Below are 56,991 nucleotides of genomic sequence, written 5' to 3'. Positions count from 1 at the left end.
CCAGGATCACGTCACCGGGCGCGGTGATCGCCTGCGCCATGTTGGCGAAACCTTCCTTCGAGCCCAACGTGGCGACCACCTGGGTATCGGGGTTCACCTTCACGCCGAAGCGGCGCTCGTAATAGGCGGCCTGTGCGCGGCGCAGGCCGGGAATGCCCTTGGAGGCGGAATAGCGGTCGGTGCGGGGCTTGCCGATGGTATCCTTCAGCTTCTCGACCACATGGGCGGGAGCGTCGAGGTCCGGATTGCCCATGCCGAGATCCACGATGTCGGCGCCGGCGTTGCGGGCGGCAGCCTTCACACGGTTGACCTGCTCGAACACATAGGGCGGCAGCCGGCGGATACGGTGGAAATCGGTCATCGGTCTCAAGCTCCAAGCCGGCCGTTTTCCTCTCAACGGCGCGACACAACGGGCGTTTCTATCATTTTCACCACGCCCATCCCAGGAGGCATGACAAGCGATGGTGGCGCAAGCGTGGTGAATCAATCGGTAACGGAGTTCTTGGCGGCCCCCTTTTATGCAGCTGTCACTGGCCGGTGTTCAGGTCACCGCCCTGATTGATCTGCTGCTCCATCTGGTCGGCATGGTTGCGGGCCATGCCCTCCAGGCTCGACTGCGTCTTCGCCTGGGCGGCGGGATCCATCACCGGCCGGGTGCCGATCTGCGCCGGAGCGCCGAAGCTGGGATAGGCGAGCTTCTGGTCGGGCACGTTGGTCTTGGGCAAGCTGGGGGCGGCGCAGCCGGCAAGGCCGAGACCGAGGCCGAGACAAAGCGCCGCGCCAGCGAGCGGGCGCGCGCGGGCGGGAGATTTCAGCGGAAGGGCGAGGTGGCGCGTCATGTCCCTGTTTCCCGAACTGTCATCGACTCCGCGCTAGGCTCTCGCTCGAACCGGGCGTCGCGTCTATGATGCCCTCACCTATGAACGCACGCACCCGCGGGGACAAGCGGTGAGTAACCGAAACACCGACCGTTCCACCAGCCAGCGGCGCACCGCCGCGCGCTCCACCGCCACCGACGAAACCTCGACGGAAACCGCCGCTCCCTCTTCCTCGAAGACCGCCGCCCCGAAGAAGCCGGGCAAAGTGCCGGCCGGCGCGGCGGCAGGCGCGAGCCAGCCGGCGGCCACCGATGCGACGACGCAGCGCGCCCCGAAGGCGGCCGGGCCGGCCACTGGCCCGGCATCGGCCAAGCGGGTATCCGCCAAGACCGCGCAGGCGCCGTCGAAGGCCGGTAGCGGCGCGACTCCTGCCAAGGCGCAGGCGGCCAGGCGCGGGGGCGCGACAGCCGGCAAAGTCGACACGACGCCCGCGCCCAAGGTTTCGCCCGCCAAAGGGACCGCGGCCAAGTCGGCGGCGCCGAAGGCCGCGCCGCCCGCGGCTGTGACAGCTAAGAGCGTGACGTCGAAGAACGCGACGTCCAGGAGCGCGACGCTCAAGCCCGCGGCGACCAAGGACGCGGCGACCAAGGCGGGGGGCGCGGAACCTGCGCCCTCCCGCACCGCGACCCGCAAGCCGTTGGCCGAGGCGGCGGCGCCGGTCGTCCCCGCTCCCCTTCCCCGTCCGCGCCGGGTGTCGCAGACGCGTTCGGCCGCCAGCCATGCGCGGAGCGTCCGCCGGCCCGAGCCCGAGATCGCCGCCGGCCTCACCGTGAATGTCGCCGTGCCGCCGCAGCCGGCTCCGGCTTCCGCCCCCACCCCGGCTCCCCGCACGGCGGAGCGCCCCAACCCGCCCGCGCCGGGCCCGGTCGACTTCGAAACCTTTGCCGGCAATCTTGCCCGCCTCGTCGAGGAGGGCGGCAAGGCGATGGCCGCCTATCTGCGCCCGCGCGAGGAAGGCCGGGTGAAGGACGACATCGCCGAAGAGGTCGCCGACGTCATGAAGACGCTCGGCCACGTGGCCGAATATTGGCTGACCGATCCCCAGCGCACCGTCGACGTGCAGTCGCGGCTGATCGGCGGCTACCTCTCGCTGTGGTCCTCGACGCTCAAGCGGCTGGCCGGCGAAGAGGTCGCCCCCATCGCCCAGCCGCCGGCACGCGACGGGCGCTTCGTCGATCCGGAATGGACGACCAATCCCTTCTTCGACGCGCTGAAGCAGACCTATCTGCTCACCGCCAACTGGGCGGAGAAGCTGGTCGAGGATGCCGAGATCGACAAGCACACCAAGCACAAGGCCGAGTTCTACGTGCGGCAGATCGCCAGCGCGGTGTCGCCGTCGAACTTCGTCTTCACCAATCCCGAGCTGCTGCGCGCCACCCTCGCCTCCAACGGCGAGAACCTGGTACGCGGCATGAAGATGCTGGCCGAGGACATCGAGGCCGGCGACGGCGAACTGAAGATCCGCCAGACCGACAACTCGAAGTTCAAGGTCGGCGTCAACCTCGCCGTCACCCCCGGCAAGGTGATCTTCCAGAACGAGCTGATGCAGCTCATACAGTACAGCCCCGCCACCGAGACCGTGCTGAAGGTGCCGGTGGTGATCGTGCCGCCCTGGATCAACAAGTTCTACGTACTCGACCTCAACCCGGAAAAATCCTTCGTCCGCTGGGCGGTGGCCCAGGGCCTGACGGTGTTCATCATCTCCTGGGTCAACCCCTCCCCGGCCCTCGCCGACAAGGGTTTCGAGGACTACATGCACGACGGCGTGCTCACGGCGATCGAGGTCGCCCGTCGCGCCGCCGATGCCGAGCAGGTGCACGCGGTGGGCTATTGCGTCGGCGGCACCATGCTCGCCATGACGCTGGCCTGGCTCGCCGCCGCCGGCAAGGAGGCCGGGATCCGCTCGGCGACCTACCTGACCACCCAGGTCGACTTCACCCATGCCGGCGACCTGAAGGTGTTCATCGACGAGGAGCAGGTGGCGGTGCTGGAGCGGCGCATGCTCGAATCCGGCATCATGGACGGCCGTGTGATGGCCAACGCCTTCAACATGCTGCGCGCCAACGACCTGATCTGGCCCTATGTGGTGAACAACTACCTGAAGGGGCAGGCGCCCTTCCCCTTCGACATCCTCTACTGGAACGCGGATTCGACGCGGCTGCCGCGCGCCAACCATTCGTTCTACCTGCGCAACTGCTACCTCGACAACAAATTCGCCACCGGCCATCTGACGCTGGACGGCCACAGGCTCGATCTCGGTCGGGTGGCGATCCCGACCTACAGCCTGGCAACGCGCGAGGATCACATCGCCCCGGCGGTGTCGGTGTTCAACGGGCTCCAGCTGTTCGGCGCGCCGACGCGGTTCGTGCTCGCCGGTTCCGGCCACATTGCCGGGGTGATCAACCCGCCGGCGCGGGCCAAGTACCAGTACTGGACCGGCGACGCGCCGGCCGGCAGCCTGGAGGCATGGATCGCCGCCGCCGAGATGCATCCGGGTTCCTGGTGGCCGGACTGGCTGGCCTGGCTGGAGGCGCAGGACGCCCAGCGGGTGCCGGCGCGCGAGCCGGGCGGCGGCGTGTTCGCGCCCATCGAGGACGCGCCGGGCAGCTATGTGAAGGTGAAGGCGTGACATCGGCCGTCCTGGCCGGCGGCCTCGGCCTTTTCGCGACTCTGGTGGCCGCCTTCGCGCCGGCCCCGGCTAACGCCGCGAGCTTCGACTGCGGCAAGGCGCAGACACCGGACGAGCGCGCCGTCTGCGCCGACCCCGCTTTGTCGGCCCTCGACAGCGAGATGGGCGCGCTGTGGTTCAGCTATAGTCGCTTCCAGCTGATGATGGGCGCCAATGGCGCGCGGCGCGACGAGGCGCGCGCCTTCCTGGCGTCGCGGGCGGCATGCGGCGCCGAGGTGGGCTGCCTCGCCCCGCTCTACCGCCAGCGCAACGCGGCGCTGAAGCAGCAGATCGCCGCCGCCATCACCAATGTCACCCGTCAGGCGGATGCCGGTCCCGCTCCCGCCGCGCCGGCACCGCAGCCGGTGATGGACGAGGTCGCCGGCCTCTTCGCGCAGTGTCGGGCGGCGGGCGGCGAGCTGAAGAGCAATGCCTGGCCGGAGATGATGAGCACCGATCTCGACCATGACGGCCGGCCCGACTATCTGCTCAACGCACAGAACCTGCGCTGCGACGGCGCCGCTACCGCCTATTGCGCCAATGACGGCTGCGACATCTCCGTCAGCCTGTCGAGTGCCGGCTACGCGCCGTTGAAGCTGCGCGGCAGCCGGCCCACGCTGGTGCAGGGCACCGATCGCACGACGCTCGACATCTGGGTCGACCGCAGCCAGTGCAAGGATGCCGCGCCCGGCGCCGCCTGCTGGGGCAGTTGGCGGTGGGACGGCGCGGCGCTCACGCCCCGCTACGCCGCCCGCCCGGCGCCCTGAGCGGCGCAATCAGGCAAGAAAATCGACCTTGCCGCTTGAAAGGTCGTAGACACCGCCGACCACGCGCAGATTCTTCGAGGCGATCGCCGCCGCCACGATCTCGCTGGCGGCGGCGATGTGGTCGCTCACCTCCCCGACATTGGCGCGCACGACATCCACCAGCTCCGTATGCCCCTCGCGGCGCGCCCGCAGCACGGCCGGCACGATAGGCTGCACCATGTCGCCGATGAAGCCCGGGAAGCGCGTGCCGGCGGCAACCATGTCGACCGCCGCCTCCACCGCGCCGCACTGGCTGTGCCCCATCACCACAACCAGCGGCGCGCCAAGCACCGCTACCGCATATTCGATGGAGCCGATGGCGGTGGCATCGGCCGTGTTGCCGGCGACGCGGATGATGAACAATTCGCCGAGGCCGGTCGTGAAGACATGCTCCGGTGGGGTGCGCGAATCCGAGCAGCCGAGCACCACGGCGAAGGGTGCTTGGCCGGCGCTGAGCGTGCTGATCGGCACCGGTCCGCCGGCCGGGGTGCAGGCGCCGCCGGCGACGAAGGCGGCGTTGCCGGCCTTCAGCCTGGCAAGCGCCTCGTCGGCGGACAGGCTGGTCTTGGCAATGGGAGCGGCCGCCCGGGCCGGGGACGGTCGGAGCCCCGTCGCCGCGACGCAGCCGCAGGCCAGCGTTCCGAACAGGTTACGGCGAGACACGACAGACGACAGGGTCATGACGGGCTCCATGGGCTCAAAGCCGCCCATGGAGCACACCATTATACCGAAATAGCAATCGGTAATATTCCGATCCCCGTACCTCTTTCAGGGCTCAGGGGAACAGCGCCAGTTGCTCCAGGCCCAGCGTCTCGGGGAAGCCGAGCACCAGGTTCATGTTCTGCACCGCCTGCCCCGACGCGCCCTTGACGAGATTGTCGGTGGTGGAGATCAGGATCACCCGGCCGGGCTGGCGGTCGGCCACCACGCCCAGGACGATCATGTTCGACCCCTTGACGAAACGCGTCTGCGGCACCTGGCCGAGCGGCAACACATGCACGAAGGGCTCGGACTTGTAGAAATCCGCCAGCACCCGATGCACGTCCGCCGCGCCGACGCCGGCCCCGGTCCGGGCATAGATGGTCGCGTAGATGCCGCGGCTCATCGGGATGAGATGCGGGGTGAAGCTCGGCACGATCGAGCGGCCGGCGGCCTTGGAATATTCCTGGTCGAGCTCGGCCATGTGCCGGTGATGACCGACGCCATAGGCGTGCATGCCATCGGTCACCTCGGTGAAGAGCAGCGATTCCTTGGCCGCGCGGCCGGCGCCGGTGACGCCGCTCTTGGCATCGACGACGAGGCCTTCCGGCTCGATGGCCCCGGCCTCGATCAGCGGCACCACCGGCAGGATGGCGGTGGTGGTGTAGCAGCCGGGATTGGCAACGAGCCGCGCCTTGCGGATATCGTCGCGATAGAGCTCGACGAGGCCGTACACCGCCTCCTGCTGCAGCTCCAGCGCCTGATGCGCGTGGCCATACCACTGCTCATAGGCGCCGGGATCGCGTAGGCGGAAATCCGCCGACAGGTCGACCATCTTGATGTGCGGCGCGGCTTCGAACACCCGCTTGATCACCTGCTGCGTGGTGCCGTGCGGCAGGGCGCAGAAGGCGAGATCGACGCTCGACCACGCCACCTCGTCGATGGTGACCAGCTTGGGCAGCGCGAGCTTGCCGAATTGCGGAAAGACGTCGGCCATGGACTGGCCGGCCTTGCGGTCGGCCGTGAGGGCGACGATCTCGACGCGCGGATGGCGGGCCAGCAATCGCACGAGTTCCGAGCCGGTATAGCCCGAGGCCCCGAGGATGGCGATCCGCGCCTTCGTCTCCGTCATCGTCCGTCTCCCTGAAGAGGGTGCAAGCCCGGCCATTCGCCGGAGCGAGCGCGTGTACACCCGTTGCGCGACGGACGGAAGACGTCCACCCCCCCGCGCCGCCGCGGCAGCCGCCCGCTTTGCGCAGGGCTGCCCCGCGTCGATCGGCGGGAACGAATGTGGCCCTCGGAGTATTGCCGTCCCGCCGCCCAGACCGGGCTTCGAGGAATCACATCATGATGCATCCCCTCGCCTTCTTTTCGCTTGGCATGAACATGGCCCGCCTCGGCCTCGACGCGCAGGTGGTCATTGCCGAGCGGGTGAACCGGCTGGCGCGCGGCGACCTCGCCGCCGGCGTCGAGGCGACGCGCATGGTGACCGAGAAGGCGCTGGCGATGGCCGAGGTCAACGCCCGGCTCGCCAAGGCGGCGGCGGCCGGCACGCTGGACAAGGTGGGCCCGGACATCGTGAAGTTTTACGGCCGCAAGGTGCGCGCCAATCGGCGGCGGCTCGGCAAATAAGCCACGCCGCGCGCGTTTTCGTTCATGGAATGTTCACGGCTGTGACTCACACTGGCATAATGTGGTGTAATGGGATGATCCACAGATGCCCGCCAGCGAAAGTCCTGCCCGCCCCATGCCGGAACCCGAGAAGAGCCTGTTCGACGCCGTGCCCGAGACGCCGCGCCCCGCCGCCGCCAAGCCGCCGCGCGCGCCCGCTCAGCCGACAGGCGCCGAGAGCGCCTACACGGCCGCCCATATCGAGGTGCTGGAAGGTCTTGAGCCGGTGCGTCGCCGGCCCGGCATGTATATTGGCGGCACCGACGAGAAGGCGCTGCACCATCTCTTCGCCGAGGTGATCGACAATTCGATGGACGAGGCGGTGGCCGGCCACGCCAGTTTCATCGATGTCGAGCTCACCGCCGACGGCTTCCTGACCGTCACCGACAATGGCCGCGGCATCCCGATCGAGAACCACCCGAAATTCCCCGGCAAGTCGGCGCTGGAGGTGATTCTCACCACGCTGCATGCCGGCGGCAAGTTCGACAGCAAGGTCTACGAGACCTCCGGCGGCCTGCACGGCGTCGGCGTCTCCGTCGTCAACGCGCTCTCCGACGTTCTGGAGATCGAGGTGGCGCGCGGGCAGACGCTCTACCGGCAGACCTATTCGCGCGGCCTGCCGCAGGGCCCGCTGACCGAGGTCGGCCGGGTACTGAACCGGCGGGGCACCAAGGTGCGCTTCCACCCCGACCCGATGATCTTCGGCGCCGAGGCGCGCTTCAAGCCGGCGCGCGTGTTCAAGATGGCGCGCTCCAAGGCCTATCTGTTCGGCGGGGTGGAGATCCGCTGGAGGTGCGACGCCGCCCTGGTTGCCGGCACCGAGGTGCCGCCGGAGGCGGTGTTCCGTTTCCCCGGCGGCCTCAAGGACTATCTCGCCGCCGACATCGCCGGGCACACGCTGGTGCATCCGGAGATCTTCTCCGGCAAGACCTCCAAGCCCGGCGGCCACGGCTCGGCGGAATGGGCGGTCGCCTGGCTCGCCGATGCCGACGGCGCGGTCTCCTCCTATTGCAACACCATCCCCACCGCCGAGGGCGGTACGCACGAGGCCGGCTTCCGCGCCGCCCTGCTGCGCGGGCTGCGCGACCATGCCGAACGCACCGGCAACGCCAAGCGGGCGAGCGCCATCACCTCCGACGACATCATGGCCGGCTGCTCCGCCATGCTTTCGGTGTTCGTGCGCGAGCCGGAATTCCAGGGCCAGACCAAGGAGAAGCTCGCCACCGCCGAAGCGGCGCGCATCGTCGAGCAGGCGATTCGCGACCCGTTCGATCACTGGCTGGGCGGCAACCCGGTACAGGCCAGCCGGCTGCTCGACTGGGTGATCGAGCGCGCCGAAGAACGGCTGCGCCGGCGGCAGGAGAAGGAAGTCTCGCGCAAGAGCGCCGTGCGCAAGCTGCGCCTTCCCGGCAAGCTCGCCGACTGCTCCAACAATTCGGCGGCGGGCTCCGAACTCTTCATCGTCGAGGGCGATTCGGCCGGCGGCTCGGCCAAGCAGGCGCGCGAGCGCCAGACCCAGGCCGTGCTGCCGCTCCGCGGCAAGATCTTGAACGTTGCCAGCGCCGGGCGCGACAAGCTCGCGCAGAACCAGCAGCTCGCCGACCTGATCCAGGCGCTGGGCTGCGGCACCGGCACGCAGTATCGCGAGGAAGACCTGCGCTATGAGCGCGTGGTCATCATGACCGATGCCGATGTCGATGGCGCACACATCGCCTCGCTATTGGTCACCTTCTTCTTCCGGCAGATGCCGAAGATGATCGAGAACGGCCATCTCTTCCTCGCCGTGCCGCCGCTGTACCGCATCACCCAGGGCGCCAAGACGCTCTATGCCCGGGACGAGGCGCATCGCGACGAACTGCTGAAGAAGGAGTTCTCCGGCCGCGGCAAGGTGGAGATCGGCCGCTTCAAGGGCCTCGGCGAGATGATGCCGGCGCAGCTCAAGGAGACCACCATGAGCCCGCGGACGCGCACGCTGCTGCGCGTCACCGTCGCCGATGCCGAGCGCGTCGAAACCGCCGATGCCATCGAACGGCTGATGGGCAACAAGCCGGAAAGCCGCTTCGCCTTCATCTCCGAGCGCGCCGCCTTCGCCAGCGAGGAACTGCTCGATATCTGAGGCCTTTCCTCGAAGCCGGCGACTGGCGGCGTTGCAGCGCCTGCGGCGGCCATGGACCTCTCAAGGGAGCCGCGCGGCATGGCCCGTTTCAACCACAAGCATGTGCTCATCACCGGCGGCACCAGCGGCATGGGCCTTGCCGGCGCCCGAAGGATCGCCGCCGAAGGCGGCGCGGTGGCGGTGACCGGGCTCGATGCCGGTCGCCTCGCGGCGGCGCGGGATATTCTGCCCGCCGACACGCTCGTGCTCTCCAACGATGCCGCCGATCCTGCCGCGGCCCTGTCGCTCACGGCGGCGCTGCACCAATGGGCACTGCTCGACGGGGTTTGGCTCAATGCCGGCTATGCCGCCATCGGCCCGCTGGAGCAGGTCGATGCGGGTGCCTTCGACGCGATGATGGCCGCCAATGTGCGCGGCCCGATGTTGCAGCTGGCCGCGCTCTCGCCGCTGCTGGCGCCCGGCGCCTCGGTGGTCGTCACCTCGTCGAGCTCGACCTATGAAGGCGCGGCGATGACCGGCCTCTATGCCGCCACCAAGGGGGCGGTGGTCGCCATGGCGCGCAGCTGGGCGACGGCGTTCGCCCCGCGCGGCATCAGGGTAAATGTGCTGGTGCCGGGCCCGATCGACACCAATTTCCGCCATTTCCTGCCCGAGGAGGCCCGCCGCAGCTTCGAGGGCTTCGTGGTGAGCCAGGTACCGCTCGGCCGCGCCGGCACGGCCGACGAAGCCGCCGCCGTGGCGCTGTTCCTGCTCTCGGACGACGCTTCCTACGTCACCGGCAGCCAGTATGCGGTCGATGGCGGGCTCGTGATGCTTTGAAACGGCGCTAGCGCCGCTCGAAGGCGATCCGCGCGGCAAGGCCGAGGAAGATCATGCCGGTGGCGCGCTGGAACCAGCGGGCGAAGCCGGCGCGGCCCGCCAGCCAGCGCCCGACGGCGCCGGCGAAGCCGCCGACCAACCCGTTCACGATCATGCCGCCAATGTTCAGGATGGCGCCGAGCAGCAGGAACTGCGCGAAGGCCGATCCGCGCGCCGGATCGACGAATTGCGGCAGGAACGCCAGCACGAAGACGACGATCTTGGGATTGGCGAGATTCACCAGCACCGCCTGCCGGAACGCCGCCCCCGCGCTGCCGTGCCGCGCCGCCTCGCCGCCGGTGAGCGGCCCCGCCGCGGTGAAGGCCTTGAAGGCCAGCCAGACGAGATAGGCGACGCCGGCCCAGCGCAGCGCCTCGAAAGCGGCCGGATGTGTCGCCAGCAGCGCCGCCAGCCCCAGCCCGGCGGCGATCGTGTGAATGAACCCGCCGACAGTGATGCCGAGGCTGGCCGCCAGTCCGGCCCGCGGCCCGGATTTCATGCCCTGCCCGAGGCAGAACAGCATGTCGTTGCCCGGCGTGAGATTGAGCATGAGCGCCGCCGGCGCGAAAACCAGCAGGGTATCGAGGGGAATCAGCATGCCTGCCCTCTAATACGCTTCCGGCGCCGGATCGACGGCGACGATTTCCATGGTGCCGGCCGGCAGGGCGATCTCATCGCCGATCCACTTGCCCACCAGCGCGCGGGCCACCGGCGAAACCCAGGCGATGCGCCCCTCTTTCGGCTCGGCCTCGTCCTCGCCGACGATGCGGAAGCTGCGGCGCCGGCCGTGCTCGTCTTCCAGCGTCACCGCCATGCCGAAGGTGATCGCCTCGCCCCGCGCCGGCGGATCCACCGGCTCGGCGCTGGACCGCCGGGCGCTCCAGTAGCGCAGCTCGCGGGAGGCCCGCGCCGCGGCATCCCGCTCGGCCCCTGCTCCGGCCGCCGCGAGCGCCTCGCGGTGACGGGCGATCTCGGCCTCGATCAGGGCAAGGCCGCGCCGGGTGACAAGGTTGCGATTGGCGCTGACCGGGCGTTCCGGCAGCGCCTCGGCACCACTGTCCTCCTTGACGAAGGCTCGGCTCATGACCCCCTCCGGACGGCGTGAAACAAAGGCAGCGGCATGGCCGGAACCCGAACCACCGGCGCGTTTGTCATCGGCAATATCGGCCACCCCGCCAGCCCCGGCCGTCGACGGCGTCCGATCGCCAAGGCGGCCTATCATACAAATACGCGATCTGTCGCCCCAACCCCTTGAATATCCTGAAAAGCATTGACTTCCGGACCATTATGCCTATGTTGCGCTGCATCGTCTGACCCAATCCGACCGATGCGCTCCGCGCGATGACGATGCAGCCCGTCCCCGGTTACGGCTCGGGGGATGTCAGGGTGAGCGGTGCGCTGCCGCAGAATTGACCCTCGATGCCTTTCAACGAACTGGGCCTGAGCGACAAAGTGCTCTCGGCCGTCGCCGATACGGGTTACACGGAACCGACGCCGATCCAGGCGCAGGCGATTCCTCATGTGCTCGCCCGCCGCGATGTGCTGGGCCTCGCCCAGACCGGCACCGGCAAGACCGCTGCCTTCGTGCTGCCGATGCTGACGATGCTGGAGCAGGGCCGCGCCCGTGCCCGCATGCCGCGCACGCTGATCCTGGAGCCGACGCGCGAGCTCGCGGCGCAGGTGGAGGAGAACTTCACCCGCTACGGCAAGAACCACAAGCTGAACGTCGCGCTGCTGATCGGCGGCGTCTCCTTCGGCGACCAGGACGCCAAGCTGGTGCGCGGCGTCGATGTGCTGATCGCCACGCCCGGCCGCCTGCTCGATCATGTCGAGCGCGGGCGGCTGCTGCTCTCCGGCATCGAGATCCTCGTCATCGACGAGGCCGACCGCATGCTGGACATGGGCTTCATCCCGGACATCGAGCGCATCTGCAAGCTGGTGCCCTTCACCCGCCAGACGCTGTTCTTCTCCGCCACCATGCCGCCGGAAATCCAGCGGCTGGTCGCGCAGTTCCTCTCCAATCCGGTGCAGGTGGAAGCCTCCCGCCCCTCCTCCACCGCCTCCACCATCACCCAGCTTCTGGTGGCGAGCGGCAAGGAGGACTATGAGAAGCGCGATACGCTGCGCCGTCTCATCGACAATGCCGAAAACCTGCAGAACGGCATCATCTTCTGCAACCGCAAGAGCGAAGTCGCGGTGGTGCACAAGTCGCTGCTGCGGCATGGCTACAAGGCCGTCTGCCTGCATGGCGACATGGACCAGCGTTCGCGCATGAACGCGCTCGACCAGTTCCGCACCGGCGAGGCGACCCTGCTGGTCGCTTCCGATGTCGCCGCCCGCGGGCTCGACATTCCGGCGGTGAGCCACGTGTTCAACTTCGACACGCCGCACCACGCCGAGGACTATGTGCATCGCATCGGCCGGACCGGCCGCGCGGGCCGCACCGGGGCGGCGTTCACCCTGGTGACCCACGCCGACGCCAAGTCGCTGGCTGCCATCGAGAAGCTGATCGGCCGCCCGATCGAGTGGCAGGGCGATCCGCTCGGCGACGCCCCGCCGCGCGAAGCCCGCGGCGCCCGCCCCGCCGGCCGCGGCGAGCGGACCGAGCGCGGCGAGCGCAAGGAACGCGGCGAGCGCAGCGGTAGCGAGCGCAGCGGCGCCGGCTCCGAGCGTCGTGGCGCCCGTCCCGCCCGTCGTCGTGACGGTACGGCTCCTGCTCCGGCCGAGGTCGCGCTCGAGGAGAGCGCCGCTCCGGCGCCAATCGCCGCGCGCGCCCCGCGGCGCAAGCCGGGCGGCGATGCTCCGGCCAAGGCCCCCGTTGCCGCCCCGGCTCGCGCGCCGGTGACGCCGACGTCGGTGCGCCATGGCGAGGAACGTCGTTCCTCCTATCATGACGAACCGGCCGATACCTCGCATCTGCCAGCCTTCCTGCTGCGTCCGGTGCGCATCAAGGCCAGCTGAGCGGCTCTCATATCACTGTCAGGCGGCGGAGGCCTCCGCCGCCCTGAGCTGCCCGCGCAGGTGGCGGGTCAAGGCCGCCTTTACCGCCCCGTCATCGCCGGTATTGGTCCAGGCCGAGACGGTGATCTCCACCCGGTCGAGCAGCATCTTCGACACCGATGCCGATGGGCCGGGACTGGACAGCACCCGCGTGTCGGCCTTCAGAAAATCGACAGCCTCCGCCAGCGCCGCCTCGGCATCGGCGGCGCCCGGCAGTTCCAGCGTCACGGCGAATTGCCGCTGGCCATAGGCCGAGTTGTTGACGATGTTCGAGCCCCACACCTTGGCGTTGGGGATCAGCACCTGCACATTGGTGCCGGACGCCAGTTCGGTGGTGAACAGCGACAGGCCCTTCACCGTGCCGGCGACGCCCGCCACCTCGACGCTGTCGCCGAGCTTGAACGGGCGGAACAGCAGCAGCATCACCCCCGCCGCCAGATTGGACAGCGTACCCTGCAGGGCGAGGCCGATGGCCAGCGAGGTCGCGCCCAGCACGGCGATGATGCTGGTGGTCTGGATGCCGAAACGCTGCAGCACCGCCACCCCGACGAACACCAATACCGTGTAGCGGGCGATGCTGGCGAGGAAACCGGAGACGGTGACGTCGACCCGCCGTGTGGCGCCGAGCGCCCGCATGACCAGCCGTTCCACGAAAGTGGCCAGCCACCAGCCGACGACGATCAGGCCGATGGCATAGAGGATGTTGAGCCCGTAGAGGACGAGCAGATTGCCGAGGCTTTCGAAATTGACGCGGTCGAGATCCATCCGTTTTCCCTCTGCTTGCGACAGGGGTAACGGGCGGCGGCGCCAGCGGTTCACCGCGACGCGCTAGCAATTGGTCGGAAGCCGGCGTCCCGGCGGGCTGCCCTTGGGCTTCGCCGGCGCCCGCCGTGCCACCGCCAGGGCCGCGCGGGCGATCTCGGCGAGGGCCTCGGGATCATCGAGGGCCGCCTCGGGCGCCGACCAATAGCCGAGTTCGACCCGGCGCCCTGCGCGATCATAGGTGAACGGCAGCGACCCATCTGCCGCGAGGCGCTCGGCCAGAGGCAGGTCGGCCTTGAAATAGAGGGTATCGTCGACCACCAGCGCCAGCATCAGACCGTCGGCGAACACGCCGAGTCCGCCGAACATCCGCTTCACGCGCACCGGGCCGAAGCCCGCCAGCAGATCCGCGATCGTCTCCGCATCCACCGGCTCAGGCGCCGGAGCTCGCCGAGGGATTCGCCGCTTCGGCCTTGGCCGGGGTGATGGCAACCGATTCGCCGCAGCCGCAGGCCGAGGTCTGGTTCGGGTTGTTGAACACGAACTGCGCCGACATCTTGTCGATGCGGTAATCCATCTCGGTGCCGAGCAGATAAAGGATGGCCTTGGGATCGATGATCACCCGCGCGCCCTTGTCTTCGATGATCTCATCGAAGCGGCCCGCCTCCTCGGCGAATTCCATCGTGTATTCCATGCCGGCGCAGCCGCCGTTCTTGATGCCGACGCGCAGGCCGGCGGCCGGCTTGTCGCTGCGCTCCATGAGCGCACGCACGCGCGCCGCAGCGGCATCGGTCAGCTTCATCACGGCTGGGCGGGGACGGGCTTCGGTCATATCTGTCGTCTCCAACTCGACGCCGGTTCAAGGCCGGCGGATCGGCACGCTGAAAATGGGATATCAGGCGGCCGCAGGCAAGACGAAGAGAGTGCACACGCGCCATGCGCCGGCGCCGTGGCTCAGTAATTCGGCCACAGCCCCGGCGTCGCCAGCTCGACGAGATGGCCGTCGGGATCGCGCAGGTAGAGGCTCACTCCGCCACCCTTCCAGTCCACGCGGCCCTCGATCACGACACGCTGCGCCGCCAGATGCGCGATCCACAGCTCCAGCGCCGCCGCCGGGATCGCCAGCGCGTAGTGCAGGGGGCCATGGCCGTCATGCGGCGGGATCGTGCCCTCGGCCATGTGGACCGGCTCCAGCGTCGCCCCGCGCAGGAACAGCAGCAGCACGCTCGCCGGCCCGGCATTATAGGCGCAGAAGCGGGCATCGGCCACCATCGGGCTGAGGCCGAGAATCTCCTCGTAAAAGGCGCGGGCGCGCGGCAGATCGTCGACATAGAGCCCGGTCTCCAGCACGCCGGAGATCGGCGGCGGCGGCGTCCCAGTGGCTGCCACCTCGCCCGTCATTTCCTCACCACAGATTAAGGGCGAGCCGCGCCTCTTCCGACATCCGGCCCTGGTCCCAGGGCGGGTCGAAGGTGAGGTTGACATTGACGCCGGAGACGCCGCCGACGCTCGCCACCGCGCCTTCCACCATGCCGGGAAGCTCGGCGGCGGAGGGGCAGTTGGGCGTGGTCAGCGTCATCTCCACCGCCACCTGGCGGTCGTCGGCGATGTCGACCTTGTAGATCAGGCCGAGCTCATAGATGTCGACCGGGATCTCGGGATCGTAGACCGTCTTCAGCGCCGCGACGATGTCATCGGTCAGCCGGTCCAGTTCCTCCTGCGGAATCTGCGAGTCGATGGCCGGCACGTTGGGCGCATCGGCAGAAGATATGTCGCTCATGCGAACAGGTCCTGAGCCTTGACGAGGGCATCGGCCAACCGGTCGACTTCCTCATGGGTGTTGTAGAGCGCGAACGACGCCCGGCACGTCGCTGTTACTCCATATCGTCCAAGAAGCGGCATTGCGCAATGGGTGCCCGCCCGCACCGCCACGCCCGCCCGGTCGATGATGGTGGCAATGTCGTGCGGATGCGCGCCCTTGACGTCGAAGGCGAAGATCGCCCCCTTGCCCGGCGCATCGCCATAGATCTGCACCGAGTTGATCGCCGACAGCCGCTGCCGGGCATAGGCGCCGAGCGAGGCCTCATGCGCGGCGATGCGCGCGCGGCCGAGGCTCTCCATATAGACCAGCGCCTCGCCAAGGCCGATCGCCTGCACGATCGGCGGCGTGCCGGCCTCGAAGCGGTGCGGCGGCTCGCCATAGGTGACGCCGTCCTCGGTGACGGTGCGGATCATCTCGCCGCCGCCTTCATAGGGTGGCAGCTTGTCCAGCAGCGCCCGCTTGCCGTAAAGCACGCCGATGCCGGTCGGCCCATAGAGCTTGTGGCCGGTGATGCCGTAGAAATCGACGTCGAGATCCTGCACGTCGACCGGCATGTGCACCGCCGCCTGCGCGCCGTCGACCACCACCACCGCGCCGGCCTCATGGGCGAGGCGGGCGATCTCCTTCACCGGCGTCACCGTGCCCAGCACGTTCGACATGTGGGTGACGGCAACGATCTTCGTCCGCTCGGTGAGCAGCGCCCGGTAGGCGTCGAGATCGAAGGCGCCGTCTTCCAGCACCGGCACCCATTTGATCACCGCGCCCTTGCGCTCGCGCAGGTAATTCCACGGCACGATGTTGGAATGGTGCTCCATGATCGAGAGCACGATCTCGTCGCCTTCCTTGATCGACTGCCCGAGCGAGGAGGCGACGAGGTTGATGGCACCGGTGACCGAGCGGGTGAAGATCACCTCCTCCAGCGTCGGCGCATTGAGGAAGGCACGGCAGCGCTCGCGCGCCTGCTCATAGGCCTCGGTCATCGCATTGGCGAGATAGTGCAGGCCGCGATGGACGTTGGAATATTCGTTCTCATAGGCGTAGCGCATGCGGTCCAGCACCTGGACCGGCTTCTGCGCCGAGGCGGCGTTGTCGAGATAGACCAGCGGCTTGCCATAGACCTGCTTGGACAGGATCGGGAAATCCTGCCGCACGCGCTCGACGTCGTAGATGCCGTCGGTGACGGCGGGGTGGAGGGTGGTCATCTCAGGACCTTTCTGGCGCCTTGCATGGCGAACATCCTTCGAGGCCGGCCTGTGGCCGGCGCCTCAGGATGAGGGCGCAAAAAGAGGAGCCTCATCCTGAGGTGCGAGCGGAGCGGGCCTCGAAGGATGCCCGTCCCGAGCGCCAGAGTCTCAGCCCCGCGCCTTCAGCCAGGCCTCGGCGCGCTCGACCAGGGCATCGCGCAATTCGTCATGCGCCACGGTCTCGATGGCCTCGCCGACAAAGGCCTGCACCAGCAGGCTCTGCGCTTCCTTCAGCGGGATGCCGCGGGCGCGCAGATAGAACAGCAGGTCGTCGTCGATCGCGCCGCAGGTGGCGCCATGGCCGCAGGCGACGTCGTCGGCGAAGATCTCCAGCTCCGGCTTGTTGTCCATCTCGGCGTCGTCGCCGAGCAGCAGCGCGCGGCTCATCATCCGCCCGTCGGTCTTCTGGGCCGGCTGACGCACCACGATCTTGCCCTGGAACACCCCGCGCGAGCTGTCATCCAGCACATGCTTGAAAAGCTCGCGGCTCTCGCAACCGGTGGTCTGATGGTCGACGAACAGCGTCGAATCCGCGTGCTGGCGATCCTTGAGCAGCAGCGCGCCGTTGAACGACACCGCGCTGTCGGCCCCCTGGAGGCGGGCATAGAGCGAAGTGCGCGACACCGCCGCACCCGAGGTGAAGCCGAAGGCGTTCAGCTTCACGGCCTTGCCGACCTCGAACAGCAGCGTCGATAGGTGAATGGCGGCAGCGCCCTCCTCCTGTGCCCGCACCACGTCGAGGCTGGCGTCATCCGCCACCACGAACTCGGTGGCGCTGTTGACCTGATAGGCCGTGCCTTCCGGCCCCTCGAAGCTCTCGGCATAGGTGAGGCTGGCGCCTTCGCCGAGCACGACGAGATTGCGGGCGAAGCTCGCCGCCGCCTTGCCGCTGAACACATGCGCGACATGGATCGGCCGCTCGATCTTCGCGCCCGGCGCCACCGAAACGGCGACGCCGTCGCGCGCAAGCGCCGTATTCAGCGCCAGGGCCGCGTCGTAGCGACCCGGCTCCAGCGTGCCGAGCCGGGCGACCGCATCGCCGCCGGCCGCCAATGCCTGCGCAAGCGAGGCGATGGTCAGCCCCGGCTCCAGATCGGCGAGGTCGGACAGCTCCGGCACCACCGCCCCATTGGCGACGACGATGCGACGGACGTCGGTGTCGACCAGCAGCCGGGCATGCGCCTCGACCACCGCCGACTGCGCCGGCGTGGAAATCGGCAGCGCCTCGCGCACCAGCGTGCGCAGATCGGTGTATTTCCACTCCTCCACCCGGCGGTGGGGAAGACCGTTATCGTTGAAGGCCTTGGCGGCCGCCGCGCGCAGCGCCACGATGCGCGCGCCGCCGCTCGCCGGCAGATTCTTCAATTCACCCGACAAGCCCTGCTCGGCCGGGGTGCGCATAGGACGAACTTCCGCGTTCATCGTATCCCCCTCACGCCGCGTCCTGCTGGTACTCGGCATAGCCATTGGCTTCGAGTTCCAGCGCCAGCTCCTTGCCGCCCGAGCGCACGATGCGGCCCTTGTTCATCACATGCACGAAGTCGGGCACGATGTGATTGAGCAGGCGCTGGTAGTGGGTGATGACGATCATGCCGCGATCCGGCGAGCGCAGGGCATTGACGCCCTCCGACACGATCTTCAGCGCGTCGATGTCGAGGCCGGAATCGGTCTCGTCGAGGATGGCGATCTTCGGCTCCAGAATGGCCATCTGCAGGATCTCGGCGCGCTTCTTCTCGCCGCCGGAGAAGCCGACATTGACGCCGCGCTTCAGCATGTCCTGGCTGATGCCGAGCCCGGCGGCCTTGGCCTTCACCAGCCGCAGGAAGTCCGGGGTGGAGATTTCCTCCTCGCCGCGCTTCTTGCGCTGGGCGTTCAACGCCGAACGCAGGAAGGTCATGGTGGCGACGCCGGGCACCTCGATCGGGTACTGGAAGGCGAGGAACACGCCCTTGGCGGCGCGCTCGTCGATTTCCATCTCCAGCAGGTCTTCGCCGTCGAGCGTCACCGAGCCCTCGGTGACTTCATAGTCTTCCTTGCCGGCGAGAATGTAGGAGAGCGTCGACTTGCCGGAGCCGTTCGGGCCCATGATGGCGTGGACCTCGCCGGGATTCACCTTCAGCGACAGGCCCTTGAGGATTTCCTTGCCGTCCTCGCCCTCGATCTTGGCGTGGAGGTTGTCGATGTCGAGCATGGCCATTGCGTTCGTTCCGTTACCTGTGTGGCGCGGCATCCTGGGCCGTCCGGCCGGGCGCGCCGAATGTGCGAAAGGCGGCGAAGCGTCCCGGCGAACCGGGACGCAAAAGGGCGTCAGCCCACCGAGCCTTCGAGGCTCACCGAGATCAGCTTCTGCGCCTCGACCGCGAACTCCATCGGCAGCTGCTGCAGCACGTCCTTGACGAAGCCGTTGACGATCAGCGCCGTCGCCTCCTCGGGATCAAGCCCGCGCTGCCGGCAATAGAACAGCTGGTCCTCGGAGATCTTCGAGGTGGTCGCCTCGTGCTCGAAATGCGCGCTGGCGTTCTTGCTCTCGATATAGGGCACGGTGTGCGCGCCGCACTGGTCGCCGATCAGCAGGCTGTCGCAATTGGTGAAGTTGCGCGCGTTGGTCGCCTTGCGGTGCGCCGAAACAAGACCGCGATAGGTGTTGTCCGAGCGGCCGGCGGCGATGCCCTTGGAGATGATGCGGCTCGAGGTGTTCTTGCCGAGATGGATCATCTTGGTGCCGCTGTCGACCTGCTGACGGCCGTTCGAGATGGCGATCGAGTAGAACTCGCCCTGCGAATCGTCGCCGCGCAGGATGCAGCTCGGATATTTCCAGGTGATCGCCGAGCCGGTCTCGACCTGCGTCCACGAGATCTTCGAGCGGTCGCCGCGGCAGTCGCCGCGCTTGGTGACGAAGTTGAAGATGCCGCCCTTGCCCTCGCTGTCGCCCGGATACCAGTTCTGAACGGTGGAGTACTTGATTTCGGCATCGGCCAGCGCCACCAGCTCGACCACGGCGGCGTGCAGCTGGTTCTCGTCGCGCATCGGCGCGGTGCAGCCTTCGAGATAGCTCACATAGGAGCCCTCATCGGCGATGATCAGCGTGCGCTCGAACTGGCCGGTGTTGCGCTCGTTGATGCGGAAATAGGTCGAGAGCTCCATCGGGCAGCGCACGCCCTTCGGCACGTACACAAACGAGCCATCGGAGAACACCGCCGAGTTCAGCGTCGCGAAGAAGTTGTCGGTCACCGGCACCACCGAGCCGAGATATTTCCGCACCAGCTCGGGATGCTCGCGCACCGCCTCCGAGATCGGCATGAAGATGACGCCGACCCTGGCGAGCTCTTCCTTAAACGTGGTCGCCACCGAGACGCTGTCGAACACCGCGTCCACGGCGACTTTCGAACCGCCGCTGCTCTCGATGCCGAGCAGCGCGTCGCGCTCGCGCAAGGGTATGCCCAGCTTCTCATAGGTGGCGAGGATCTCCGGGTCGATCTCGTCGATCGACTTCGGTCCTGCCTTCTGCTTCGGCGCCGAGTAATAATACAGTTCCTGATAGGGGATCGGCGGATAGTCGACCCGCGCCCATTTCGGTTCCTGCATGGTCTGCCAGCGGCGGAAGGCGTCGAGCCGCCACTCCAGCAGCCATTCGGGTTCGTTCTTCTTGGCCGAGATGAAGCGGACGGTGTCCTCGTCCAGTCCCTTCGGCGCCTTCTCCGACTCGATATCGGTGAAGAACCCGTATTTGTACTGATCGACGTCGATGGAGCGGACCTGCTCCACTGTCTCCTGTACGGCCGGCATCGTCTCATCTCCTCTCCCACGCGGGGTCAAGGCCCGCGGGTGCAGGTCAACACGTCACATCGGCAGCGCCGCGCCTGCGGCCGTCGCCGTATTCAAGCGTCGGCGCCACCGGGACGCCGCCGCCAAATCCTTCGTCACGCCGCTCGTGCGCGACGCAACAGCCCCGGGATCACCCGGCGGAACACGCCGAGCGCCTGGTCGACATCCTCGTCCTGGCTCGACCAGCCGAAGGACAGCCGGAACGCCGAACGGGCGATCTTCTCCGGCACGCCCATCGCGGCCAGCACATGCGACGGGCCAACCTTGCCCGACGAGCAGGCGGCCCCGGCGCTCACCGAAAGCCCGGCGAGATCAAGCGCGATCACCACCGTCTCGGCCGGCGCACCCGGCAGGGCGAAGCACGCGGTATTGGGCAGGCGATCGACATCGCCGACCAGCAGCACCAGTTCCGGGAACTCGCACCTTAGAGCGTCTTCAAGCCGTTCGCGCAAGCCGCCAATGCGGATGATTTCACCATCGAGCGCCAGCCGGGCGCTCTTCGCCGCGGCTCCGAAGGCGGCGATGGCAGGCGCGTTCTCGCTGCCGGCCCGCCGGCCGCGCTCCTGCCCGCCACCGGCGAACACCGGTGCGGGGCGCAGGTCCGGGTCGGCGAACACCAGCGCGCCGGCGCCCGGCGCGCCGCCGATCTTGTGGGCGGAGATCGAGACGGCGTCGACGCCGAGCCCGGCAAGATCGACGCGGATGCGGCCAGCCGCCTGCACCGCGTCGGTGTGGATCAGCCCGCCACGGGCATGGACGCGGCGCGCCGCCTCGGCCACCGGCTGGATCACCCCGGTCTCGTTATTGGCCAGCATCAGCGACACCAGCACCCGGTGCCCGGCCTCGGCATGAGCGGCGAGCGCGGCATCGAGCGCGTCGAGCCGCAGCCGGCCGCGCGCATCCACCGGCAGGATTTCCACCTTGTCGGCGGCGAAGCGGTGGCCGCGCAGCACGGCGGCATGCTCCACCGCGCTGATCAGCAGCACGTCACAGGGGAGCGGCTCGCCGGCGCGCTGATAATCGGGGGTCAGCGCCAGCGCGTCGGCCTCGGTGCCGCCGGCGGTGAAGACCACGCCCCGTGCATCGCCGCCGACCAGCGCCGCCACCTCGACGCGCGCCTGCTCGATGCGGGCACGGGTCGCCCGCCCCTCGCCATGAATGGCCGAGGCATTGCCGGTCGCGGTCAGCGCGGCGGTCAGCGCCTCGACCGCTTCCGGGCGTATCGGCGCGGTGGCATTGTGATCGAGATAGATGCGTTCGTTCATCGCGGCCCGGTTCGGTGTTTCAGCGCCTGCCCGCCTATATAGTAGGACACCGCCGCTTTCGCTGCGGTCCCCGTTGATTTGCTTGCAAAACAAGCCCATCTCATTCATAGCTTCAGCTCCGCACAGTCCGCGGGCGACGCCGGCAATGGTTGCACGACATTGGCCTGCAACCATGCGTAGAAACTTAGAATTATTCTAATAAATTAGGGATCACACCCTATGTCGTCAAGGCGCTCGCGGTATTATGTACACCTGCAGGAAAATTGAAACGGCGGCCCCGCGCCTTGGCTGCCTGCCTGCGCAGGGCGGTTGCGCCGCCCGTATCTAGGATCACACACTTCATGCCCGAGGTCATCTTCACCGGCGAGAAGGGGCGTCTGGAAGGGCGGTACCAGCCGGCCAAGCAGCGCCACGCGCCCATCGCCATCATCCTGCACCCGCACCCGCAGTTCGGGGGCACGATGAACAATCCGGTGGTCTATAATCTCTACTACCAGTTCGTGAACCGTGGCTTCTCGACGCTGCGCTTCAACTTCCGTGGCGTCGGCCGCTCGCAGGGCTCTTTCGACCACGGCCAGGGCGAGCTCGCCGATGCCGCCGCCGCGCTGGACTGGGCGCAGTCGATCAACCCCGATGCACGTGCCTGCTGGATCGCCGGCTTCTCCTTCGGCGCCTGGATCGGCATGCAGCTGCTGATGCGCCGCCCGGAGGTGGAAGGTTTCATCTCGGTGGCCGCGCCGGCCAATCTCTACGACTTCTCCTTTCTCGCTCCCTGCCCCTCCTCCGGCCTGTTCGTCCACGGCGACAAGGACGCGGTGGTGCCGTTCTCGGCGGTGAACACGCTGGTGGAGAAGCTGAAGACGCAGAAGGGCATCGTTATCGAACAGCAGACCGTGCCGGGCGCGAACCACTTCTTCGACAACCGGACCGAGGAGTTGACCGAACTGATCGGCGGCTATCTCGACCGACGCCTGCCGGACACCCGCAAGAGCGACAACGCCGCCTGAGGCGAACTGCGGCGCGATGGCGACGGAATAAAAAAGCCCGGCACTTGGCCGGGCTTTTCATTTTCGAGACGCGACACGACGCGCGATGCGAAGACTGAGTTAAGCACGCTCAGTTGAGCACGAGGCGATCGGGATGCGTCACCGTCACGCTGTCGCCGCGACGCGCGATCTCGACCTGGCTGGCATCGGCACCCTCGGGCCCCGGCACGGAAAAGCTCACCGCCTGCTCCGGCTGCAGCGTGGCGGCGACGCGGATCGGCGCACCGCCGGCCACGCTCAGCGTCGCCACGACGTGATAGCCGTCAGCCTGGAGGGTGTAATAGGCGACGCCGCGCACATAGCCGATATTGATCGTCTGCGCTGCCGCGGGGCGGGCCCCGACCCGATCGGCGGCGAAGCCGGGGGCGATGAAGGCGACGGCGATGAGCCCACCCGCCAGGGCGAGGGGCAGAATGTCACGAGAAAGGTTGCGCATCTCGATTGCTCCAAGTTCTGTCCAGGCGTTTTGATCAGAAGCTGCCTGCCTGGCGAGCCGGACTTCCGGGAGCCGTCAACATACGCATTTTGTTGTGCGGCGCATCATACGTTTGCGCATCGCACCATTGCGTTTCAGGAATACTTCGCTGATATGAATTAAGATTCAATTTTACTGAATGATGGCTTCAGCTTTGCTTCAGCCGCCACGCTGCCGGCGAAGTTGCGTCATTCCAAGGCCACCGCGACCCCGCCGGCCATCGGCGCGGGCACGCCCGTGGTGGTCGGGAAGCTGAGCGGCAGGCCCCGCCGCGAACGCACCGCCAGGAAAGCGAAAGCCTGCGCCTCCATCGCATCCGAGGATAGGCCGAGCGCATCGGCAGGCGCCACCGGCAGGCCGAGCCTGGCGGCCAGCATGGCGAGCAGCGTCGGGTTGTGCGCGCCGCCCCCGGCCGCCACCACGGCTTGCGGCCGCTGCGGCAGCAGGGATAGCGCGGCGGCCACGGTCGCGGCGCTGAGCGCGGTCAGGGTCGCCGCGCCGTCTTCAGTGCTCCGCGCCGCCAACCCGGCATGCTCCGCCACGAAGGCCTTGAAAGCGTTGCGATCCAGCGATTTCGGCGGGCGCTGGGTGAAGAAGGGGTGCGCCAGCAGCCGCGCCAGCGCCGCGTCATCGACACGCCCCGCCGCCGCGCAGGCGCCGTCGGCATCGACCGGCAGCCCGGTGCGCTCCTTCATGAAGTCGTCGATCAGCGCATTGGCCGGGCCGGTGTCGAAGGCCACGGGATCGTTGATGCCATCGACATAGGTGACGTTCGCCACCCCGCCGAGATTGAGAAATAGCAGCGGCAGCGGCAGATCGAGCCCCTTGGCCAGCGCCGCGTGATAGACCGGCACCAGCGGCGCCCCCTGCCCGCCTGCCGCCACGTCGGCGGCACGGAGATCGTAGACCAGCTCGGCGCCCGGCTTCAGCCCGGCCGCCCGCAACGCCCGCGCCAGCACCGGCCCGTCGCCGATCTGCACGGTAAGGGCGATCTCCGGCCGATGCAGCACCGTCTGGCCGTGGAAGCCGACCACCCGCGCTTGTGCCGCCTGCGGATGCGCGGCGACGAAGCGCGCCACCGCCTCGCCATGGCGGGCGGTCAGCATCAACTCGGCCTCGGCCAGCACGCCGGGACGCGCCGTGCGGTCGGTCAGCGGTTTTGCCTCCTCGATGGCGCGCACCAGCAGCGCCCGGTCTTCCGCCCGATAAGGATAGGTGGCCGAGGGGCCGAAAGCGGCGACGCTCTCGCCATCGGTCTCGATCAGCGCCACGTCGACGCCGTCGAGCGAGGTGCCGCTCATCAGACCGATCGCCGCCACAGGCTCCGTCATCTCGCCCTCCCGGCGTGCATGTGCCGCCCGAAGCTGCTACATGACCCGCCCAATCCTTTACCTTGAACCTTTACATGGCGTTGATGCCGGCAGGCCAGACATGACGACGTTCCGTTCCGACTTCCTGCGCACTCTTTCCGAGCGCGGCTTCGTTCACCAGATCTCGGATCCCGAAGGGCTCGATGCGCTCTTCGCCACGGAAACCGTCACCGCCTATATCGGCTTCGATCCCACCGCGCCGAGCCTGCATGCCGGCGGCCTGATCCAGATCATGATGCTGCACTGGCTGCAGGCGACCGGCCATCGCCCGGTCTCGCTGATGGGCGGCGGCACCGGCATGGTGGGCGACCCCTCCTTCAAGGAGGAGGCGCGCAAGCTGATGACGGTGGAGACCATCGAGGAGAACATCGCCTCGATCAAAAAGGTGTTCTCCAGCTACCTGACCTATGGCGAGCGCCCCACCGATGCCCTGATGGTGAACAACGCCGAATGGCTGACCGGACTCAACTATCTCGAATTCCTGCGCGATGTCGGCCGGCACTTCTCGGTCAACCGCATGCTGTCCTTCGACAGCGTGAAGACGCGGCTCGAGCGCGAGCAATCGCTGTCCTTCCTTGAATTCAACTACATGATCCTGCAGGCCTACGACTTCGTCGAACTGTCGAAGCGCTACGGCGTGCGGCTGCAGATGGGCGGCTCCGACCAGTGGGGCAACATCGTCAACGGCATCGATCTCGGCCACCGCATGGGCACGCAGCAGCTCTACGCCCTGACCTCGCCGCTGCTCACCACCGCCTCCGGCGCCAAGATGGGCAAGTCGCTGTCGGGCGCGGTGTGGCTGAACGCCGACATGCTGAGCCCCTACGAGTTCTGGCAGTACTGGCGCAACACCGAGGACGCCGATGTCGAACGCTTCCTGAAGCTCTACACCACGCTGCCGATGGGCGAGATCGCACGCCTCGCCGACGAGGCCAGGGGCGCGGCGATCAACGAGGTGAAGAAGATCCTCGCCACCGAGGTCACCGCCATGCTGCACGGCCGCGCCGCGGCGGAGGCGGCGGCCGAGACGGCGCGCAAGACCTTCGAGGAAGGCGGGCTTTCCGCCGATCTGCCGACCATTGAGATCGCCGCGGCGGAATTGGAAGCCGGCATCGGCGTGCTCAGCGTGTTCGCCGAGAAGACCGGCCTCGTCGCCTCGAACGGCGAGGCCCGCCGGCAGATCAAGAGCGGCGGGCTCAAGCTGAACGACGCCACCGTCACCGACGACAAGGCGGTGGTGAGCGCCCGCGATCTCACGCCCGAGGGCGTGGTGAAACTGTCCTTCGGCAAGAAGAAGCACGTGCTGCTGAAGCCGGTGTGAGCGGGACAAGACCCACGGAATCAGAAAAGCCCGGGCAGCGCCCGGGCTTTTTCATGCCTATCGCGTCGGCACCACCGCCGGCGGCGTCGGATCCGGCGCCTGCCTATATTCGAAGATCTTGCGCAGGAAGCCCGGCGCCACGGCGGAGATCGGGTTCACCCGCAGCGTCGGCCCGCTGAGCGGCCCGACGATCTCGTAGGTCACGCCCACCAGCCCTTCATTCGGCCCGCCACCGAGGAAGAAGCCGAGCACCGGCAGGCGCGAGAACAGATTGTTCAGCCCATAGGCCGGCACATAGGTGCCCTGGATCGAGATGCGGTCGCGCGCATAATCGAGCGAACCGTCGAAGGTCGAGCCCACCGCCGGGCCCCATACCACGCCGTCGCGGATGGTGAGCTGCTCGGCCGAGCGGGTGAAGCTCACCTGCAGCTTCCTGAAGGTGATCGCCGCGCCGGGCTGCGGACGCCCGTTGACGGCGGTCGCCGGCGCGGCGGCGATCAGCCGGTCCAGCCCCGCCTCGCCGCGCACCACGAAGTCGCGCATGTTGATGACGCCGTTCTGCGGCGTTCCGTCGCCATTGGGCGGGTCGATGTCGATCCACAGATCGCCGCCATAGATGCGCGAGTAGAAATTGATGAAGCGCAGCAGGGCGCCGGCATCGGTCGTCGCCACCCGCATCACCTTGGTGCCGCCGGCGCCGTTCATGATCTGCCCGGTCACCCCGCCGTCGCGGCCGACCAGGGCGCCGAGCGAGAAGGTGCGCAGCGCGCCGTCGCGGCGCGACAGCTTCAGCACCGCCTCGCGCATGGTCTCGCCATTATTGCCCACCACGACGTTGAGGTTCACGTCGAGATCGACATCCACCGGCTTGGCCTGGTCGGCATTGCCGGCGATCGGCGCTTCCAGCAGGTTCTTGAGGAACGCCCGCGCCTCGATCACCTCGCCGCGCACGGTGATCCGCGTCACCCCACCGGCCTGGTCCACCTTCACGCTCGCCTTGTCGCCGTCCGAAAGCTGGAAGGTCGGCAGGTCGGCGCTCACCGGCACGCCTTTGGCGTCCAGCACCACCGAGCCGCGTATGTTCACGCCGGTGCCGGAGACCACGAGATTGTCCAGCTTAATGGAATCGTCGCTCTTGCTGAGCTTGGCGGTCAGCCGTGCGGGCTTGCCCGCCGGCTTCGACCAGCCCGGCACCAGTTCGGCGAGCCGGGCCTTGGTGAGATCGATATCGACATCGGCACTCACCTTGCCGTTCGCCGTGGTGGTGCCGTTCAGCTTGACCGCGACCGTGCCGCCAAGCCCGGCGAGGTCGATGTCGAGCTTGTCGCGCGTCGCCTGGTCGAAGCTCGCCGCCATGGTGAAGGAGGCATCGCCCTTCACCGGCAGCGTGTAGTCGAAACTCACCGGCGCGCCGCCGAGCTTGCCGTCGCCGCGGAACACGCTGGCCTGCGGCGTCACGAAGGCGCGGACGTCGGCGTCGTCGAGGTCGTGGCCGAGCACCATCTTGTCGGCCGAGAAATCGCTCAGCGTCGCCTCGAAGGCAAAATCGACATCGGTGGGCTTGATGTCGTCCGACAGCCGGATGCTGACCTGCGCCACCCCCTGGAAATCGCCGGACACCGTCGCCGGATCGAGCGGCGTAGCCGCCGCGTGGGTGCGCAGCGAGGGCAGGCTCGCCAGCTCGGCCAGGCCGGCGGCAGGGCCGTTGAGGGCGATGCGGATCTTCGCGGTCGGCGTCTTCGGCGCCGTGTCCGGCACGTCGAAGACGCTCTCGGACAGGGTGAGCTTGCGTCCGGCCGGCGTCTGCAGGGCGGCCTTCGAGGCTTCCACATGGGCCGTGCGGCCGGTCACATGCACGCTGACATCGGCGCCGGTGATCGGCGGAAGTTCGGGGAGCACCCGGAACGAGCCGTTGCCGGCGGCGATGTCGATGCGCAGGGCATCGTCCGGCAGCGGGTTGACGGAATTGCCGATGGAGGACAGCGGCGCGTTCAGCACGATCTCCGCCCGGCTGACCTCGCCGGAGACCACGTTGTCATAGACCCAGTCCCGCACCTCGGGCGCCGCCAGCACCGGCCAGATACGCTTCAGCGTGGTCGCCGACGTCGGCGTGGTCGAGACATTGAGGCTCAGCGCCGGCTCCGCCCCGCCGAGTTCCACCCCGCCGCCGACCGTGATCTCGGCCTGATCGCTGCTCACCTTGGCATTGTCGATGCGGAGGCTCTTCGCTTTGGGATCGTAGCGCAGGTCGAGCGCGATGTTCTGGGCGACGAAGGGCGGCTCCTTCTCGGAGAGCGGACCGCCGCCGCCGAGGCTGCCCTTCGCCTGGGTGGCGTGCAGCAGCCAGATGCCGTCCGCGGTCTGCGGCACATTGAGATCGGCGGCGATTTCCAGGTCGAGCGGGCCGGCATGGATGGACAGCGGCGCGATCGCCACCTTGCGATTATGTGGATCGAAGCTGAAGTCGAGCGAGACCTCGTCGATGATCATCCGGCCGAGCTCGTCCTTGCCCAGCTGCAGCTCGCCGGCCCCCACGAGCATCCGTCCGGTGGAACCGATAAGGTCGCCATGCTCGTCGATCTGGGCGTGAATCTCGCCCGAAAGCGGTGAGGTGGCGACGAGATCCGCATCGGCCATGCCGGCGGCGATCATCAGGTCGCGCGGGGCGAGGTCGCGGATGCCGACATCGATGTCGCGGCGCCCGTCCACCATCGGGGCGATGGTCGCCTGCGCCGACCAGGGGCCGTCCGCCCCGCCGGCGCGCAGGTCGAAGGTCAGCCCGCCGGCAGACGGACGGGAGATATTGATGTCGATGGCGTTGAACACCCAGCGGCGCCCGCTCACCTCGTTGCGCAGCGTCAGCGTGCCGTCCTTCAGGCCGATATCGGACAGTCCGCCGCCATCGAGCCCGCCACGATCGAGGGCATCGGCCAGCGCCGCGAGGCTGGCGAGGCGGATCGGGCCGATGGGTGGTGAGGTGTCTGCTCCCGCAGGCCCGGCCGCAGCCGACGCGTCTGCCGGCAGGGCGGTAGTCGAGGCGGCGGGCGCGGCGGCAATCGAGGCGCCGCTGGGGCCGGGCGCCGGGGTATGGATCGGCTTGGCGTTCTCGCCGGTGGAGACCGCCAGTCCGCCATCGGCGGTGACCCACACCTGCAGCTTGACGCCGATCAGGTCGATGCGCTTCGGCCCGGCCATCCACGGCATCAGCCGATCCTGCAGGGCGATCTCGGCCTGGGGCGCCGAGGCGATCACGTCGCCGGCCTCGTCGCGCACCACGATGTCGTTGACGCGCAACGTCATGCCGCCGGCCGCGGCGCCGTTGGAGACGATCTCGCCGATCTCCACGCTGCGCCCGGCGCCGAGCCGTTCGGAGAGCGCCCGCTCGACATAGGGACGGGCGATGTTCACCGTCACCAGCCCGGTCGAGAACAGCACATAGAGGGTCAATACCGCGGCGACGGCGACACCGAGCAGGCTGCCGAACGACCAACCGCAGACGCGAACCCACCGACGACGACGACGCGGGGCCTCGCAGGCACGCGCTATCCGCCGCAGACGCGGGCGCTTTCCCGGCCCGGCACGCCCACCGGCACTGCGCATCGTCCTGTCGATCATCTACCGCCCGAATCCCTGCATGTGGATGATAGCGCCTGAGCGGGGTCTATCGCGATATCCTGTCTGTTTCTTGTCCGCCGGCAAATCTATGACGGGGATAGGCACGGGCTGGTGCGCGGCCACGCGCGGCATCGCCGCAAAAGCCGACGAAAGGAAGGCAAATGACCACCATTGCTGCCGGAGAACCGGCACCCGACTTCGAACTGCCCGGCGATGACGGCGGCATCGTCCGCCTCGCCGATTTCCGCGGCCGCAAGCTGGTGCTGTATTTCTATCCCAAGGCCAGCACGCCGGGCTGCACCATCGAGGCGCACGACTTCAACCGTCTGCTGCCGGAGTTCGAGAAGGCGGGCACGTCGGTGCTCGGGGTTTCCGCCGATCCGGCCAAGGCGCTGGTGAAGTTCCGGGACAAGGAATGCCTGGCCTTCCCGCTCGCCACCGACGAGTCGCACGACATGCTCTCCGCCTATGGCGTCTGGGGCGAAAAGAGCATGTACGGCAAGACCTTCATGGGCATAGAGCGCTCGACGCTGCTGATCGACGCCGAGGGGCGCGTCGCGCAGGTCTGGCCGAAGGTGAAGGTCGCCGGCCACGCCGAGGCGGTGCTCGCCGCGGCCCAAGCCCTCTAGGCGGGGCCCTACGGCACACGCTCTGAGGCGTGCCTCGGCGTGCCTCAGTCGACGTCGTCGACGCTCGCCGGGCCGCCGCCATAGGCGCGCTGGGCGAGCGCGGCTTCCATGAACGGGTCGAGATCGCCGTCCAGCACCTCCTGCGGCGTGCCGGAGGTGACGCCGGTGCGCAGGTCCTTCACCAGCTGGTAGGGCTGCAGCACATAGGAGCGGATCTGGTGGCCCCAGCCGATATCGGTCTTGGCGGCTTGGTCGGCGGCGGCCTGCGCCTCGCGCTTCTTCAGCTCCAGCTCGTAGAGCTTGGCGCGCAGCATTTCCCACGCGGTGGCGCGGTTCTTGTGCTGCGAGCGGTCGCCCTGCGCCACCACGGCGATGCCAGTCGGGATATGGGTGAAGCGCACCGCCGATTCGGTCTTGTTGACGTGCTGGCCGCCGGCGCCACCCGACCGCATGGTATCGACGCGCAGATCGCTCTCCTTGATGTCGACGACGATGCGGTCGTCGATCACCGGGTAGACATCCACCGACGAGAACGAGGTCTGGCGCCGCGCGTTCGAATCGAACGGCGAGATGCGCACCAGCCGGTGCACGCCGGATTCGGTCTTCAGCCAGCCATAGGCATTGTGGCCCTTCACCAGAATGGTGGCGGACTTGATGCCGGCGGTCTCGCCGCCGGTCTCGTCCACCAGTTCCACCTTGAAGCCGCGCCGCTCCGCCCAGCGCGTATACATGCGCAGCAGCATCAGCGCCCAGTCCTGGCTGTCGGTGCCGCCGGCGCCGGCATGGACTTCCAGATAGGTGTCATTGGCATCCGCCTCGCCGGACAGCAGCGCCTCCAGCTGCCGGCGCGCCACCTCGGCCTTGAGGCGCTGAAGCGCCGCAGCCGCTTCGGTGACGATGTCCTCGTCGCCTTCCATCTCGCCGAGCTCGATCAGCTCGACATTGTCGGCCAGCTCGCGGTTGATGCGCTCGATGGCGCCGAGCCCGTCCTCCAGCGTGCCGCGCTCCTGCATCAGCTTCTGCGCACGCTCGGGATCGTTCCAGAGATTCGGGTCTTCCGCCATCGCGTTGAGCTCGGCGAGACGGGCTTTGGAACGATCGAAATCGATGTGCTGCCTCAGGAGACCGGCAGCTTCGCGGATTTCGTCGACGCTCGCGGCGAGGTCGGCGCGCATGATGGACACTCTCGAACGGAAGGAGAAAGGCGGCGGAAAATAGAGAGGAAGCACCGGGCTGTAAACGCCCCTCCTCCACCGGCGCGGCAAGAAGACCCACCGGGCGAGCGGGCGACCGCCCGCCTCTCCACCAGCCGGATCAGGCGACATGCCTTCACGGACACCGCCCGGCGAAGCGCCGCTCACGACGTGGTGATGTGGGGCCGGTCGCTCGATTGAGGCTCGTTCCGGAGACGCCGTGCGGGCACCTCCCGCCAGGTCGTCAATCCCGGCCACGCGCCGCGATCATCAGTTCGCGCGAAATCGGCCGCTCCGGCTCGGAGCGCAGCACCAGCGAGGTCGTCACCTCGCCGAAGCGGCCAATGGCATCGACGATCACCGCGAGATGCTCCGGCGCCGGCACGACCGCCTTCAGCACGAAGCAGTCATTGCCGGTGACGCGGTGCACCTCGACGATGGAGGGCAGCGCCTCGAAGGCACGCAGGCAGGGACGGATATGCTCATGCGTGGTCTTGAGCCGGATGATGGCGGTCATCCGCAGCCCAACGGCGGCCAGATCGATGCGTGCGCCGTAGCCGGCGATGACGCCGCGCTCCTCCAGTCGCTTCACCCGTTCGGAAACCGCCGGCTGGGACAGGCCGATGCGCCGGCCGAGCTCGGAGAGCGGCAACCGCCCATCCTCCTGCAACGCCTCAAGAATATCGAAGTCGCGGTCGTCGAGCCCCGCCACCGCCGGACGAACGCCGGGCAGTCGCGCGCCGCGAATCTCGCTGCGCTTTGAATCCATAAGCAGAACCCCGTTTTCGCCTATGGATCAGCATGGCACCGTCGAGCGGTCTTTGCCATGGTGCCGAGGCGGCGCGCAGCCCGCCACCGCGGCCTGTCGGCACCCCCGGGAGAACCCTGTGGGCTCACGCCGGAACGCGCATGGCCGCTGCCATGCCGTCACCTCCTTGTGGACTTGCGGGGCGCGCCCCGCGCTTTGTGGAGCCTTCCATGCGCCTGATCGGCATGCTCGATTCGCCCTATGTCCGGCGGGTCGCAATCTCGCTGAAGTTTTTGCGCCTGCCCTTCGCCCATGAGGCGGTGTCGGTGTTCCGGCATTTCGATGCCTTCGCCGCGATCAATCCGGTGGTGAAGGCACCGACCTTCATCACCGATGCCGGCGTGACGCTGATGGATTCGACGCTGATCCTCGCCCATGTCGAGCGCCTCGCCGACCCGGCGCTGACGCTCGAGCCTGCCGACAGCGCCGACCATGCCCGCGCCCAGCGCATCGTCGGCCTCGCCCTCGCCGCCTGCGAGAAGACGGTGCAGATCGTCTACGAGCACGAATTGCGGCCGCAGGAGAAGCGCCACGAGCCGTGGCTCGCGCGGGTGCGCGGCCAACTCCATGCCGCCTATGGACTGCTGGAGGCGGAGATCGATGCGGACAAGGGATGGCTGTTCGGCGAAAGGCCGATGCAGGCGGACATCACCGCCGCCGTGGCGCTCGGCTTCACCCGCCTCATGCTGCCCGGCGAGATCGAGGACGCCCGGATTCCGGCGCTAGCGAGCCTCGCGGCCCGGGCCGAGGCGCTGGCGGAGTTCACCGGCACGCCGATGCTGTGAGACAGCGCCGCCGGCGCCTCAGTAGAGGCCGCCGGTACCGCTATTGCCGATGGCACGATCCGCTTCCGGCGAGACCGTGGTCGGCCGGCCGGCGGCGTCGGTGGCGCCGACGATCGAATAATTGTCGGGCGGCGCCGTGCCCGGCTTGAACGCCTCGAGGATCGACTTCTCGCCCGGCCCGGCGCGGAGGCCGCTCTTCGGATTGATGCGGATCAGCTTCATGCCCGGCGGCACCCGGAACGGCACCGCGGCGCGGTCGGCCAGCGCCACCTGCATGAAGTCGCGCACCACCGGCGCCGAGATCAGGCCGCCGGTCGAGCCCTTGCCCATCGGCTTGGGGTTATCGAAGCCGAGATAGACCGCCACCACCATGTCAGGGGTGAAACCGACGAACCAGGCGTCCTTCTCCTCGTTGGTGGTGCCGCTCTTGCCGGCCACCGGCTTGCCGAGCACCTTCAGCGCCGTGCCGGTGCCGCGCTGGACCACGCCCTCCATCATCGAGACCATCTGGTAGGCGGTCATGGGGTCGAGCACCTGCTCGCGGCGGTCGATCAGCGTCGGCTCGGGCTGGTCCTGCCACTGCGCCGCGTCGCAGCCCCGGCATTCGCGCTCGTCATGCTTGTAGATGGTCTTGCCGTAGCGGTCCTGCACGCGGTCGATCAGCGTCGGCTTGATGCGCCGGCCGCCATTGGCGAACATCGAATAGCCGCCGGCCATCCGCATCACCGTGGTCTCGCCGGCGCCCAGCGACATCGACAGCAAGGGCAGCAAATTGTCGTAGATGCCGAAGCGTTTGGCATAGTCGACGATCACCGGCATGCCGAGATCGTTGGCGAGCCGCACCGTCATCACGTTGCGCGACTGCTCGAGGCCGAAGCGCAGCGTCTGCGGGCCATAGAACTTGCCGGAATAGTTCTCCGGCCGCCACGTCGCCTGGCCGGCCTGGTTGAGCTCGAACGGCGCGTCGAGCACGATGCTCGACGGCGTATAGCCATTGTCGATCGCCGAGGCGTAGACGAACGGCTTGAAGGACGAGCCCGGCTGGCGCTGCGCCTGGGTCGCGCGGTTGAACTGGCTCTCGTCGAAGGAGAAGCCGCCGGCCATGGCCAGCACGCGCCCGGTCCACGGATCCATGGCCACCAGCGCGCCTTCGATCTTCGGCTGCTGGCGCAGGCGCCACTGGTCCGGCTTGCCCTCCACCGGCTCGACATAAACGACGTCGCCCGGCTTGAGAACGGCATTGACGCCCTTCTTGCCGCGCAACGCCCACTTCACCCCGTCGGCGGTGACGATGCCGACCTCGCGCTGATCGGGCAGCTGGCCGGAGCGGTCGCGCTGCGGCTGCAGCCCGATGCGCGCCGTGTCGGCGCCGGCCTCAAGCACCACGGCGAGGCGCCAGGGAATGTCGCTGAAGGCGCGGACATCGGCGAGGCGGGCGCCCCAGTCGCCGGAGGTCTCGATGCCGGTGATGGCGCCGCGATAGCCCCGCTGCTCGTCATAGCGGGTCAGGCCGTCGAGCAGCGCCTTCTTGGCGATCTGCTGCAGCTTGGGATTGAGCGTGGTACGCACCGACAGGCCGCCGCCATAGAGCTTGTCCTCGCCATAGCGCTCGAAGATCTCGCGGCGCACCTCCTCGGCGAAATACTCGGCCGAGAAGATGTGGGCGCCGGTCGGGCGGACGGTGACGGCGAGGTCGGTGGCCTTGGCCTTGTCGGCCTGCTCCTGGGTGATGTAGCCGTTCTCGGCCATGCGATCGATCACCCAGTTGCGGCGCTCGACGGCGGCGTCGTGGCGGCGGAACGGATGATAATTGTTCGGCCCCTTCGGCAGGGCGGCGAGATAGGCCGCCTCGGCGATGGTGAGTTCGTTCACCGATTTGTCGAAATAGAGCAGCGAGGCGGCGGCGACGCCATAGGAGCCGATTCCGAGATAGATCTCGTTCAGATAGAGCTCGAGGATCTTGTCCTTGGAATAGGCGCGCTCCATGCGCAAAGCGAGCAGCGCCTCCTTGATCTTGCGGTCGAGCGAGACCTCGTTGGTCAGGAGGAAGTTCTTCGCCACCTGCTGGGTGATGGTCGAGGCGCCCTGCGGCCGGCGGCCCGAGCCGTAATTCTGCAGGAAGGCATAGCCGGCGCGGCCGATGCCGGTGATGTCGATGCCGCCATGCGAATAGAAGTTCTTGTCCTCGGCGGAGATGAAGGCTTCCTTCACCAGGTCGGGAATGTTCTGGATCGGCAGATAGAGCCGGCGCTCCTTGGCATATTCGGCCAGCAGCGAGCCGTCGGTGGCGTGGATGCGCGTCATCACCGGCGGCTCGTAGTTCTGCAGCTGGGTGTAGTCCGGAAGATCCTGCGAGTACTTCCACACGAAATAGCTGGCCACGGCCCCGCCCACCACGAACAGGATGGTGCCGACCGCGAACAGGAAACCCAGGAACCGCAACAACAGCCGCATTCGGCCATGACCCCGCATGCTAGTGCGCCCGCCGCGACACGCGGCGGACAGGCGCAATGAACCGACGTCGCCTCGACACACCCTGTGCGTAGCAACTATGGCCTAATCGCGGCCGGAGCCACGCGGGCGCCGCCGACCGCCTCCTCCAGGCCGCCCGGCAACGCCACCGACATGCCGTCCGTCGGCTTCTGGGCGGTGAAATAGGCCTCGATGGCCGTCGTCATCGCATCGGTGACCTTAGACTGCCATTCATCCGATGTCATGAGTTCGAGATCCTTGCGGCTGGAAAGATAGCCGAGCTCGAACAGCACCGACGGCACGTCCGGCGCCTTGAGCACGCGGAATCCCGCCGATTTCAGCGGGGATTTGTGCATGCGCGCGGTGGATTCGACATGGTTCGCCAGCGTGCGGGCGAAGGCGGCGGAGAAATTGCGCGTCTCACGCTGCGCGAGGTCGAACAGGATGCCGGCGACGTCGGCCGGCTCCTCGGAGAGATCGAGGCCGGCGATCTTGTCGGATTTGTTCTCGGTGTCGGCCAGCCGCTGCGATTCCGCGTCGGAGGCCCGGTCGGAGAGGGTGTAGATGGTGGCGCCGCGCACGTCGCCGTCGCGCGCCGAGAGCGAATCGGCGTGCAGCGAGATGAACAGCCGCGCCTTGGCCTCGCGGGCGATCTCCACCCGCTGGCCGAGGGCCACATAGGTGTCGTCGTCGCGGGTCATCACCGCGCGATACCGGCCCGTCTTCTCCAGCTTGGCGCGCAGCATCAGGCCGATCTTCAGTGTCAGTTCCTTCTCGACCGCCCCGAAGGCGGCGTTGGTGGCGCCGGGATCGATGCCGCCATGGCCGGGATCGATCACCACCACCGGGCGCACGTCGCCCGGCGCTGCCGGCTCCGGACGCGAGCCCGCTATGTCCGGCAGGCTGCGCACCGGCGCGGCGACCGCCTTCAGGAAGGTGGCGCGGTCGACCTTGACCAGATCAACCACCAGCCGCGCCGGCTGCCCGTCCATCGGGTCGAGCACGAAGGCCTTGTCGATGGTCACCGGCGCGGAGAGGTCCATCACGATGCGCCCCTTGCGCGGGGCAAACAGGCCGAAGCGATAGGCGGTGACGAGGCCCCGGCCCTCCTGGCCGGAGGCGGCCGGCAGCGAGAACACCACGTCCGGCACGTCGATGACGACGCGGTAGGGATCGGCAAGGGTGAAGGCGCCGAGCGCGACCGAGCGCGACAGGTCGACCACCAGGCGCGTGCGCTCGTCGTCGCCGGCAAGCCGGGCGTCGGTCGCCACCGCGGGTTCGGGCGCGGTCGCGGGCGCGTCCTCGGCGCGCGCCACCGCAAGCCGGGTCACCAGCCCGATCGCCAAAAGCAGCGTCGCCAGCAGCGCCACCCCGAACCTTTTCGATCGCCTGCGCGTCGTCAGCGTCGTCTCTCCGAAACGTCCGGCCCCCGCTCCGCTGTCTAACGGAATAGGCAACCCGGGTTAACCACTCGTTGACCGCCGGAGTTCCCGTCCCGCCGGAGCGTGGCCGGCGGGCAACGCTCAAGCGACGCGCGGCTTGCCAAATCGGCACGCGTGCCGCTATTAAGAGCATGCATATGGTTCGCCTGCAGGGACGTCGGTTATCCGGCTTTCGCGATCCGATGGCGCCGGGCGGTCCAGTGATGGAGGAGCCCAGCATCCGGCCACGATCAGGCCCGTCCGGGCCAGCTCCATTACAGGGCGCGTGAGGATGCTAGAGAGCGGCCCTCGCGGACCGCGCGCCGCGGTGACGCTTCAGCCGACGACGTGTCGAGGCCGCGGAACGCCGCTTGTCGGCGCCGGCTCGTTCCGAGCTGACCGCGCGCTTCTGCCTCGCCATGTGCCGCCGGCCGGGTCGTTCGCGACCGCGGCTACCTGTTCGGTCGAGGAATGGACGACACCAGAGTGATGACACGTCAGCCGGCATGGGCGGATCGGGCACCGAGCGGGATTTCCCGCCCGGCGCGTGACCGCCGGATGTCGGCGCCGCGTCGTTCGCGCCCCGCATGCGAGGCTGCTCGTCCTCCTGGCCCGTTGTCGCCCCCCGCTTACAGGCACGCTTTTCGCCGTCCGGCCGCGCTCGCGCCGCCGACGCCGCCGTGCCCCCATATGAGAGTTCAATGGCCAACAAGATGCTCATCGACGCCACCCACCCGGAGGAGACCCGGGTCGTGGTGGTGCGCGGCAGCCGAGTCGAGGAATTCGACTTCGAGGCCGCCAACCGCAAGCCGCTGCGCGGCAACATCTATCTCGCCAAGGTCACGCGGGTAGAGCCGTCGCTCCAGGCCGCCTTCATCGAATATGGCGGCAACCGGCATGGCTTCCTCGCCTTCAGCGAGATCCATCCCGACTACTACCAGATCCCGGTCGCCGACCGGCAGGCCCTGCTTGCCGAGGAGGAGCGCCAGCAGCGCAAGGACGCCGAGGAAGAGAACGAGGAACGCCCCCGCGGCCGCAGCCGTCGCGGCCGCGACGAAAAGGCGGGCGCCAAGCGTGCCGCCGGCGACGAGACGGTGAGCGAGGACGCTTCCACGGAGAGCGCCGCCACCGACGCCGAGGGTGACGAGCCCGTCTCGCGCCCCTCCCGCCGGCCGCGCCGGCCTTCCGCCGATGACGAGCCGACCGGCGAGGTCGAGGAAATCGCCGGCGAGGAGGAGGTCGTCGAGCAGGTCGGTTCCGACGACGCCCTCGAGGAAGTGCCGGAACGGGCGCCGCAGCGCCGTGCCCGCACCTACAAGATCCAGGAAGTGATCAAGCGCCGGCAGGTGATGCTGGTGCAGGTCGTCAAGGAAGAGCGCGGCAACAAGGGCGCGGCGCTCACCACCTATCTCTCGCTCGCCGGCCGCTATTCGGTGCTGATGCCCAATACCGCGCGCGGCGGCGGCATCTCCCGCAAGATCACCTCGGCCGAGGACCGCAAGCGGCTCAAGGAGGTCGCCTCCGACCTCGACGTGCCGGAGGGGATGGGCATCATCCTGCGCACCGCCGGCGCCAGCCGCACCAAGACCGAAATCAAGCGCGACTTCGAATACCTGCTGCGCCTGTGGGAGAACGTACGCGAACTCACCCTCGCCTCCACCGCCCCGGCGCTGGTCTATGAAGAGGGCTCGCTGATCAAGCGGTCGATCCGCGACCTCTACAACAAGGACATCGACGAGGTCCTGGTCTCCGGCGACGAGGGCTATCGCGAGGCCAAGGACTTCATGCGCATGCTCATGCCGAGCCATGCCAAGAACGTGAAGCCCTATCGCGAGCAGCAGCCGGTCTTCGCCCGCTTCGGGGTGGAGAGCCAGCTCGACGCCATGTTCCTGCCGGTGGTGCAGCTGAAGTCCGGCGGCTATCTGGTCATCAACCCGACCGAGGCGCTGGTCTCGATCGACGTGAACTCGGGTCGCTCGACGCGCGAGCACAATATCGAGGACACGGCGCTGAAGACCAATCTGGAGGCCGCCGAGGAGGTGGCCCGCCAGCTGCGCCTGCGCGACCTCGCCGGTCTCGTCGTGATCGACTTCATCGACATGGACGAGAAGCGCAACAACCGGGCGGTCGAGCGCAAGCTCAAGGAATGCCTGAAGAACGACCGCGCGCGCATCCAGCTCGGCCGCATCTCGCATTTCGGCCTGATGGAGATGAGCCGCCAGCGCATCCGCACCGGCGTGCTGGAGAGCTCCACCGAGGTCTGCCCGCACTGCGGCGGCACCGGCCATGTGCGCGCCTCCTCTTCCGTCGCGCTGCAGCTGCTTCGCGCCGCCGAGGACATGCTGCTCAAGTCGAACACGCACAACCTCGTCGTGCGCACCCGCGCCGAGAACGCGCTCTATGTGCTCAACCACAAGCGCGCGCACCTGCATGAGCTCGAGACCCGCTTCGGCGTGCTGATCACCATCTCCGCCGACCCGACGCTCACCGGCCTCATCCCCTTCGCCATCGACAAGGGCGAGGCGGTGCTGAACCCGATCCCGCTGCCGCGCCCGAGCGAGCCGGTGGTGGAGATCGAGGACGAGATCGCGATCGTCGAGGACGAGGAGGAAGAGGCCGTGGAGGTCGAGAGCGCCGCAGCCCCGGCTGCCCCTCAGGCTCCGGCCGAATCCGGCGAGGCCGCACCGCAGGGCGACGGCAATCGCCGTCGCCGCCGCCGTCGCCGCCGCCGTCGGGGTGGTGGCGCCAATGGCGACAATCCCGGTTCGGCCAGCGATGGCGAGATGGGTGGCGTTGAGTTCGAGGGTGACGACGAGGACGGCGAGGAAGCCGTCGGCGAGGGTTGGGCGGTCGGCGTGCCGCCTGCCGAGGCGCAGGTAATCGCTGCCGCCCCGGTCGAGGGCGAGGCGGCGGTGGAAGCGGCTGCGCAAGCCGGCGAAGCCGCAGCCGAGGCTCCCGCCGCCGAGACGCTCGCCGTCGAAGGTGCGGTGACGGAAGTTCCCGCAGTCGAAGCTCCCGTGGACGAGGCCGTCGTGGTGGAAGCTTCCGCCGAGGCTGCACCGGCCGAGGACGCGGCGTCCAAGCCGCGTTCGCGCGCCCGTCGCCCCAGCACCCGCCGCCCGCGCGCCGACAAGGCCGCGGCTCCGGCCGAGGCCGGCGGCAGCGAGGCGGCGTCGGCCGATGCGGAAGCTCCGGTTGCGGAAGCGGCGCCGGTTGCCGCCGAGGCGGAAGCCCCGAAGCCGCGCCGCCGTCGCTCGACGGTGCGCGAGGCTGCCCCGGTGGCGACGGAAGCGGCGGCGGAAGCATCGGCGCAGCCGGTCTCCGCTCCGGCCGAGCCGGTGGCTCCGGCGGCGGAAGCGCCCGCCCCGGCGGCCGTGACGCGCGAGGACACCGAGACGGCCACCCCGACCGACGCCGCGACCGACGCGCCGGCCGATGATCGTCCGCGCCGCACCGGCTGGTGGCAGCGCAAGATCTTCGGCAGCTGAGCGGCCGCCCGCTTCTCAAACATCAAACCCCGGTCCGCCGACGCGGACCGGGGTTTTCTTTTGCCGTCCCGTCGGCGGCAACGGAGTCCCTTGCCGCCGGCCTCGTGTCTCCGCTGCACTCTTTTCCGGCCGCCTACCCCCAGCGCAGGAAGGCGCCGATCCGCTCCACCGCCAGCGCCATCTCGCCCAGCGCTCCGGCATAGGAAAAACGCAGATATCGATGGCCGCGATGCGGGTCGAAATCGACCCCCGGCGTCGCCGCCACTCCCGCCTCGTCGAGCAGCCGACGGGCGAAGGCCGCCGAATCGTCGGTGAAACGCGAGACATCGGCGTAGAGATAGAAGGCACCGTCCACCGGCAGGAACTCCGGCAGCCCCACCTTGGGCAGTTCGCGAGTCAGCAGCAGCCGGTTGGCCTCATAGCCGTGCTTCACCTCCTCCATCTCGGCGGCACCGTCGAAAGCCGCCTCCGCGGCGACCTGCGATAGGGTCGGCACCGAGATCATCAGATTCTGCTGCAGGCGCTCCGCCGCCCGCACCAGCGGCGCCGGCATCACCATCCAGCCGACGCGCCAGCCGGTCATGCAGAAATATTTCGAGAAGGAGTGGATCACCGTCGCGTTGGGCGAGATCGCCGCTGCGGTGGTGGCGGGAAAAGCGTAGTCGAGGCCGTGATAGATCTCGTCGGAAATGAAGCGGATGCCCTCCGCCTCGGCGGTGGCGATCAGCTCGGCAAGCGCCTCCGGCCGCATCATGGTGCCGGTCGGATTGGCCGGGCTCGCCACCAGCACGCCCTTGAGCGGCGCCTGCCGATGCGCCGCGATCAGCGCTTCGGGCGTGATCACCCAGCGCGAGGCGGCGTCGGTCTCGATCAGCACCGGCTCGCAGCCGAGCGCGGTGAGAATGTGCCGATAGGGCGGATAGCCGGGATTGGCGATCGCCACCCGGTCGCCCGGCTCGAACAAGGCCAGGAAGGCGAGCAGGAAACCGGCGGAGGAACCCGTCGTCACCACTACCCGCGCCGGGTCGAGATCGACGCCATAGGCGTCGCCATAGTGCCGGGCGATGCGCGCCCTCAGGCCGGGCAGGCCGAGCGCCGTGGTGTAGCCGACCCGCCCCTCGTCGAGCGCCCGCCGCGCCGCCGCGCGGGCGGACATCGGCGCGGGGGCGGCCGGCTGGCCGACCTCCATGTGCACGACATGACCGCCCGCGGCCTCGATCTGCGCCGCCCGCTCCATCACGTCCATCACGATGAACGGCGCGATGTCGCTGCGCCGGGAGGGACTGGCGAGCCGCGCCGCCGCGGCGTCGAGGGTGGTGGAGGACGAAAAAGCGCCGGTCATGGATGGGGTCTCGTCATGTCGCCGCACCGGTGCCGCAATCTGCGGTTCGTGTGCGACCCTGCGTTTAAACGAAGATGATGCACGCCGCTCTTGACCCCGGCTCGGAGAGCGGGTCAGGTCGCGGCACCCGCATGCAGCCGATGGATGATGCTTCTGACCCGCCTTGACAACCCCCCGCTTCGGCGGAGCCTGACGAAACACGGGTCTGCCGGAGCCGCCCGCCGCCTTGCATCGGCGGTGGGCACGCTGTCGTTGGCGCTGGCGCTCGCCATCCCGCCGGCCCTCGCCCCCATCGCGTTCCCGCCCACCGCGCTGGCGCAGCAGAACGCGCCGCGCCGCTCACCGACCACCATCCGCGACACCGAGATCGAGAACCTGCTGCGCGACTACATGCGGCCGATCTGGAAGGCCGCCGGCCTGACGCAGCAGAACCTGCGGGTCGTGATCATTTCCGATCCCTCGTTCAACGCCTTCGTCATGGACGGCAAGCGGATCTTCGTGAACACTGGAGCCCTCGCCAGCAGCGAGACGCCCAACGAGATCATCGGCGTTCTGGCGCACGAGACCGGACATATCGCCGGTGGCCATCTGGCCCGCATGCGCCAGGAGCTGGAGAACGCCCAGACCATGGCGATCATCGGCACGCTGCTCGCCGCCGGCGGCGTGGCGGCCGGCATGTCCTCGGGCGCCAATATGGGCGGCGCGGCGGCGGCGCTCGCCGGACCGCAGGAAATCGCCCGCCGCTCGGTGCTCGCCTATGCCCGCGCGCAGGAGCAGGCGGCGGACCGGTCGGCGGTCACCTATCTCAACGCGACCAAGCAGTCGCCGGTCGGCATGGTGAAGACCTTCCAGCGCATGCAGAACGACCAGATGTTCATCAGCCAGCGCGTCGATCCCTATGTGCTGAGCCATCCGATGGCGCGCGAGCGCGTCGCGGCGCTGGAGGATCTGGTCGCCAAGAGCCCCTACAGGGATGCCAGGGATTCGCCGGAGCTGCAGGCGCGCCACGACATGATGCGCGCCAAGCTGGTCGGTTTCTCGCAGCCGCCGGACGCGGTGGCGCGGCGCTATCCCCCGTCCAACACCTCGCTGCCGGCGCGCTATGCCCGCGCCATCTCGGCCTATCGCTATGGCGCTGTGCCCGATTCCATCCGCCAGATCGACGCGCTGATCGCCGAACAGCCGAGCAACCCCTATTTCTACGAACTCAAGGGCCAGGCCCTGCTGGAAGCGAGCCGCGCCCGCGAGGCGATCCCGCCGCTGCGCCGGGCGGTGCAGCTGTCGAACGGCGCCCCGCTCATCCGCACCCTGCTCGGCCAGGCGCTGGTGGCGGCCAATGACAAGTCCTCGCTCGACGAGGCGGTGCGCGAGCTCACCTTCGGCGTGCAGCGCGAACCGGATTCGGCATCCGGCTGGCGCTTCCTCGCCCAGGCCTATGGGCAGAAGGGTGACCTGCCGAATGCGGACCTCGCCTCGGCACAATCCACGCTGCTCACCGGCGATGTCCGCCTCGCCCGCGAACTGGCCGCCCGCGCCCGCCAGGCCTTTCCCTATGGCTCGCCCGGCTGGCTGAAGGCGGACGACATCGTGAATCTCAAGCCGCCGCCCAAGCCGATCCGGCGGCAGACGCCGTGATCGGCACGCCACCCCACCTTCCCGTGAAAGCCGCATTTCTGGAGACCCTCATGTCGCCGACTTCCCCCTTCCGCCGCGCGGCGCGCCGCCTGCTCGCGGCCAGTTTCGCGGCGAGTTTCGCGATCGGCATCGCGCTCGGCATCGGCGCCACGCCGGCCTCCGCGCTGGACGATGCCCAGCGCAAGGAGTTCGAGAGCGTCATCCGCGACTACCTGCTGAAGAACCCGGAGGTGATCCAGGAGGCCATCGGCGAACTGCAGAAGAAGCAGGCCGTCGCCGCCGACCAGCAGCGCAAGCAGGCGATCGCCCAGCTGAAGCCGCAGATCTTCGATTCGCCGTACGGCGTGGTGGTCGGCAACCCGAAGGGCGACGTCACCCTGGTGGAGTTCTTCGATTACAATTGCGGCTACTGCAAGCGCTCGCTGCCCGACCTCATCCAGCTGATCGAGAACGACCCCAAGCTCAAGGTGGTGCTGAAGGAATTCCCGGTGCTCGGGCCGGGCTCGGTCGAGGCGGCGCAGGTGGCGGTCGGTGTCAAGCTGGTCGCGCCGGAGAAGTACCTCGCCTTCCACAAGGCCCTGCTCGGTGGCCGCGGGCAGGCCAACAAGGCCCGCGCGCTGGAGGCCGCCGCCGAAGCCGGCATCGACCGTGCCGCGGTCGAGAAGGCGATGACCCGCCCGGAGGTCAACGCCGCGCTGCAGGAGAGCATGCAGATCGCCGATGCGCTCGGCATTGACGGCACGCCGAGCTATGTCGCCGGCGATGCGGTGATCATCGGCGCGGTTGGCCACGACCAGCTGAAGGGCACCATCGATTCCGTGCGCAGCTGCGGCAAAGCCGCCTGCTGACACCCTCCCGCCAGCCGCTCCGGTTGCGGCCGGGGGCGGTTTTCCCACAGTTACGCGCGGGCAAGCGGGCCGCAGGGGCCAGGGCAAACCGTTAGGGGCTTGGCCTCGGGCGAGCCTTTGCCTATAACCCCGCGGTCCTGCCGGCTTCCGCCGGCCGGGCCGTCACTCGGGACACCATGACCGATACCATCCAATCTGGCACCGTTCACGTCATCAACGGACCGAACCTCAACCTGCTCGGCACGCGCGAGCCGGCGATCTATGGCCATACCACGCTCGCCGACATCGAGGCGCTGAGCCGTGCGGCCTGCGAGCGCCACGGGCTCGCCCTCGTCTTCGGACAGTCCAACCATGAGGGTGAGTTGGTCGAGATGATCCACGCCGCGCGGGGGGCGCTCGGCGTGGTGCTGAATGCGGCGGCCTATACCCACACATCGGTCGCGCTGGCCGACGCCATAAAGGCGGTCGGCGTCGCGGCGATCGAAGTCCATCTGTCAAACGTCTTTGCCCGCGAGGCCTTCCGCCACCACTCCTACATTTCGTCGGTCGCCCGCGGGGTGATCTGCGGCCTGGGGAGCGAAGGCTATCGGCTCGCGATCGACGCGCTGGCCGCAAGCCGCGTAAAGGCTGCCACGTAACTCCGGCCGCGTGAGTTGAGGGAGACGGGCAAGCACCGTCACGGGATCATGATGAAAACGACCAAACCCGCCATTGACCCCGCGCTGGTGCGCGAGATCGCCAACCTTCTCTCCGAGAGCGACCTCACCGAGATCGAGGTGCAGCACGAGGATCTGCGCATCCGCGTCGTCCGCGCCGCTCCCACCGTCTATGCCGCCCCGGTGGCGCCGGCCTATGCGCCGGCCGCCCCGGCGGCACCGGCCCTGGCGGCCGCCCCGGCGGCGAGCGTGGCGCCGGTCTCGGCCGATCCGGCCAAGCATCCCGGCGTGGTGCCCTCGCCGATGGTCGGCACCGCCTACCTCTCGCCCGAGCCCGGCGCCCGCGCCTTCGTCGATATCGGCTCGGTGGTGAAGGAGGGCCAGACCCTGCTCATCGTCGAGGCGATGAAGACGATGAACGCCATTCCCGCGCCCCGCGCCGGTACCGTCACCCAGATTCTGGTGAATAATGGTCAGCCCGTCGAATATGGCGAGCCGCTCGTGATCGTCGAGTGAGGAAGCCGATGTTCGGCAAGATCCTGATCGCCAATCGCGGCGAGATCGCCCTGCGGGTGCTGCGCGCCTGCAAGGAGCTCGGCATTGCCACCGTCGCGGTGCATTCCACCGCCGACGCCGACGCCATGCATGTCAAGCTCGCCGATGAGAGCGTCTGCATCGGTCCGGCGGCCGCCAGGGACAGCTACCTCAACATCCCCGCCATTCTCGCCGCCTGCGAGATCACCGGCGCCGAGGCAGTGCATCCGGGTTACGGCTTCCTGTCCGAGAATGCCCGCTTCGCCGAAATCCTCATCGATCACGGCGTGAAGTTCATCGGGCCCAAGCCCGAGCACATCCGCATCATGGGCGACAAGATCGAGGCGAAAAGGACCGCCAAGGCGCTCGGCATTCCCTGCGTACCCGGTTCCGAAGGCGGCGTCTCCACCGATGAGGAGGCCGCCCGCGTCGCCGCGGAGATCGGGTTCCCGGTGCTGATCAAGGCCGCGGCCGGCGGCGGCGGACGCGGCATGAAGGTCGCGCGCTCGCTCGAGGAGCTCTCCTCGGCGCTGTCGACCGCCCGCTCGGAAGCGCGGGCCGCCTTCGGCGACGACGCGGTCTATATCGAGAAGTATCTCGGCACGCCGCGCCACATCGAGATCCAGGTCTTCGGCGACGGCCGCGGCAATGCGGTGCATCTCGGCGAGCGCGACTGCTCGCTGCAGCGCCGGCACCAGAAGGTTCTCGAGGAGGCCCCCTCCCCGGTGATCACGCCGGAGCAGCGCGCCCGCATCGGCGGCACCGTCGCCAAGGCCATGCGCGACATGCAGTATCTCGGCGCCGGCACCATCGAGTTCCTGTATGAGAACGGTGAGTTCTATTTCATCGAGATGAACACCCGCATCCAGGTGGAGCATCCGGTCACCGAGGCGATCACCGGCTTCGACCTGATCCGCGAGCAGATCCGCGTCGCCGCCGGCGAGACGCTGAGCTTCGCCCAGGAAGACGTGATCCTGCGGGGCCACGCCATCGAGTGCCGCGTCAACGCCGAGCATCCGCGTACCTTCCGCCCCTCGCCGGGCAAGCTCGCCTATTGGCACGTGCCGGGCGGCCTCGGGGTGCGCATGGATTCGGCGGTCTATCAGGGCTACGCGATCCCGCCCTATTACGACAGCATGATCGGCAAGCTGATCATTCATGGCCGCGACCGCACCGAGTGCCTGGCACGTCTCAAGCGGGCGCTGGACGAGTTTGTGGTCGAGGGCATCGAGACCACCCTGCCGCTGTTCCGCGAATTGGTGGTCAATGACGACATCAAGCGCGGCGCCTATGACATACACTGGCTCGAAGCCTTCCTCGCCGAAGGCGAGCCGGCCAGTTGAACCCCGCTGAAGGCGCCCTCGGGCGCCTTCACTCTTTGCGAGCCGGGCCGGCGCAAGCCTTCACACCTTCGTTCCACTGCGTCATGCTGCACGCATGTCACGCCCGCGCGAACAACAGGTCGAAATCACTCCGGAGGTGCTGCTGAAGGCCTATGCCTGCGGCATCTTCCCCATGGCGGAAAGCGCGGACGACCCCGGCCTCTACTGGATCGAGCCGGACAAGCGCGGCATCATCCCGCTCGACAGCTTTTCCATCTCCAGCCGCCTCGCCCGCACCGTCCGCTCGGACAGGTTCGAGATCCGCATCGATCATGATTTCGAGGCGGTGATGCGCGGCTGCGCGATGCCGGCGCAGGGGCGCCCCTCCACCTGGATCAATGCCCGCATCCACAAGCTTTATTGCGACCTGCACGCGCGCGGCTATTGCCACTCGGTGGAGGCCTGGCAGGACGGCGCGCTGGTGGGCGGGCTCTATGGCGTCAGGCTCGGCCGTGCCTTCTTCGGTGAGAGCATGTTCCACAGCGCCCGCGACGCCTCCAAGGTCGCCCTGGTGCATCTGGTGGCGCGGCTGAGAAGGGGCGGCTTCACGCTGCTCGACACCCAGTTCGTCACCGACCATCTGCGCAGCTTCGGCGCCATCGAGGTGACGCGCCAGCGCTACACCGCGCTGCTTGCCCAGGCGCTGCAGGGTGGCGAAGCGGATTTCTACTGCTGGGGGCCGGGTGAAGCGATCACCGGCGCCGACTGCTTGCAGTCGATCAGCCAGGCGTCATAGATCGGGTGCTCGATGCCGTGCAGGCCGGGGCTGGAGGCAAACATCCAGCCGCCGAACAGCGGCTTGATCTCGCCATCGAGCGCGATCTCCTGCACCTCGACGAAGCCGGTAGTGTTCTGCGTCTCGTTCTCCGGCCGGGTGTAGCAGGCGCGCGGGGTGATGCGCAGCGCGCCGAACTGCACCGTCTCGCCCACCGCGGCGTCGAAGGTGATGATGCGGCCGGTAATCTTGTCGAGACCGGAGAACACCGCCGTCTTGTTGGCGATCTTCTGCGCCGGCGGCTGCACTACCTCGATATCGCCCTGCGGGCCCACCGTGGCGCTGCCCGGCACTTCCGGCGGCGGCGCGGCGGGGGCGCGCGGTTCCTCGGCGCGAGGCACCTCGCCGCCGGTCGGCGGCTCCATGATCGAGGGCACGCCGGGACCGCCCGGCAGCGGCGAATCGGGGTTTTCCACCGGCCCGCCGGTCGGCGGGGCGAGCGGCGCCGATTCGACCCCGCCCTGCCAGCCCTGCTGGGCGAGGGCCGGCCCGCCCGACAACAGGGCGAACGCGAGCGCGAAGGTCGGCGGGATGGCAAATGCGCGCCAAAGCCGGGAGCGCCGCGGCGCGGCGGTCGAAACCGAAGTCATGATGCAGCCTCTATCGGCGCCGCCCGCAGCGCGGCCCGCCCGTCGGCAGATGGCGAGGCAATGCGGCGATGTAGGGGCGGCCGCGTGATACGGCGGCTCACAAACGCGCGCAGCGCCACCGCGCCGGCTTCGCTCACTCCGGGGTCCAGGCCCGGTAGTCGCCGGTCACCGCCGGGCGGTGGCCGAAGCCGAGCGTCGAGCCGGCGGGCCGGTAGGCCTCGGTGGTGCCGGTCGGGTTGGCGCGGTGCGGCTTCTCCCACTCGTGCGCCTTGTAGCTTTCCCGGCTCGGCGGCACGTCGGAGCGCTGGTGCATCCAGGCGTGCCAGCCGGGCGGGATCGCCGTCGCCTCGGCATAGCCGTTGAAGATCACCCAGCGCCGCTCGAAGCCGAGGGCCGGGTCGATGGCGCCGCCTTTGGTCCGGTAATACTTGTTGCCGAACTGGTCTTCGCCGACGAACTCGCCGTACCGCCAGGTGTGGACGCGGGTCCCGATGGTGTTGCCGTTCCACCAGGTGAAGAGTTCGGTGACGAAGGTCGAGAGATTCACGGGCTGCGTCCCTGAAGGCCGAGAAGGGCCGAGAGCTGGATTGGCGGGAACATGCCACCCGCGCCGCCGCCTGTCCAGACAAGGAGCGGCGTACCGTGGCGTCAGGCCGCTGTGCCGCGCGCTTCCGTGGCAAAATAGCCGAGCGCGGCGAGCATGGCGAGGATGCCCGCCGCCGTCACCGCGTACCAGCCGCCGAGCACATAGAGCGGGCTGGCGATCGCCGAGCCCAGCGCCCCGCCGAGGAAGAACAGCGCGATATAGAGTGCGTTCAGCCGCGAGCGGATCGCCGGATCGAGCATGAACAGCGCCCGCTGGCCGAAAACCAAATTGGCGGCGGCCGCAAGGTCGAGCACCACCGCGCCGATCACCAGCGCCGCCACCGAGCTATACGCCACCCCGATGGCGGCAATCGCGAAGCCGACAGCGGCGCCGGCGAGCGCCAGAGCGGTGCCGAGCCGGGAATGGCCGCGATCGGCCAGCCGCCCCGCCAGCGAGGAGCCGAACACCCCGGCCGCGCCGGCGAGGGCGAACAGCGCGATGCCGCTCTGGTCGAAGCCGAAGGCCGGCCCGGCGAGTTCCAGCGGCACCGCGGTCCAGAACAGGATGAAGGCGCCGAACATCGGCATCTGGTAGGCGATGCGCCGGCGCAGCACCGGCTGGGTGCGCAGCAGCGTCGGAAAGGAGCCGAGCAGCGCCCACAGGCTGAGCCCTCCCTGCGGCCGGCGCGGCGGCAGCATCAGGCGCAGTCCGCCGGCCAGGGCCAGCATCAGCACCGCCGAGGCAAGAAAGACCGCCCGCCAGCCGAACCAGTGGGCGATAAGGCTGGCGGCTGGCCGCGCCAGCATGATGCCGGCCATCAGCCCGCTCACCACATTGCCGACCTTACGCCCGCGCTCCTCCGGCCGTGCCAGATGCGAGGCGAACGGCACCGCCACCTGCGCCACCACCGAGCCGAATCCGAACACCGCCGCCGCGCCGGCGAACACCAGCGGCGAATGCGCGCCGGCCGCGGCGATCAGCCCGGCACAGGCGCACAGCAGCACCAGGCCGAGCAGCCGGCGATTCTCGATCGCGTCGCCCAGCGGCACCACCAGCAGCAGGCCGGCGATGTAGCCGATCTGGCCGAGGGTGACGACGAGGCTCGCCACGCTTTCGTCGAGGCCGATATCGGCGCTGATCAGCGCGATCAGCGGCTGGGCGTAATAGAGATTCGCCGCCCCGGCCCCGGCCGCGAGGGCGAGAAGGAAAAAGGTGAGGTCGCTGGCGGTCCCATGGGGCCGCTCGATCGCTCCGTTCATCGGTGCTCTCCGGTAGGAGGGGCGTTGTGCGGCGCGGGAGCGCATCTGTCCACCGCCACCGGCGCAAGGCCGTCATGCACGGACGCAACGGAAAGGCGGGCGGGTCTACTCACGGGCGTCATGAGAAGCGGTTAGAATCGCTAGCGAGACCCTTTCCCCACTTTTCTCGCTATCCAGTACAAGCCTCGATCGGTCCGCCTCCGCGCTGGACTCCCGCGCCGAATCCGCGCTCGATAAGGCCTTCGGGGGTAGCTACCGGCTTCACCTCACCCGATATACAATATCTAGACGGTTTGTTTACGAACGCCCCATATCTTGACGCGGTCAAGTGACTCGTACAGGTTGATGTCGTTCCCGATTGGTCGGCCTTCACGTCGGCTTGGGACGTCTCAACCCAGTCAATGTGTTCTCGCGGCGGCAACGCCGGAGCGCTTCCGCGCGTCGTCTTGCGGGTTGAAGTTCGAAATTCACGGGAACGATAGACGCCGGCTGGCGGTCGTCCCCTTCGAGACAGCGGGCCTGGATACGGTTCCAGGCCTCATCGATACAGCGCGGCGGCACGGGGCCGCGCCTTGAGCGAGTTGGGGACGAAGATCATGCGCATCGAGCGCCGCTACACCAAGGCCGGCCAGTCACCCTATGCGGACATCGCGTTCCGCACCGCGACGAGCGAAATCCGTAATCCGGATGGCTCCATCGTCTTCCGCCTGGAGGGGATCGAGGTGCCCGAGCACTTCTCCCAGGTGGCGAGCGACATTCTTGCGCAGAAATATTTCCGCAAGGCGGGCGTGCCGGCCCGGCTGAAGCGCGTCGAGGAGGAGACCGTCCCCTCCTTCCTGTGGCGCGGCGCGGCCGACGACAAGGCGCTCGCCGCCCTGCCCGAGAAGGAACGCCTCATCGGCGAGACCGATGCCCGGCAGGTCTTCGACCGCCTGGCCGGCACCTGGACCTATTGGGGCTGGAAGGGCGGCTATTTCGATTCGGAAGACGACGCGCAGGCCTTCTTCGACGAGCACCGCTACATGCTCGCCATGCAGATGGCGGCGCCGAACTCGCCGCAATGGTTCAACACCGGCCTGCACTGGGCCTATGGCATCGACGGCCCCGGCCAGGGCCATTTCTATGTCGACTATGCCACCGGCAAGCTGACCCGCTCGAAGTCCTCCTACGAGCATCCCCAGCCGCATGCCTGCTTCATCCAGTCGGTGGGCGACGACCTCGTGAACGAGGGCGGCATCATGGACCTGTGGGTCCGCGAGGCGCGCCTGTTCAAATATGGCTCGGGCACCGGCTCCAATTTCTCGGCGTTGCGCGGCGAGGGCGAGAAGCTGTCCGGCGGCGGCCGTTCCTCTGGTCTCATGTCCTTCCTCAAGATCGGCGACCGCGCCGCCGGCGCCATCAAGTCCGGCGGCACCACCCGCCGCGCGGCCAAGATGGTGGTGGTCGACGCCGATCATCCCGACATCGAGACCTATATCGACTGGAAGGTGAAGGAGGAGCAGAAGGTCGCCGCGCTGGTGGCCGGCTCCAAGCTCGTCGCCAAGCACATGAAGGCCGTCATGAAGGCCTGCGTGAACTGCGAGGGCGATGGCGACGACTGTTACGACCCGGAGAAGAACACCGCCCTGAAGCGCGAGATCCGCGCCGCCAAGAAGGCGCAGGTGCCGGAGAACTATATCCGCCGCGTCATCCAGTTCGCCCAGCAGGGCTATAAGGACATCGATTTCCCGGTCTACGACACCGACTGGGATTCCGAGGCCTATCTCACTGTCGCCGGCCAGAATTCCAACAATTCGGTCCGCGTCGACGATGCCTTCCTCAACGCGGTCGGCGCCGATGCCGACTGGAACCTGGTCGGCCGCACCACCGGCAAGGTCACCAAGACGCTGAAGGCCCGCGAGCTGTGGGAGAAGATCGGCCACGCCGCCTGGGCCTGCGCCGATCCCGGCATCCAGTTCCACACCACCATCAATGACTGGCACACCAGCCCGGCCGGCGGCCCGATCCGTGCGTCGAATCCGTGCTCGGAGTACATGTTCCTCGACGACACGGCCTGCAACCTTGCCTCGCTGAACCTGCTGCAGTTCCGCAATGCGGATGGCACCTTCAACGTCGAGAGCTACGAGCATGCCTGCCGCCTGTGGACGGTGGTGCTGGAAATCTCGATCCTGATGGCGCAGTTCCCCTCGAAGGAGATCGCCAAGCTCTCCTTCGAGTACCGCACCCTCGGCCTCGGCTACGCCAATATTGGCGGCCTCTTGATGACCTCCGGCATCCCCTATGATTCGCCGGCCGGCCGCGCCTATTGCGGCGCGCTGACCGCGATCATGACCGGCGTGTCCTACGCCACTTCGGCCGAGATGGCGAAGGAACTCGGGCCGTTCCCGAACTACGCGCCGAATGCCGAGAACATGCTGCGCGTCATCCGCAACCACCGTCGCGCCGCCTATGGCGAGGCCGGCGGCTATGAGGCGCTCGCCACCAACCCGGTGCCGCTCGACCACGCCTCCTGCCCCGAGCCCATCCTCGTCGAGCGCGCCAAGGCGACCTGGGACCAGGCCCTCGCGCTCGGCGTCGAGCACGGCTACCGCAACGCCCAGACCACGCTGCTGGCGCCCACCGGCACCATCGGTCTGGTGATGGACTGCGACACCACCGGCATCGAGCCCGACTTCGCGCTGGTGAAGTTCAAGAAGCTGGCCGGCGGCGGCTATTTCAAGATCATCAACCGCGCCGTGCCGGAGGCGCTGCGCACGCTCGGCTATTCCGAGAGCCAGATCGCCGAGATCGAGGCCTATGCGGTCGGCCACGGCTCGATCGCCCAGGCCCCGGCGGTCAACCATTCGACCCTGCGGGCGAAGGGCTTCGACGACGCCACGCTGGCGAAGATCGATGCCGGCGTGAAGTCGGCCTTCGACATCAAGTTCGTGTTCAATCGCTGGACGCTCGGCGACGAGGCCCTGGCGAAGCTCGGTGTCCCCGCCGACAAGCTGGCCGATCCCGCCTTCGACCTGCTTGCTTATCTCGGCTTCTCGAAGAAGGATGTCGAGGCCGCCAACATCCATGTCTGCGGCGCCATGACGCTGGAAGGCGCGCCCTTCCTGAAGCCCGAGCACTACCCGGTGTTCGACTGCGCCAATCCCTGCGGGCGCATCGGCAAGCGCTTCCTCTCGGTGGAGAGCCACATCCGCATGATGGCGGCGGCGCAGCCCTTCCTCTCGGGCGCGATCTCCAAGACCATCAACATGCCGAACGAGGCCACCGTCGAGGACTGCAAGGAGGCCTACCTGCTCTCCTGGCGCCTCGCCTTGAAGGCGAACGCGCTCTATCGCGACGGCTCCAAGCTGTCGCAGCCGCTGAACTCCCAGCTCGTCGCCGATGACGACGAGGAAGAGGATGCGGTCGAGGCACTGTTGGAGAAGCCCGCCGCCGCCCGCACCACCCAGATCGTCGAGAAGGTGGTGGAGAAGATCGTCGAGCGCATCGTCGCCGTGCATGAGCGCGAGAAGATGCCGGACCGCCGCAAGGGCTACACCCAGAAGGCGGTGGTTGGCGGCCACAAGGTCTATCTGCGCACCGGCGAATATGATGACGGCCGGCTCGGCGAGATCTTCATCGACATGCACAAGGAAGGCGCGGCGCTGCGCTCCTTCATCAACAATTTCGCCATCTCGGTGTCGCTGGGCCTGCAATATGGCGTGCCGCTGGAGGAATATGTCGACGCCTTCACCTTCACCCGCTTCGAGCCCGCCGGCCCGGTGCAGGGCAACGACACCATCAAATACGCCACCTCGATCCTCGACTACATCTTCCGCGAGCTGGCGGTCTCCTATCTCGGCCGCAACGATCTCGGCCATGTCGATCTGAGTGAGTCGAATTTCGACGCGCTCGGCAAGGGCGTGGACGAGGGCAAGGCCTCGCCGGCGGCGACCCCGGCCTCGCGCATGGTCTCCAAGGGACTGACGCGCGGCCGTTCGGTCGGGCTGATGGTGGTGCCCTCCTCGGCCGTGGGCAGCGAGACCCGCTCCGCCGGCAGCGCGCACGGCTCGGCGGTGGCCGGCTCGGCGGTGAACGTCACCAGCCTGCGCGGCGGCCTGACCCAGGGCGCCACGGCGCTGAAGCCGGAGTTGGAGGACGAGGCGGAAGCGGCTGGCGAGACCGATGCGCTGCAGTGGTCGGCCCCGGCGGCAAGCGCGGCCCAGCCGAGCAAGGCCGAAGCCCGCGCCATCGCCCGCGCCAAGGGCTATGAGGGCGAGGCCTGCCCCGAGTGCCAGAACTTCACCATGGTGCGCAACGGCACCTGCCTGAAGTGCGAGACCTGCGGCTCGACGACCGGGTGCTCGTGAGCTCCTCACGGCGGCGGCGTGGCTGCACCCATCGCCGCCAGCATCGCGACGATACGAAAAGGCCGGATCCACTGATCCGGCCTTTTGCATGCTTTCTGGCCCGCGCCGGGGAGCCGCCTCACGTGCTTAGCCCGCGTGCCCCACCGGCGCGATCAGCGTGGCGGCCATCAGCATGATCGGAGCGCCGCGCGGGCACCCGCAGCCACCGGCACGTCGGCCGAAGACGCGCAAGACGCTCCGAAAGGTCAGCCCTCCCCGTCTCGACATCCCCCTCCCCCTCGTCCACCCTGCCGGTCTTTCGACAAGCACCCCGACCGGAGGTCCCGATGTCCGATGCTCTCTCCCCCGCCGCGAAGCACTATTCCGGCGGCTGCCATTGCGGCGCGGTGAAGTTCGAGGTGAGCCTCGATCTGGCCGGCGCGATCGCCTGCAATTGCTCCATCTGCTCGGCCAAGGGGCTGGTCCTCGCCTTCGCTCCCGCTGATGCCTTTCGCATCACCGCCGGCGAGGAGCGGCTGAACGAATACCGCTTCAACCGACACGTCATCGGCCACATGTTCTGCGACACCTGCGGCGTCGAGCCGTTTGCGCGAGGCCAGCTGCCGGACGGCACGCCGATGGCGGCGGTGAATATCCGGGCGCTGAAGGCGATCGACCTCGCCGCTGTCACCCCGGTGCCCTATGATGGCCGCGCGGCCTGACGCGCAGAGCCTGGCGTGATAGGCCAAGCCCCCGTTCATTCCATCCTGGGCCGAAACCGTCGCCGATCATGCCAGGGCAGGCGGCGGCATCGGCGGATATCCGAGAGCACCATGGTCGAGATCCCGACCCTCCTCACCCCGCGGCTCCGGCTGCGCGGCTATCGCCGCGACGACTTCGACGCCTATGCGGCGATGTGGAGCGAGGCCGCCGTCATCCGCTTCATCGGCGGCACGCCGCTGCCGCGGGAGGCGGCCTGGAGCCGGTTCCTGCGCCAGATCGGACTCTGGTACCATCTCGGTTTCGGCTTCTTCGCTGTCGAGGACCGCGAGACCGGCGCCTTCATCGGCGAAGCCGGCTTCCACGATCTCAAGCGGGCGATCAGCCCGTCGATCGAGGGCACCATGGAGGCCGGCTGGGCGCTGGCCGGTGCGGCGCAGGGCCGGGGCCTGGCGGAAGAGGCAATGCGCGCGGCGCTCGACTGGGCGGCGCGCCACGGCACCGGCGAGCGCATCACCTGCATCATCCATCCCGAGCACACCGCCTCGCTGCATGTGGCCGGCAAGCTCGGCTTCGCCGCCTGCGGCAGCGGCACCTATCAAGGCCATCCCATGACCCTGCTGGAGCGCCCGCGCGTCCCCGTCACCCACAGCTAGATTGCGCCGCACGGCGGGGCCTGCCATGGCCGGTGCAACGCCGCCCGCTCCCCATGCCGCCGGCGAGGCCGCTCCGGTGATTCCCGCGCCGACGAAAAAAGCCGCCTTTGCCGGTTGGGCAAGGCGGCTTTTCCGTGTCGCTCGGGCGATGGTGGTCGCCCGCGCGAAATCAGCTCACTTGGAGTCAGCTCACATGGAGATTGACGGCCGAGGTCTTGCCCGAGCGCTGATCGGTCTGCAGCTCGAAGGAGAGCTTCTCGCCATCGCGCAGGCCCTGCAGGCCGGAGCGCTGCACGGCGCTGATGTGGACGAACACGTCCTTGCCGCCGTTGTCGGGCTGGATGAATCCATAGCCCTTCTGATCATTGAACCACTTAACGGTGCCGGTCTGGGTCGACATAGAGGGTAGTCTCTCGCCTAAGGTTACAGTGTGCGGCCGCGGCCGCTTTACGAATTTGGAAGAAAATCGGAACGCGCACCGGCAACCGCAGGTGGAACGACCCAGTAGTTCGCCCAAAGTCGGTGGAGAGACTAGACGGAATGACCGGCAATGCAAGTGTCTCCGCTGCCAACCGCCCGTTCCAAGAAAGAAAACCGCCGCTCCGTAAGGAACGGCGGTAATCTATCGCGGATCAAGCGTTCCGGTCCCGGATGGAGAGAGGGAGACCGGAAACGATTGCAGTCAGAGCGGGCGCAGATTGACCGCGGAGGTCTTGCCCGAGCGCTGGTCGGTCTGCAGCTCGAAGGAGAGCTTCTCGCCATCGCGCAGGCCCTGCAGGCCGGAGCGCTGAACCGCGCTGATGTGGACGAACACGTCCTTGCCGCCGCTATCGGGCTGGATGAATCCATAGCCCTTCTGCTCGTTGAACCACTTCACGGTGCCGGTATCAGCCATCGATAAAACCTTCGGAAGACGATGTTATTACATGCACGCCGGATGCTGGGCGGCAACCGTGCGTTCGCCACGCTTAGACAGGCTGACAAACCGTCCGGACGCCGGACGGTCCTTTAGCCAAACGAGACTGCGCACAGGATGGTCACGATTATGGCTTTTGCACGGCAGAAACCGCCGCAATCGCGCCACAAATGCCGATCCGCCACCGCAATCACGGTGATGCACCCGCACCACCCGCCCGTCGGACTGCCGGAGAGGGCAAGCAGAGCCGGGCGTGGCGGTTGCGGTCGGAGTGGGCGCCGATCACGGCACCGGTGACGCCGCCGACAAGGTCGCCGGCGGTGACGCGGTTCTGTCCGCGGCGGCCCGTTCGTCCGGCTCGCCGCGGCGAGCCGGATGAACGGAAAGCACTCACGAAGCCTCGTCGGTCTCCTCAGCCCTGCGCCCTGCGCCGCGGGGCCTGCTCCTTGGGGCGGGGAGCGTCAGGCCTGGGCCTCGACGACGGCGATGGCGGTCATGTTGACGATGCCGCGGGCGGTGACGGAGGGGGT

At 68.3% G+C, this 56,991-nt stretch carries 50 protein-coding genes (1 of these 50 only partly in view); 20 read left to right on the top strand and 30 right to left on the bottom strand.

What is annotated here, in order from left to right; translation table 11 throughout:
* The 3 genes from J2X65_RS18310 to J2X65_RS18300 all read right to left on the bottom strand — a co-directional run.
* A protein-coding gene (locus J2X65_RS18310) for an LL-diaminopimelate aminotransferase (RefSeq protein WP_310203791.1) crosses the window boundary here: on the bottom strand, window positions 1-361 show its start. It extends 857 nt beyond the left edge of the window; 361 of the gene's 1,218 nt are visible here — the first part of the coding sequence; the start codon lies at window positions 359-361; the stop codon falls past the left edge of the window.
* A gap of 166 nt (window positions 362-527) precedes the next feature.
* The gene (locus tag J2X65_RS18305) at window positions 528-839 is read right to left on the bottom strand and encodes a hypothetical protein (RefSeq protein ID WP_310203789.1); all 312 of its coding nucleotides are present in this window, start codon (window positions 837-839) and stop codon (window positions 528-530) included.
* Window positions 840-917: 78 nt separating this feature from the next.
* On the bottom strand, window positions 918-1,436 hold the full coding sequence (locus J2X65_RS18300) for a hypothetical protein (protein ID WP_310203786.1): 519 nt from the start codon (window positions 1,434-1,436) through the stop codon (window positions 918-920).
* Here J2X65_RS18300 and phaC point away from each other — a divergent pair.
* A complete protein-coding gene (phaC, locus tag J2X65_RS18295; RefSeq protein WP_404977748.1) occupies window positions 1,396-3,507 on the top strand; it encodes a class I poly(R)-hydroxyalkanoic acid synthase in 2,112 nt (703 codons plus the stop codon). The two genes, J2X65_RS18300 and phaC, sit on opposite strands and share 41 nt — an antisense overlap.
* Window positions 3,504-4,313, top strand: a complete 810-nt coding sequence (locus J2X65_RS18290; RefSeq protein ID WP_310203783.1) for a hypothetical protein — start codon at window positions 3,504-3,506, stop codon at window positions 4,311-4,313. Before phaC ends, J2X65_RS18290 begins: the two co-directional genes overlap by 4 nt.
* 9 nt (window positions 4,314-4,322) lie before the next feature.
* On the opposite strand, the gene J2X65_RS18285 is transcribed toward J2X65_RS18290, so the two are convergent.
* Together J2X65_RS18285 and argC are read right to left on the bottom strand one after the other, a co-directional pair.
* Window positions 4,323-5,033: a carbonic anhydrase gene (locus J2X65_RS18285; protein ID WP_310203780.1), complete on the bottom strand. Its 711-nt coding sequence runs from the start codon at window positions 5,031-5,033 to the stop codon at window positions 4,323-4,325.
* A gap of 94 nt (window positions 5,034-5,127) precedes the next feature.
* Window positions 5,128-6,183, bottom strand: coding sequence for an N-acetyl-gamma-glutamyl-phosphate reductase (argC, locus tag J2X65_RS18280; protein ID WP_310203777.1), 1,056 nt, complete (start codon window positions 6,181-6,183; stop codon window positions 5,128-5,130).
* 215 nt (window positions 6,184-6,398) lie between these two features.
* On the opposite strand from argC, the gene J2X65_RS18275 reads away from it, so the two are divergent.
* From J2X65_RS18275 to J2X65_RS18265, 3 genes are all read left to right on the top strand, one after another.
* Window positions 6,399-6,683, top strand: a complete 285-nt coding sequence (locus J2X65_RS18275; protein ID WP_310203774.1) for a hypothetical protein — start codon at window positions 6,399-6,401, stop codon at window positions 6,681-6,683.
* 115 nt (window positions 6,684-6,798) lie between these two features.
* Window positions 6,799-8,838 (top strand): DNA topoisomerase IV subunit B, encoded by a 2,040-nt coding sequence (parE, locus tag J2X65_RS18270; RefSeq protein ID WP_310204119.1) that lies wholly within the window; start codon window positions 6,799-6,801, stop codon window positions 8,836-8,838.
* Between the two features lie 78 nt (window positions 8,839-8,916).
* The gene (locus J2X65_RS18265; RefSeq protein WP_310203771.1) at window positions 8,917-9,657 is read left to right on the top strand and encodes an SDR family oxidoreductase; all 741 of its coding nucleotides are present in this window, start codon (window positions 8,917-8,919) and stop codon (window positions 9,655-9,657) included.
* 7 nt (window positions 9,658-9,664) lie between these two features.
* Here J2X65_RS18265 and J2X65_RS18260 read toward each other — a convergent pair whose 3' ends face one another.
* Together J2X65_RS18260 and J2X65_RS18255 are read right to left on the bottom strand one after the other, a co-directional pair.
* Window positions 9,665-10,294 (bottom strand): LysE family translocator, encoded by a 630-nt coding sequence (locus tag J2X65_RS18260; protein ID WP_310203768.1) that lies wholly within the window; start codon window positions 10,292-10,294, stop codon window positions 9,665-9,667.
* A gap of 9 nt (window positions 10,295-10,303) precedes the next feature.
* Window positions 10,304-10,780 (bottom strand): GreA/GreB family elongation factor, encoded by a 477-nt coding sequence (locus J2X65_RS18255; RefSeq protein WP_310203765.1) that lies wholly within the window; start codon window positions 10,778-10,780, stop codon window positions 10,304-10,306.
* A gap of 335 nt (window positions 10,781-11,115) precedes the next feature.
* Here J2X65_RS18255 and J2X65_RS18250 point away from each other — a divergent pair, with 335 nt between their 5' ends.
* Complete coding sequence (locus tag J2X65_RS18250) at window positions 11,116-12,657, top strand: DEAD/DEAH box helicase (protein ID WP_310203762.1); 1,542 nt, start codon at window positions 11,116-11,118, stop codon at window positions 12,655-12,657.
* Window positions 12,658-12,675: 18 nt separating this feature from the next.
* Here J2X65_RS18250 and J2X65_RS18245 read toward each other — a convergent pair whose 3' ends face one another.
* The 10 genes from J2X65_RS18245 to J2X65_RS18200 form a co-directional block, all read right to left on the bottom strand.
* Window positions 12,676-13,461: a mechanosensitive ion channel domain-containing protein gene (locus tag J2X65_RS18245; RefSeq protein ID WP_310203759.1), complete on the bottom strand. Its 786-nt coding sequence runs from the start codon at window positions 13,459-13,461 to the stop codon at window positions 12,676-12,678.
* Between the two features lie 63 nt (window positions 13,462-13,524).
* The gene (locus tag J2X65_RS18240; protein WP_310203755.1) at window positions 13,525-13,887 is read right to left on the bottom strand and encodes a TfoX/Sxy family protein; all 363 of its coding nucleotides are present in this window, start codon (window positions 13,885-13,887) and stop codon (window positions 13,525-13,527) included.
* Window positions 13,888-13,891: 4 nt separating this feature from the next.
* On the bottom strand, window positions 13,892-14,290 hold the full coding sequence (gene sufA / locus J2X65_RS18235) for a Fe-S cluster assembly scaffold SufA (RefSeq protein WP_310203753.1): 399 nt from the start codon (window positions 14,288-14,290) through the stop codon (window positions 13,892-13,894).
* A 122-nt stretch (window positions 14,291-14,412) separates the two neighbouring features.
* Entirely contained in the window at window positions 14,413-14,847 is a 435-nt protein-coding gene (locus J2X65_RS18230) for a VOC family protein (RefSeq protein WP_310203750.1), read from the bottom strand.
* A 16-nt stretch (window positions 14,848-14,863) separates the two neighbouring features.
* Window positions 14,864-15,238: an SUF system Fe-S cluster assembly protein gene (locus J2X65_RS18225; RefSeq protein ID WP_213363245.1), complete on the bottom strand. Its 375-nt coding sequence runs from the start codon at window positions 15,236-15,238 to the stop codon at window positions 14,864-14,866.
* The gene (locus J2X65_RS18220) at window positions 15,235-16,482 is read right to left on the bottom strand and encodes a cysteine desulfurase (protein WP_310203745.1); all 1,248 of its coding nucleotides are present in this window, start codon (window positions 16,480-16,482) and stop codon (window positions 15,235-15,237) included. The genes J2X65_RS18225 and J2X65_RS18220 overlap by 4 nt, the downstream gene beginning before the upstream one ends.
* A gap of 150 nt (window positions 16,483-16,632) precedes the next feature.
* Window positions 16,633-17,946 (bottom strand): Fe-S cluster assembly protein SufD, encoded by a 1,314-nt coding sequence (sufD, locus tag J2X65_RS18215; RefSeq protein WP_310203743.1) that lies wholly within the window; start codon window positions 17,944-17,946, stop codon window positions 16,633-16,635.
* 10 nt (window positions 17,947-17,956) lie between these two features.
* Complete coding sequence (gene sufC, locus J2X65_RS18210) at window positions 17,957-18,715, bottom strand: Fe-S cluster assembly ATPase SufC (RefSeq protein WP_310204116.1); 759 nt, start codon at window positions 18,713-18,715, stop codon at window positions 17,957-17,959.
* 116 nt (window positions 18,716-18,831) lie between these two features.
* Complete coding sequence (sufB, locus tag J2X65_RS18205) at window positions 18,832-20,310, bottom strand: Fe-S cluster assembly protein SufB (protein ID WP_310203740.1); 1,479 nt, start codon at window positions 20,308-20,310, stop codon at window positions 18,832-18,834.
* Between the two features lie 134 nt (window positions 20,311-20,444).
* Complete coding sequence (locus tag J2X65_RS18200; RefSeq protein WP_310203737.1) at window positions 20,445-21,614, bottom strand: cysteine desulfurase family protein; 1,170 nt, start codon at window positions 21,612-21,614, stop codon at window positions 20,445-20,447.
* 341 nt (window positions 21,615-21,955) lie between these two features.
* Between J2X65_RS18200 and J2X65_RS18195 the strand changes: the two genes are divergently transcribed.
* Window positions 21,956-22,621, top strand: coding sequence for an alpha/beta hydrolase (locus tag J2X65_RS18195; RefSeq protein WP_213363250.1), 666 nt, complete (start codon window positions 21,956-21,958; stop codon window positions 22,619-22,621).
* Window positions 22,622-22,730: 109 nt separating this feature from the next.
* Here J2X65_RS18195 and J2X65_RS18190 read toward each other — a convergent pair whose 3' ends face one another.
* A complete protein-coding gene (locus tag J2X65_RS18190) occupies window positions 22,731-23,096 on the bottom strand; it encodes a hypothetical protein (RefSeq protein ID WP_310203734.1) in 366 nt (121 codons plus the stop codon).
* A gap of 227 nt (window positions 23,097-23,323) precedes the next feature.
* Complete coding sequence (locus J2X65_RS18185) at window positions 23,324-24,466, bottom strand: anhydro-N-acetylmuramic acid kinase (RefSeq protein ID WP_310203731.1); 1,143 nt, start codon at window positions 24,464-24,466, stop codon at window positions 23,324-23,326.
* 100 nt (window positions 24,467-24,566) lie between these two features.
* On the opposite strand from J2X65_RS18185, the gene tyrS reads away from it, so the two are divergent.
* Window positions 24,567-25,826, top strand: a complete 1,260-nt coding sequence (tyrS, locus tag J2X65_RS18180; protein WP_310203728.1) for a tyrosine--tRNA ligase — start codon at window positions 24,567-24,569, stop codon at window positions 25,824-25,826.
* A gap of 57 nt (window positions 25,827-25,883) precedes the next feature.
* Here the strand turns inward: tyrS and J2X65_RS18175 are convergent, their stop codons facing one another.
* Window positions 25,884-29,441 carry a DUF3971 domain-containing protein gene (locus J2X65_RS18175; protein WP_310203725.1) on the bottom strand — a complete coding sequence of 1,186 codons (3,558 nt, stop codon included), beginning with the start codon at window positions 29,439-29,441 and terminating at the stop codon, window positions 25,884-25,886.
* 161 nt (window positions 29,442-29,602) lie between these two features.
* Here J2X65_RS18175 and bcp point away from each other — a divergent pair, with 161 nt between their 5' ends.
* On the top strand, window positions 29,603-30,070 hold the full coding sequence (bcp, locus tag J2X65_RS18170; RefSeq protein WP_310203723.1) for a thioredoxin-dependent thiol peroxidase: 468 nt from the start codon (window positions 29,603-29,605) through the stop codon (window positions 30,068-30,070).
* Between the two features lie 44 nt (window positions 30,071-30,114).
* Here the strand turns inward: bcp and prfB are convergent, their stop codons facing one another.
* Window positions 30,115-31,245, bottom strand: a complete 1,131-nt coding sequence (prfB, locus tag J2X65_RS18165) for a peptide chain release factor 2 (RefSeq protein WP_310203720.1) — start codon at window positions 31,243-31,245, stop codon at window positions 30,115-30,117.
* Between the two features lie 262 nt (window positions 31,246-31,507).
* On the bottom strand, window positions 31,508-32,032 hold the full coding sequence (locus J2X65_RS18160) for an Lrp/AsnC family transcriptional regulator (RefSeq protein WP_310203717.1): 525 nt from the start codon (window positions 32,030-32,032) through the stop codon (window positions 31,508-31,510).
* A 209-nt stretch (window positions 32,033-32,241) separates the two neighbouring features.
* On the opposite strand from J2X65_RS18160, the gene J2X65_RS18155 reads away from it, so the two are divergent.
* Window positions 32,242-32,856: a glutathione S-transferase family protein gene (locus J2X65_RS18155; protein WP_310203714.1), complete on the top strand. Its 615-nt coding sequence runs from the start codon at window positions 32,242-32,244 to the stop codon at window positions 32,854-32,856.
* Between the two features lie 18 nt (window positions 32,857-32,874).
* Here J2X65_RS18155 and J2X65_RS18150 read toward each other — a convergent pair whose 3' ends face one another.
* The gene (locus J2X65_RS18150) at window positions 32,875-35,310 is read right to left on the bottom strand and encodes a penicillin-binding protein 1A (protein ID WP_310203711.1); all 2,436 of its coding nucleotides are present in this window, start codon (window positions 35,308-35,310) and stop codon (window positions 32,875-32,877) included.
* 95 nt (window positions 35,311-35,405) lie between these two features.
* Window positions 35,406-36,692: an N-acetylmuramoyl-L-alanine amidase gene (locus J2X65_RS18145; RefSeq protein ID WP_404977751.1), complete on the bottom strand. Its 1,287-nt coding sequence runs from the start codon at window positions 36,690-36,692 to the stop codon at window positions 35,406-35,408.
* Window positions 36,693-37,450: 758 nt separating this feature from the next.
* On the opposite strand from J2X65_RS18145, the gene J2X65_RS18140 reads away from it, so the two are divergent.
* Window positions 37,451-40,237: a ribonuclease E/G gene (locus J2X65_RS18140; protein WP_310203704.1), complete on the top strand. Its 2,787-nt coding sequence runs from the start codon at window positions 37,451-37,453 to the stop codon at window positions 40,235-40,237.
* A 133-nt stretch (window positions 40,238-40,370) separates the two neighbouring features.
* Here J2X65_RS18140 and J2X65_RS18135 read toward each other — a convergent pair whose 3' ends face one another.
* Window positions 40,371-41,579, bottom strand: coding sequence for an aminotransferase class I/II-fold pyridoxal phosphate-dependent enzyme (locus J2X65_RS18135; RefSeq protein WP_310203701.1), 1,209 nt, complete (start codon window positions 41,577-41,579; stop codon window positions 40,371-40,373).
* Between the two features lie 144 nt (window positions 41,580-41,723).
* On the opposite strand from J2X65_RS18135, the gene J2X65_RS18130 reads away from it, so the two are divergent.
* From J2X65_RS18130 to aat, 6 genes are all read left to right on the top strand, one after another.
* Complete coding sequence (locus J2X65_RS18130) at window positions 41,724-43,214, top strand: M48 family metalloprotease (protein ID WP_404977747.1); 1,491 nt, start codon at window positions 41,724-41,726, stop codon at window positions 43,212-43,214.
* 50 nt (window positions 43,215-43,264) lie between these two features.
* A complete protein-coding gene (locus tag J2X65_RS18125; protein ID WP_310203694.1) occupies window positions 43,265-44,062 on the top strand; it encodes a DsbA family protein in 798 nt (265 codons plus the stop codon).
* Between the two features lie 176 nt (window positions 44,063-44,238).
* Window positions 44,239-44,700 (top strand): type II 3-dehydroquinate dehydratase, encoded by a 462-nt coding sequence (gene aroQ, locus J2X65_RS18120; protein ID WP_310203693.1) that lies wholly within the window; start codon window positions 44,239-44,241, stop codon window positions 44,698-44,700.
* A 51-nt stretch (window positions 44,701-44,751) separates the two neighbouring features.
* Complete coding sequence (gene accB / locus J2X65_RS18115) at window positions 44,752-45,234, top strand: acetyl-CoA carboxylase biotin carboxyl carrier protein (RefSeq protein ID WP_310203689.1); 483 nt, start codon at window positions 44,752-44,754, stop codon at window positions 45,232-45,234.
* Between the two features lie 8 nt (window positions 45,235-45,242).
* Window positions 45,243-46,595 (top strand): acetyl-CoA carboxylase biotin carboxylase subunit, encoded by a 1,353-nt coding sequence (gene accC, locus J2X65_RS18110; protein WP_310203685.1) that lies wholly within the window; start codon window positions 45,243-45,245, stop codon window positions 46,593-46,595.
* A 94-nt stretch (window positions 46,596-46,689) separates the two neighbouring features.
* Window positions 46,690-47,370, top strand: a complete 681-nt coding sequence (aat, locus tag J2X65_RS18105) for a leucyl/phenylalanyl-tRNA--protein transferase (RefSeq protein WP_310203682.1) — start codon at window positions 46,690-46,692, stop codon at window positions 47,368-47,370.
* Here the strand turns inward: aat and J2X65_RS27005 are convergent.
* The 3 genes from J2X65_RS27005 to J2X65_RS18090 all read right to left on the bottom strand — a co-directional run bounded on the left by J2X65_RS27005 (window position 47,301) and on the right by J2X65_RS18090 (window position 49,844).
* Window positions 47,301-47,999, bottom strand: coding sequence for a DUF2155 domain-containing protein (locus J2X65_RS27005; protein WP_404977746.1), 699 nt, complete (start codon window positions 47,997-47,999; stop codon window positions 47,301-47,303). The two genes, aat and J2X65_RS27005, sit on opposite strands and share 70 nt — an antisense overlap.
* A 133-nt stretch (window positions 48,000-48,132) precedes the next feature.
* Window positions 48,133-48,546 (bottom strand): NADH:ubiquinone oxidoreductase subunit NDUFA12, encoded by a 414-nt coding sequence (locus J2X65_RS18095; protein ID WP_310203679.1) that lies wholly within the window; start codon window positions 48,544-48,546, stop codon window positions 48,133-48,135.
* Window positions 48,547-48,647: 101 nt separating this feature from the next.
* Window positions 48,648-49,844, bottom strand: coding sequence for an MFS transporter (locus J2X65_RS18090; protein ID WP_310203676.1), 1,197 nt, complete (start codon window positions 49,842-49,844; stop codon window positions 48,648-48,650).
* A 596-nt stretch (window positions 49,845-50,440) separates the two neighbouring features.
* On the opposite strand from J2X65_RS18090, the gene J2X65_RS18085 reads away from it, so the two are divergent.
* The 3 genes from J2X65_RS18085 (at window position 50,441) to J2X65_RS18075 (ending at window position 55,545) form a co-directional block, all read left to right on the top strand.
* The gene (locus J2X65_RS18085) at window positions 50,441-54,190 is read left to right on the top strand and encodes a vitamin B12-dependent ribonucleotide reductase (RefSeq protein WP_310203674.1); all 3,750 of its coding nucleotides are present in this window, start codon (window positions 50,441-50,443) and stop codon (window positions 54,188-54,190) included.
* A gap of 326 nt (window positions 54,191-54,516) precedes the next feature.
* On the top strand, window positions 54,517-54,891 hold the full coding sequence (locus J2X65_RS18080) for a GFA family protein (protein ID WP_310203671.1): 375 nt from the start codon (window positions 54,517-54,519) through the stop codon (window positions 54,889-54,891).
* Window positions 54,892-55,002: 111 nt separating this feature from the next.
* Complete coding sequence (locus J2X65_RS18075) at window positions 55,003-55,545, top strand: GNAT family N-acetyltransferase (protein ID WP_310203667.1); 543 nt, start codon at window positions 55,003-55,005, stop codon at window positions 55,543-55,545.
* Between the two features lie 184 nt (window positions 55,546-55,729).
* On the opposite strand, the gene J2X65_RS18070 is transcribed toward J2X65_RS18075, so the two are convergent.
* Window positions 55,730-55,945: a cold-shock protein gene (locus J2X65_RS18070; RefSeq protein ID WP_213363278.1), complete on the bottom strand. Its 216-nt coding sequence runs from the start codon at window positions 55,943-55,945 to the stop codon at window positions 55,730-55,732.
* Between the two features lie 282 nt (window positions 55,946-56,227).
* On the bottom strand, window positions 56,228-56,440 hold the full coding sequence (locus tag J2X65_RS18065) for a cold-shock protein (RefSeq protein WP_213363279.1): 213 nt from the start codon (window positions 56,438-56,440) through the stop codon (window positions 56,228-56,230).
* Window positions 56,441-56,991 lie beyond the last annotated feature (551 nt).

Source organism: Ancylobacter sp. 3268, assembly GCF_031456575.1.
Lineage (GTDB): Bacteria > Pseudomonadota > Alphaproteobacteria > Rhizobiales > Xanthobacteraceae > Ancylobacter.
This window is presented reverse-complemented; position numbering and strand designations above follow the sequence as displayed.

Bases quoted from the DNA above. Each gene is read 5' to 3' on its own strand.
- J2X65_RS18085 (WP_310203674.1), top strand. From the start codon at position 50,441: ATGCGCATCGAGCGCCGCTACACCAAGGCCGGCCAGTCACCCTATGCG.
- argC (WP_310203777.1), bottom strand. From the start codon at position 6,183: ATGACGGAGACGAAGGCGCGGATCGCCATCCTCGGGGCCTCGGGCTAT.
- accB (WP_310203689.1), top strand. From the start codon at position 44,752: ATGAAAACGACCAAACCCGCCATTGACCCCGCGCTGGTGCGCGAGATC.
- J2X65_RS18135 (WP_310203701.1), bottom strand. From the start codon at position 41,579: ATGACCGGCGCTTTTTCGTCCTCCACCACCCTCGACGCCGCGGCGGCG.
- J2X65_RS18150 (WP_310203711.1), bottom strand. From the start codon at position 35,310: ATGCGGCTGTTGTTGCGGTTCCTGGGTTTCCTGTTCGCGGTCGGCACC.
- J2X65_RS18305 (WP_310203789.1), bottom strand. From the start codon at position 839: ATGACGCGCCACCTCGCCCTTCCGCTGAAATCTCCCGCCCGCGCGCGC.
- J2X65_RS18090 (WP_310203676.1), bottom strand. From the start codon at position 49,844: ATGAACGGAGCGATCGAGCGGCCCCATGGGACCGCCAGCGACCTCACC.
- J2X65_RS18125 (WP_310203694.1), top strand. From the start codon at position 43,265: ATGTCGCCGACTTCCCCCTTCCGCCGCGCGGCGCGCCGCCTGCTCGCG.
- sufB (WP_310203740.1), bottom strand. From the start codon at position 20,310: ATGCCGGCCGTACAGGAGACAGTGGAGCAGGTCCGCTCCATCGACGTC.
- J2X65_RS18160 (WP_310203717.1), bottom strand. From the start codon at position 32,032: ATGGATTCAAAGCGCAGCGAGATTCGCGGCGCGCGACTGCCCGGCGTT.
- J2X65_RS18175 (WP_310203725.1), bottom strand. From the start codon at position 29,441: ATGATCGACAGGACGATGCGCAGTGCCGGTGGGCGTGCCGGGCCGGGA.
- J2X65_RS18275 (WP_310203774.1), top strand. From the start codon at position 6,399: ATGATGCATCCCCTCGCCTTCTTTTCGCTTGGCATGAACATGGCCCGC.
- J2X65_RS18200 (WP_310203737.1), bottom strand. From the start codon at position 21,614: ATGAACGAACGCATCTATCTCGATCACAATGCCACCGCGCCGATACGC.
- accC (WP_310203685.1), top strand. From the start codon at position 45,243: ATGTTCGGCAAGATCCTGATCGCCAATCGCGGCGAGATCGCCCTGCGG.
- tyrS (WP_310203728.1), top strand. From the start codon at position 24,567: ATGACGACGTTCCGTTCCGACTTCCTGCGCACTCTTTCCGAGCGCGGC.
- J2X65_RS18225 (WP_213363245.1), bottom strand. From the start codon at position 15,238: ATGAGCGACATATCTTCTGCCGATGCGCCCAACGTGCCGGCCATCGAC.
- J2X65_RS18070 (WP_213363278.1), bottom strand. From the start codon at position 55,945: ATGTCGACCCAGACCGGCACCGTTAAGTGGTTCAATGATCAGAAGGGC.
- J2X65_RS18255 (WP_310203765.1), bottom strand. From the start codon at position 10,780: ATGAGCCGAGCCTTCGTCAAGGAGGACAGTGGTGCCGAGGCGCTGCCG.
- aat (WP_310203682.1), top strand. From the start codon at position 46,690: ATGTCACGCCCGCGCGAACAACAGGTCGAAATCACTCCGGAGGTGCTG.
- sufC (WP_310204116.1), bottom strand. From the start codon at position 18,715: ATGCTCGACATCGACAACCTCCACGCCAAGATCGAGGGCGAGGACGGC.
- J2X65_RS18260 (WP_310203768.1), bottom strand. From the start codon at position 10,294: ATGCTGATTCCCCTCGATACCCTGCTGGTTTTCGCGCCGGCGGCGCTC.
- J2X65_RS18075 (WP_310203667.1), top strand. From the start codon at position 55,003: ATGGTCGAGATCCCGACCCTCCTCACCCCGCGGCTCCGGCTGCGCGGC.
- J2X65_RS18065 (WP_213363279.1), bottom strand. From the start codon at position 56,440: ATGGCTGATACCGGCACCGTGAAGTGGTTCAACGAGCAGAAGGGCTAT.
- bcp (WP_310203723.1), top strand. From the start codon at position 29,603: ATGACCACCATTGCTGCCGGAGAACCGGCACCCGACTTCGAACTGCCC.
- J2X65_RS18250 (WP_310203762.1), top strand. From the start codon at position 11,116: ATGCCTTTCAACGAACTGGGCCTGAGCGACAAAGTGCTCTCGGCCGTC.
- J2X65_RS18220 (WP_310203745.1), bottom strand. From the start codon at position 16,482: ATGACCACCCTCCACCCCGCCGTCACCGACGGCATCTACGACGTCGAG.
- J2X65_RS27005 (WP_404977746.1), bottom strand. From the start codon at position 47,999: ATGACTTCGGTTTCGACCGCCGCGCCGCGGCGCTCCCGGCTTTGGCGC.
- J2X65_RS18285 (WP_310203780.1), bottom strand. From the start codon at position 5,033: ATGACCCTGTCGTCTGTCGTGTCTCGCCGTAACCTGTTCGGAACGCTG.
- J2X65_RS18130 (WP_404977747.1), top strand. From the start codon at position 41,724: ATGATGCTTCTGACCCGCCTTGACAACCCCCCGCTTCGGCGGAGCCTG.
- prfB (WP_310203720.1), bottom strand. From the start codon at position 31,245: ATGCGCGCCGACCTCGCCGCGAGCGTCGACGAAATCCGCGAAGCTGCC.
- J2X65_RS18140 (WP_310203704.1), top strand. From the start codon at position 37,451: ATGGCCAACAAGATGCTCATCGACGCCACCCACCCGGAGGAGACCCGG.
- sufD (WP_310203743.1), bottom strand. From the start codon at position 17,946: ATGAACGCGGAAGTTCGTCCTATGCGCACCCCGGCCGAGCAGGGCTTG.
- J2X65_RS18185 (WP_310203731.1), bottom strand. From the start codon at position 24,466: ATGACGGAGCCTGTGGCGGCGATCGGTCTGATGAGCGGCACCTCGCTC.
- J2X65_RS18245 (WP_310203759.1), bottom strand. From the start codon at position 13,461: ATGGATCTCGACCGCGTCAATTTCGAAAGCCTCGGCAATCTGCTCGTC.
- J2X65_RS18195 (WP_213363250.1), top strand. From the start codon at position 21,956: ATGCCCGAGGTCATCTTCACCGGCGAGAAGGGGCGTCTGGAAGGGCGG.
- J2X65_RS18190 (WP_310203734.1), bottom strand. From the start codon at position 23,096: ATGCGCAACCTTTCTCGTGACATTCTGCCCCTCGCCCTGGCGGGTGGG.
- parE (WP_310204119.1), top strand. From the start codon at position 6,799: ATGCCGGAACCCGAGAAGAGCCTGTTCGACGCCGTGCCCGAGACGCCG.
- aroQ (WP_310203693.1), top strand. From the start codon at position 44,239: ATGACCGATACCATCCAATCTGGCACCGTTCACGTCATCAACGGACCG.
- J2X65_RS18080 (WP_310203671.1), top strand. From the start codon at position 54,517: ATGTCCGATGCTCTCTCCCCCGCCGCGAAGCACTATTCCGGCGGCTGC.
- J2X65_RS18265 (WP_310203771.1), top strand. From the start codon at position 8,917: ATGGCCCGTTTCAACCACAAGCATGTGCTCATCACCGGCGGCACCAGC.
- J2X65_RS18155 (WP_310203714.1), top strand. From the start codon at position 32,242: ATGCGCCTGATCGGCATGCTCGATTCGCCCTATGTCCGGCGGGTCGCA.
- sufA (WP_310203753.1), bottom strand. From the start codon at position 14,290: ATGACCGAAGCCCGTCCCCGCCCAGCCGTGATGAAGCTGACCGATGCC.